Source organism: Dolichospermum circinale AWQC310F, from assembly GCF_000426925.1.
In the GTDB taxonomy this organism is placed as follows: domain Bacteria; phylum Cyanobacteriota; class Cyanobacteriia; order Cyanobacteriales; family Nostocaceae; genus Dolichospermum; species Dolichospermum circinale.
In genome coordinates this window covers 62705-110541 of record NZ_KE384668.1, presented here as the reverse complement: position 1 = coordinate 110541, position 47837 = coordinate 62705, and the positions used below count along the sequence as shown (strand labels likewise).

Sequence of the window (47837 nt, the reverse complement as noted above, 5' to 3'; positions counted from 1 at the left end):
AAACAATCTTTCACTTGTTGAATAATCGCAGGAACATATTCCACAGGAATAGTATTAGTTTTCCGAGAACGATAGGAATTAATTAAACGACGTGCAGCATGAACTAAAAAACTACCAGAACCTCCTGCGGGGTCTAATAATTTTTGATCACGAATATCAGGATTATCGGATTTATACCCAATAGCATCTAAAATATATTCTACAACTTCTTTAGGTGTAAAATATCTACCTTGTTCATGTTTTCCTTCTTCTACATATCTACCATAAACCATCCCAATAATATCGCTATCAATTTATTGTAAATTAAAGCGATTAAGAATATGTAAAACCTTAATTAAAGTATTAGAATTAATGCGATACCAATTAAATAAATCCGCACTATTGAAGAAATGAGCATAGATATTTTGAGCAGAACGATAGGACATTTCTAAAAGATAATCCATAGACATTCCTTGCGCTAGATCTAAATATCTTGGTTCGACTTCTTCCTTCCAATATTTAAACCCTGCATTGGAAAATTTACGATTAATTAATTTTTTATCCTCACAAATTCTTACCATTAAAAGACGAATGACATAAACATAAGCAGTTTGTCTAGCAAATTCAGTTTTTAATTTATCTTCATTTGCACCTTGTAAAATGGTTTTACTAACTAAATTACGCCAAGATATAAAATATTGATGGGTTTTAATTGCCGTATCATAAGTTAAATTTTGCTTTGCTTGCCAGTCTTTCCAATCAAATACAATTCTTTCATATTCTCGTAATAATTCAATTAATTTTGGATCAAGTTTAGTAATTTTCTTTTCTTCTGTGACTTTAATTCCTAGTTCTTGTTTTTTGGTTTCTGAAATCGTAGGAATTAAATCTAATTGTACTCCTTTTATACCTTCTATATTTTTAGGAGAATTTTGATTTTTCTGTGCTATTTTTTTAGCTTGAGCATTGATTAATTTATTTAAAAATATTTGTTCTAATTCTTGAATTGAACCTTGAGATTTATCGGCAAATTCAAGCAATTTTTCTACAATTTCGGAAAATTCCTCAACTTCTAATACTCCATAAGCACGTAAATAATTTAAAATCTGATTTCTCAGACGATCTAAAATTTTAGTTGCTGTCTCTTGATAATTTTGTTCAGTTGCATGAATATTAGGTAAATATTTATTTTGACAATATTGATCATATTCTTCTAGTAATAATTGTAATTGATATAAAACATCTTCTTCTAACAGGAGAATTGCGGCTTTAATATCTAAAATTAGTAATTCATCAAAATTAGGAGTATTAACCTGAGATTTGGCATTATTTAACCATTCATTCTCTGGTTTACCAATATCTTGAATTAAACTTTCAATATTTTCAAAATTGAGTTTATTAAATCGTCTATATAAAGTTTTTAAATCTTGAATTTGGGCATTATTTAAGCCAGAAATACCACCATGATCATGATAAGTTTGGACAATTTGCTCAAGATCCAAATGTAAAACCGGACTGGGAGAATTAGGCTCAGAAATATCCCAACCTAATAATAATTTACCATTACAAAGTAATCCTAAATCATAACCGCGACTGGGTGCATAACTTATTAATTGTTGTAAAGGTTCAGATTTTTGAATATTATAGGCAGTATGTTTATCTTCTACTAAAAAACAGCGAATATTACCACTTGCTAATTTAATTTGAAAATCTGGACGACTACTATCTTTAGCATTACCTGTCCTATTTTTCACCATATCTCCTAACTCAAAACCTAAAGCCTCCAGCAATGGCGAAACTATTTTAGTATCAACAATATCATCCTCATCATTAGTTTGTGGTTCAGCAATATATTCTAAATAAGTTTTGCCTTCATAGAAGTTCTGATTATTGAAAATATTGAAAAATTCGCTTTGAAATTGATCTAATGTAGACACATCTAATTTCCCTTTTGATTTATTTTTAGCTAAAATAACTGATCACATAGCAATTCTAAATAATAAATATATATATTACACTATCTGCTGTATGTGCAAAAATTTCCTTTTCTTCTGCCTCTGCGACCTCCGCGCCTCTGCGTGAGCTATCATAAAAAGGTTTTCAAAAGCAAATCTAAATAAATCGGTTTTAGAGGATGTTTTTCAAGATTAGCCATAAAAGGCCATTTTCTTTTAAAACATCCTTTAACAAAAATCAGTTATCCGAGTATCAGCAGTTATGTATCTGTTGAAGCTGAATGCTGCTTATTGCCAGGGTGAGGGGATAGGTGTAGTAGAAATCACCTTTTCTGCCATTAACCTGACGGCGCTTCTGCCACAATTTGGACATTCTACCTCTAAATACTGCGAAGATGATACGTCTACCTCAGATAATATCCCTTGTTTGCAGTGCCAACACTCACAAATCACTCTGCAAACTGGTTGGTTACAGTCAAGAATCTTAACGTGCTGAAAATTTTGAGATTCGCTGTCTGGTTTCCTGGGTTTAGGGAATTTTTTGATTTCTTGAACTTCCATCATCTTACCATCTAACTGCAAGTATGTTTAGAGCTTTTGGAGCTTACTTAATCCTTTCCTATCTTACAACCATGCACCAATGATCTGGTCATTGGTGATTGGTCATTTTTGCCTATTTACCAACTAATGCAGGTTCTCTCACGGATTGCTGCAACAGTTGGGTATATAGTTTATCTAGCTGACTAGCTACACCATGCCAGCTAAATTTATCAATAACACGCTTTTTAGCTGCTTTTCCTAATTCTTGCTGCCATTGAGGATGACTGAGAATTTGATCAATAGCGTGATTAAAAGCAGGGACATTTTGCGGTGGTACTAATAAACCAGTTTCTTCATTAACTACGGTAAATTGCAGTCCACCGACATCACTAGCGACTACAGGTGTACCACAGGCCATGGCCTCAATAGCTACCAGTCCAAAAGGTTCGTAGTGACTAGGAACTACACAAACATCCGCAGCGGCGTAATAAGCTGGTAATATCTCTCGGCTCAAACAGCCTGGCAGGGACGTACATTCGTCCATGCCCAACTCGTTAACAATTCCTGCTATGCGATCGCGTTCCTTAGCATCAGTATTACCTGGTGTACAACCACCACCAATAATCAATTGCAATTGTTTCGACTCATAGAACTTAGATTCCCCTACTGCCCGCACTAAGGTTTCTATGCCTTTCCGGGGGTCAAATCTACCTACATATAAAACCACTTTAGCTTCTGGATCAATTTCTAATCTGGTTCTTGCTGCTTCTCTTGTCACTGAACCAAACTGTTGAATATCTGTACCACAGGGAATAATATCAATTTCCCCTTTTTGGGAAACAAGCGATCGCATATGTTCCTGTTCTTGGGGACTAGTGGCAACAATTCTTTCTACTGTTTCTAATATTTCTTTTTCCACTAATAAACGTTGACTTGCTACCAGCGGAATATTTTCTATGGTCTTGTATTTGATCACTCCTAAGGAATGGTAGGTATGAACCTGTTTAATTCCCAGTCTTTTTTTCAATTCCATTCCTACCCAACCAGATAACCAATAGTTGCTATGAACCAAATCATAATTAATCCCGGCTTCTTTCTGGAATTTTATTAACTGATCTACAAATTCTGGTAAATACTGAAAACCATGATCTCTTGACACAAATTCTACAGGACCTGCTGTTAAGCGAATAGTCCGACAATTAGAACTATGTTCTACTATCGTTTCTTGATCAGCACTGACTCTCCTGCTAAACATATCCACTTGCCATCCTAGCAGTGCCAGGGCTTCACCCACTTGACGGACATAAACATTTTGTCCTCCTGCTTCTTCTCTACCTATTTCAATTGCTGGATCACCGTGAACTGAAATTAAGGCAATGTGTTTTTTTGTGGTAGCTTTCATAGATTTGTGATTTTCCTAATTTTAACAAGATATAAGTGTGTTTTCAACTTGTGCTTATTAAACTGAAATCTGTGTTTTCTTGGCTAACTTTGAATAATTAATATTTATTCTATCTTGATTATTGCCAAAATATTGGTTAACCTCTCCCGCATTCTATATTTATATTTAATACCTTCTATAGATAGAAATATCTATCTTTTTAGATGCAAAAGTAAATGTGATCTATCATGATATACTAGTTAGTCCATGATAAAACCTATCTCAAGTCGCAACGCCACATCCTCTTAGATATTTCTAGTTCATGATTTGCACCTTTCAAGTAATTACAATAATTTCCATCAAACCAAATACAACAAAGTTAAATCCCTGAAAACATCACTTCAATTGTCATCATGTTCAAAAAGCACTAATTTAATTTGGACAAGTGTGTTCACTTATACTATTATTATATTTCCATAAGTTTTGTTACGTTAGCTACAGTTTTCGCAAAAAATTCCAAATTTTGTGTAATTATGCTCTCAAGCCTGAAAAAACCCAAAAACTAAGCAGTGCAAATAACCATGTCTGGCTACCTACACTGCTTATTAAGGGAATTTGGTCTTTACCCGGAGACAAAATAAATTTCTACACGCTCAACTAGTCAGACTAATCACAGCACTTTATGTATAATAACTAAATTTGTATGTATATAAATGCGTTTATTAAAAATTTACCGGGCAAGATGCCCGCACTACAATATTTTCATCAATATCTGTACCTCATAAGATCGGAAACTGCTATATATTGTAGAGGCAATTCATGAATTATGGCTACGTTAATATAACCATAACTTCCTTTTCAGACTAGCTTTCCAGGAAGTCGGTATGCTAAACAGCTTTAAGAATAATTCTTAAAGCGTATTGATTAAACAAACAATCTAGTTGGTAGTTTGTGCAGCCAACATTTCCTTGAGCTTTTCTAACTCCGCCGCCCAACGGGGATCTGGACGAATTGCTTCAGTTTCAACATTTGCAGCAGTCTCACGCGCACTGCTGCTGCCACCACCACCGCCGCGTCGAGATTTCTTGCTTTTCTCCCGACGGCCGGCTTCTTTATTGCTGCTAGGAACGGGGGCGCTAGTACCTTGAAGAACTGGTTTGGGGGTTTGTGGTTGTTCTTCACCACCTTCTTCACCTTTAGTTCTTGGTAAAGCCTTTTCTAACTTGATGGGTGTGTCTTTAAACAATTGACCATTATATTTTTCAATAATTTGATCTGCTTGTTCGTCATTATTCACTGTCAAAAAACCGAAGCCACGACATTTGCCTGTTTTCCGGTCTTTAATTAGTTTAGTGGTGACACCATCTCCTTCTTCTGCAAAAACAGCTTGCAACTCTTGACGATCTATTTCTTCTTTGGGCAGATTTCCTATATATAGGCGAATTGACATGGACTATACCTCCAGATTGGGAATAAACAGATAAACAGAGCAAGACAAAAAAAACAATCAATTGGCTTTGGCTTTTGAATAGATACTATGGACTAAAACCACCACAAACCAATTTTTTCAATCCCAACTATCAACTTATAGAATACAGTTTTTTATTGGGATCAAGCTTATTTGGCACGAAAGCACAACTGCACTCGTGGGTTAATATCACCTTAATTTTTGGAATTGTAAATTTAATAGCCAATTATCCACCACAGTAAATTCATTCTTCTTAATTCTTGCCCGCAGAATAAAATACCATTAGTTAACATTATCATGGTATTTCCTATGTAGCTAGTTCCGCAGAAACTTTTCCGCCAACAGCTAAAAGCCAATATTATGATCTCATCGTAGCATGAAACACATTTTAATGGAAGAGGCAAGGAGGAAAAATTTTTACTAAAAATAACGGACAACGGACTAATGACCCATCAGGACAAGATAAGCACCCCAGCCTTGAGCTAAAATAGCAATGGCCAGCATCCAAATAGAATGAGGGCTATTGATTTTTTTACCATCTTGAGTTTCTAGGCTTTGGATATCTATCCAGGGAGTCGCCTTGCGTCGTAACCAACCTCTAACAACAATCTGTTGACCAATTAGGTCTTGAGGGTGGAATGACTTTCCTAGCCCAGGAATATGATGTAATTTCATTAAACCTTGGCTAGATTGAAGAATTAGGTCTGGTGCTAGATAATTACCAATTCCAGGACGACCTAATAGTTTACCAGTAAAACGGACTCTAATGCTATCAACTGGTAAAATTGACGGATCTGTAAGTAGGCTGATGAGGTTTTCGTTTTTGTGGACATTAACATCTGTAATCTTGGGAAATAGAGCATTTATCTGTATCAGTGTGCCAATGCTAAAGCCAATTAACACAAAACCCAGAACAAAATACCAGTCGTCATAGATCCACTTCAAGTTTAACAACTGCATAGCATAAGCTGTTTGCCAAAGTAACCAAGTTAGACCAGCCAATATAACACCCAGCAAAATTCCCAACCAAGGGGCAATTTGTAATAAAAAAGATTGTGGACGTATTATAATCGGCTGCTGTGGGTTTATTTGGTATAATTCTGTGTTCAAATGCCAATAGCGAGCTATTTGACAAAGACGTTCAATGCGATCGCCCATTAATGGATGACTACTATTAATTGTCAACCATTGGCGATGGGGATGAAAGTTTTCCCACTGGAAAAATGATTCAAAGGGTAGATGACCAGCTATACTACCTAAGACTATGCTATGTTGATATGCAACGGGAGCAAGAAGATTCAGGCTTTCTAATTGCCAACTGGTATGTTCTTTGAGGTTGATATCATGAGCCACACCAATGGAAATTTTCAGTAAAGCCCGAATGAGTCCATTGGGATTACCAGTAATTTCCGCAGCTTGGCGATCGCTATGATAAAGCCTTAATCGAGAATTTAGCAAGGCTGTACCAGTTAGAAGAAACCAAATTCCGTAAGTAATAGCCGCTAAAACTGTGGCTGGCCAACGCCAAATTTTACTTTGCCAAATTTTACTGTGATGTTGATTTGCCGAAAGTGATATTTGCTGATATAATCCATAAAATGGTATGGTAACTAACAGAATTAGGGACATTACCACAAAATCCCAACGCCCAATTTGCCCTAAAGTTAAAGCATAGATGGCTGCTATTTCATCATTAGCCAATTGTTCCAATAAACCTTGACTAACAGTTATTCTCGCTGTACGGGGTAGATTACCATAACTAATGATTATGGGGGCGGAAATTGGTAAGATTCTCAGTTGGGGACAAGGCCAGCGTCGCTGTTGACAAGTACGTTGTAATACCCTGAGTGTCTCCCGACTGTAGGAATTTAATTTTTCTTTGGATAACTCTTTCTGAGCCAAAAATTTTCCTAGTAACCAGTCGAGTAACCAAGGGGATAATACCATTAAGATGAGGAATAATCCCAGAATCAAGAAACTAGAATCATGATATAAAACCTGGGGAGGCTGTAAGTATGGCAATTTATATAGAATTTGGGCAATTAAACCCCATACTAGTTTAAACATTTCTTTGCACATCCAAAATAGTGCTATAAATGTCAAACAAGCAATTAATCGTGAGTAAATGACATTAGGCTTAGGTAGAGGTTGCCATACTTTAGCTCGTCTAGCCTGCCGCCAATAAATGCTAACTGGTTTGATATTATTGTGATGATCATCAGTACCAACATAACCATTTTGTGGCTCTTGTCGGGAAGCATTTAAACCAGAAATATTTCCAGTATGGGTTTCGGGAGGTTTTTGTTTCCGGTTTTTGCTCTTATACAAGTTTTCAAGAGCGCGTGTAGCCCACTCTTGCACCTGGGGGTGGTTACTGGAAATCAAATTTTGGCACAGAGCGATCGCTTTAGAGACCTCACCTGTGCGAGCATAGGACATAACTAACCCAACTTGTGCCTGTAAATAAATCTTGTCTTGTTTTTGAACTTTGGCCAGTGGTTCAAGATTAGCTATTGCTGTGTGGTAATTCCCCTGCTTAAGGGCAGCTAAACCAGCCTGTAAACATGATTCAGCGTGAGAAGGCATAGAAAATTTGGTACTCCAATCTGTTTTAGGTGACAAAAGCACGCTTATTGAGATACCCTGGTAATTAAAAATGCAAAATTTTGAAGATGGTAATGGGTAATTGGTAATGGGTAATTGGTAATTGGTAATTGGTAATTGGTAATTGGTAATTGGTAATGGGTAATTGGTAATTGGTAATTGGTAAAACGAAAAGTAAAGTTGCCCAAAACCTGTTCCCTGTTCCCTGTAACCTGTTCCCTGTTCCCTGTTCCCTGTAACCTGTTCCCTGTTCCCTGTTCCCTGTAACCTGTAACCTGTAACCTGTAACCTGTAACCTGTAACCTGTTCCCTGTTCCCTGTTCCCTGTTCCCTGTAACCTGTAACCTGTAACCTGTTCCCTGTAACCTGTTCCCTGTAACCTGTTCCCTGTTCCCTTGTTATAACGACAATTTTTAACACCAACCTACTTATCTAGGTTTCAATTGTTTGTTGATGAGAAAAAACAGGAGCAATAGCAGTTAATTTCAACTCTGGATGATCACCCTCTAACTGTTGACAATTCCACTCGTTGCGGAATAATAATACTGGTCTATCCATACTATCTTTAACAGTGGTAGTATTGAACAAACGTCCCACCTGCTTTAAAGCTTCCCAACCACCTTCAACCCAACGCGCAACACTGTAGGGTAATAAATCCAAAATAGTTTCTACACCATACTCATTTTGTAAGCGGAACTGTACCACTTCAAATTGCAACTGACCAACAGCCGCTAAAATCGGTTCACGCTTGGCTTCATCAATTGAATACATAATTTGTACAGCACCTTCTTCTCGCAATTCGGAAACACCTTTTTGAAACTGCTTAAATTTAGAAGGGTTGGGGTTTCTCAATGTAGCAAACAATTCCGGCGAGAAATAAGGTATTCCCTCATATTCTAGCTTTTGACCTGTGTAAATTGTATCACCAATCGCAAAAACACCTGGATTGTTTAAACCAATTACATCCCCTGGATAAGCAACATCAATAGATTCCCTTTCTTGAGCAAACAATTTTTGGGGACGGGATAAACGGACAGCTTTACCAGTTCGGGCATGATTTACTGTCATATCTTTTTCAAACTTACCTGTACAGACCCGGACAAAAGCCACTCTATCTCGGTGTTTCGGGTCCATGTTGGCTTGCAGTTTGAAAATAAACCCTGTAAATTCTGGATAAGTAGGAGGAATATCCCCGACGCTGCTGCTGTGTGTTCCTGGTTTGAGAGCAAAGTTAAGAAAATTCTTCAGAAATAATTCTACCCCAAAATTGGTCATAGCACTACCAAAAAACACGGGGGTCATTTTGCCAGCGTGTACCAAGTCTAAATCTAGTTCTGGACAAACTCCTTCTAAGAGTTCTAATTCATCTTTAAGTTGGTGGTAAAGTTCTTTTTCTAATAATGCCTCAATTTTACTATCGCCTATATCTATGATAGTTTGCTTTGCTTCCCGACTACCGTGAGCGCTACGTTCAAATAAATGAATTTGCTGTTGTTGACGGTCAAAAACTCCTTTAAAGCGATCGCCCATACCAATAGGCCAATTCACTGCATAGGTCTGTAATCCCAATTCCTTCTCAATCTCATCTAGTAATTCTATCGGTTCTCTGCCCGGACGATCAAGTTTATTCACAAAGGTAAAAATTGGGATTCCCCGCAGTTTACACACTTCAAACAGTTTCCGCGTTTGTGGTTCTAAACCCTTTGCCGCATCTATCAGCATGACTGCATTATCAGCAGCTGCTAAAGTTCGATAAGTATCTTCACTGAAATCTTGGTGACCAGGAGTATCAAGTAAATTAATTTGACAATTAGAATAGGCAAATTGTAATACCGTTGAAGTTACGGAAATACCCCGTTGTTGTTCCATTGCCATCCAGTCAGAAGTCACTTTCCGCTGGTCTCTTCGCGCTTTTACCGCCCCCGCTTCATGAATCGCACCTCCGTATAATAATAGTTTTTCAGTTAAAGTAGTTTTACCAGCATCAGGGTGAGAAATAATCGCAAAGTTGCGACGTTGTTCCACCGCTTGACCTAGTTCTGCTTGTAGTTCAATGGACATATATGTAATTTCTTTCTAACTTCACTAAATTTAGTCTTTTTCAGGACTAGGGATCAAAATTGTCAATAGTTGGGTTGACACACTTATCCAGGACTGAAGGAGGTAAGCTGTTGAGCATTTAAATTGTATAACCTAAAATCAGTCTAACTCTTGTGGGGTGGACATCCTTGTGCATCCTAATGTATAAATTAGGTGCATTTTAGCTGACTTGACAAATACCGGACTTTTCTCTATTATATATTTATAGTGGGAATATGTCCGCCCATATATATTAAACATTTACTAAACATCTATTAAACATATCCATAAGTATATCTAAGTAATTTGCGTTTTGATCACGATAGGTCAGAGAAATTAACCACGAAGGAACGAAGGTCACGAATAAAGAGAGGAAGTGAAGAAAAAATGATTTTTAGTTATCAGTTTTCTCTTTTGGTGTTGAGAATTTTTTTATACTATGTTTTATACTATTTGTGCTCTTATTCCCTGGTGCAATCTTCGGCAAAATACTGACCTCACAGGTGCGATAATGTCAAATGGGTAAATCAGAAACACTTTTCATTAAAGAGCCAAAAGAGATAGATATTATGACTCGTGAAGTAATTCGTACTGATAAAGCACCTGCACCTGTTGGACCATATAATCAAGCAATTCTCGCTTCTGGACAAATGTTGTTTGTGGCTGGACAAATTGCTATAGATCCTCGTTTAGGTGATGTTGTTTATACGGAAGATGTAGTTAAGCAAACGGAACAGGTAATGAGCAATATTGAGGCTATTTTGACACAAGCAGGAGCTACATTTGCAGATGTGGTCAAAACCGGTGTATTTTTAGCTGATATGAATGATTTTGCTGCTGTAAATGCGGTTTATGCAAAATATTTTTCTGAGGATACAGCCCCAGCGCGTGCCTGTGTAGAAGTGTCGCGTTTACCTAAAAATGTGCTGGTAGAAATTGATTGTATTGCAGTAATTGGTGGTTAATTATATGGTGGGTATTACCCACCCTACTTTTAATTTTCTGGTTCGATACCTAATGCTTTTAATTGGGCTGCTAGTTTGTCCGCACGTTGTTTTTCTTGTTCCGCACGTTGTTTTTCTTGTTCAATTTCTTGTTGTTTTTGTGCTACTAATTCTGAACTCCACAACAATAAATTTCCCTGTTCGTCCCACAACCTTAACCATTTAGCAGTTAAGTTTTCTCTTGTACCTTCCCATATACCAAGATAAAGATTCATTTCTTCTATCCAGTAACGTTGGTTTTCATGAGGATTCTGCAAAGTGTACAAACCTGTATTAGAGTTTAACTTATAAAACTCTAAACTACCGCTATCTGGTTCAAAAATAGCATAATTTGGGACTTTTAAGATTTTTTCATAAAAAAACCATTTTCCAGGTGGATAGGTTGGTTTACTGGAATATTCTGTTCCGTCTGTATCAGAAATAAATTCCATAACAATAACCGGAATATCTCCCTGTAGTTGGGGTGTATAACTACGAAAGACTTCTTTTTTAGTTACCCGAATTTCCGGTATATAAGCCCAATCAGGGGCTTTAATGACAATTTTGCCATTTACGGTGGCACAGATGGCGTAGTTAGTCGGTGTGAGACAATTAGGGGGAAGTTTACCGGCTAGTTGGAGGCTTTCTGTCAGGGCTGTGGCTTGGGTTGGTTGGTAGATATTGTCCACTGGATCATCTGGGAGAATATAATCATCGGGTAGTTTTTCCCAAGTGATTTGGTAGGCTTGGGTAGCAATGATCATGATGGGGTTTTCCTGTATTCAGGTTGTAAATTCTAGTTTAACCAATTTTAGAAATCCCGTCTACACAGACAAAACCCACCTTACAGTTATAGGACTTACGCAAGTGTCACACCAAAAGGCGTTGCTGATTTGAGGTATGAAAATGATTTTTGATGATTTCAAAACCCTTGTAGAGACGTTCCATGGAACGTCTCTACACCTAAATTCACAGGGTGTACTTCACGCTGAACTTGCTGTATCTGACGCACCTTACCAATGTGCCAGTTGCATAAATCCTGAATTAATTTCTTAATGATAAACTCTCAAGTATTCTTTAAATATGGGGAATATAGTAAATAATTTTTCATCATTTTCTAACTTGGTTAATAAAAATCTTCTTGTTAATGATTGTAACCCGTTTATTATATCTATTGATGACAATGATAAGCACTTTTTGATCTCGTCTCTAGATATGGGTTGATGATTTTGACTGATTTTTAATAATATCTCTTTTTCAATATCAGATAATCTCAACCATATTGAATCAAACTCGGTTTTAAAGTCCGCTGTTAAAATTAAAATATTTTCTTTGAGAAATTCTGATACTTCACCCTGAAATACATCTTTAATCAGGATACTAATATACTGTAAATATTTAGGATAACTTTCATATAGTTTAATCAATTCTAACCAATTTTCCTGATTTTTTAAGCCTGTATTTTGTAAAATATCTACATGATTTAACCCTGATAATTCTAGGGAGTGAATTGGGTAAATTTCCTGGTCTAAGGATATCATTTCTTGACATTTTTCCTGACTAATGAGAATTAAACAGCTTTGATGTTCAATTTCTGTGATCATTTGCAAAAAGATTTGATAGTCTTGATATTCAGGTTTATATTTTCCAGCAAATTGACGATTCATAAAAATATTTTCTAAATCATCTAAAATAATTAAACATTTCTGATTTATAAATATATCAAATAACTGTTTTAATTTATCATCTATAGGTTGTTTAGCTTGCTGTTGACAAACATTTAATAAATCATCAATGAGTAAATTTAGGGATTTAGGAAATTTTAAAGTTCTCCAAATAATGACCGCAAATTTATCTAAGTTTAAATCAACAAATCTTTTGACAAGGCTAGTTTTACCAATTCCAGGTAATCCTAATATGGAGATTAAATGAGTGTTTAGATTGACGATAAACTTAAATATCAATTCTAATTCTTTTTCTCGTCCATAAAAACGAGTAATTTTAGGAGATACGGTTAAATCATGGTAATAAGATTTAGATTGTTTTGTATTATGATCTTCTGGATAATGATTTGATTTTTGAAGATGAGAATAACAATTAATATTATTATTTCCAAAGCTAACAATTTTAGAGTTTATAACTCTTTCTATAGTCCAACAAAAATTAGATTTATTAACCTCTTGACCTAAACCGTCCGATAACATTTTAAATAACTTCCTACTTTCGTCACCAATATAACCCTCATCATAATCATAAATACTGGCAATTTGTCTATAGGTTTTACCATTAAATAGTTCCTCAATAATCTTTTTTTGTAAATCATCTAAATGTTTATCAGTCTGTGTAAATACTAGGTGATCAACAAATTGTAAAATTTCTGTAACATTCATAAAACCGAGCTTAGGTAATATTTTTAGCCATTATAACTCAATTTGTTGGCAATTTATCAGGTATTTTCAGGTATTTTTTTAATATTCTGTAACAAAACATCAGGTAATATCAAGCATTTTCTGACATGACAAAAAAGTCATTTAGTATAAAACTGATTAATCAGGGGTAATTGAAGCAAAAATAATTGTGTAAAAACAATGGTTAACCAACTTTATTATGGGGACAATTTAGAAGTTTTAAGACGTTACATAAAAGATGAGTCTGTGGACTTATGTTATATTGATCCTCCCTTTAATTCTAAACGGAATTACAATCAAATTTATAATAATATCGGTGCAGAAGATAAAGCACAAGCGCAAGCATTTATTGACACTTGGGAATGGGATGATCACGCTATTCATGGAATAAATGAAATCCTCATTAATTATCATGGTTTATTTACTCAACAATGTATTGCTTTAATTACAGGTTTGAGTAATGTTTTAGGAAAAGGAAGTTTACTGGCTTATTTGGTGAGTATGACTTTAAGGATAACAGAAATTCATCGCGTTTTGAAACCTACGGGGAGTTTTTATTTACATTGTGATCCCACTGCGAGTCATTATTTAAAGTTGATTTTAGATGGTGTCTTTTGTTCTCAGAGAGGAGAGTTTCAGAATGAAATTATTTGGAGTTATAACACCGGAGGAAAAGGAAAATCAAGATTTTTAAGAAAACATGATGTTATTTTATGGTATTCTAAAACCAAAAATTATTTGTTTAATAGAAATGAAATTTCAATACCAAGAAAAATAGGCACAGCACATTTAAAATATGGTGTAGATGAAGATGGTAGAGAATATTATGAAGATTTTTCACCTCGAAAAAGTGGAAAACAATATCGTTGGTATTTAGATGAAGGATTAACACCTATGGATGTATGGATAGATATACAAGCAATTAATCCGTCAGCAACAGAACGTTTAGGATACCCAACACAAAAACCAGAAGCATTATTAGAAAGAATAATTAAAGCCAGTTCTAACGAAAATGATATAGTATTAGATGCCTATTGTGGATGTGGTACAACCGTCGCAGTGTGCCAAAAATTAGATAGACAATGGATAGGAATTGATATTACCTATCAAAGCATTAGCTTAATCTTAAAAAGATTAGAAGATAGTTTTCCAGGAGTTTTAAAAACCATTAAACTTCATGGTATTCCTAAAGATATAGAAAGTGCAAGAGCATTAGCAAATAAAACAGATGATCGCACTCGTAAAGAATTTGAAAAATGGGCAATTTTAACTTATACTAATAATAAAGCAGTCATTAACGCTAAAAAAGGTGCAGATAAAGGTATAGATGGAATTGTTTATTTTCAAGGTGATAAAAATGACCCAGAAAAGATAATTTTTCAAGTTAAATCTGGTAAAGTTAAATCGGGAGATATCCGAGATTTACTAGGAACAATGACCCTAGAAACTGCTAGTCTAGCCATATTTATCACCCTAGAAGAACCTACTAAAGATATGCTAAAAACCGCAAAATCTGCTGGTTTTTATCAGAGTAAATACATGAGTCATACTTGCGACAAAATCCAAATCGTCACCATTAAAGAGATAATTGAAGATCAACAAAGATTAAATATTCGTTTAAGTTATGAAGTTCTCAAAAGTGCGGAAAAACAAAAAGAAGTAAGAGTGAATCAAATAGAGTTAGATTTTTAATAAATTTTGTTTAATAAACTTTAAGTAGGTTGGGTTGAGGTAACGAAACCCAACATTTATGATTTTTATCTTGCGTTTATGATCAAAATTGTTCCATAAAAGATTTAAAAACCCCCTCCAGGAATGGAAAGGGGTTAATTGTTACTACTGAAAACTCAATTCCAGCAATGCTTAATAAGCGTTTTGTAACTCGTAAAAATCAGGTGAGATGTAATCTTTCCGCAAAGGCCAACCTACCCAATCTTCTGGCATCAAAATCCGCTTTAAGTTAGGATGACCTTCATAGAAGATACCATACATATCATAGCTTTCCCGTTCTTGCCAGTCCGCTGTTTTCCAAATCCAGTAAACTGAAGGTACAACGGGATTTTCCCTCGGTAAAAATACTTTTACCCTGATTTCTTCAGGACGGTCAGCATTATCGCTAACTTTGAGTAAATGATAAACACTTACTAAGTCTTCTCCCGCTCCCAAGTCAATACCCCCCTGAAACTGGAGATAATTAAACCCATAAGCATACAAAGCTGTAGAAATGGGTAGTAGAAAACTTGCAGGGACTTTAATGATCTCTACTCCGTTAGCATCAAGTTCTAAAAACTCATGGAAAAAGCCATTTTCCGTCAACCATTGGGAAATTTTACCGGCTTTGACTAGAGACGCTTCTGCTGCGGGAACTGGTTTAGATTCTTCAGCCACGCGCTTGTTCCTCCTTCTGGGTCTTTGCTGTCAACAAAGCTGGGGGTACAGCCATACCAATTGCTTCTGTCAATTCTTTGGGAGGATTGAAACGGGTTTCTGACTGCATATACTTACCAGTTAAGATTTCGGGAACTGGCTTCAGATTATGAGTTGTACTGTAGTAACGGTGAACTTGCTTGATGTTATCCCGTTCTTGCATAGAATCGTTAGCGATTTTTTTCCGCAGTTTAATAATTGCGTCAATAATCGCTTCAGGACGAGGCGGACAACCAGGTAAATATACATCTACGGGAATTAGCTTATCCACTCCACGTACTGCTGTGGGTGAGTCAACGCTAAACATCCCTCCAGTAATTGTACAAGCACCCATGGCAATTACATACTTAGGTTCGGGCATTTGTTCATAAAGACGCACTAATTGGGGTGCCATCTTCATGGTAATTGTTCCCGCAGTGATGAGTAAATCGGCTTGGCGGGGGCTGCAACGAGGAATTAACCCAAAACGGTCAAAGTCAAAACGAGAGCCGATTAAAGCCGCAAATTCGATGAAGCAGCAAGCTGTACCGAATAGTAAAGGCCACAAACTAGAAAGCCGCGCCCAGTTGTAAAGGTCATCAACGGTAGTTAAAATGACGTTTTCTGACAGTTCATGGGTGACTGTAGGGCGTTGAATGGGGTTGATGATTTGCTCTTTGTCTGGGGTGGTAATATTAGAATTTACGACCATTCTAAAGCTCCTTTACGCCATGCGTAAACTAAGGCGATGATGAGTATCGAAATAAAGATTAGGGCTTCGATAAATGCCAATAAACCCAGGCGGTTAAAAGCAACGGCCCAAGGATACAAAAATACTGTTTCTACGTCAAAAACAACGAAGACCAGGGCGAACATATAGTAGCGAATGTTGAACTGAATCCAAGCTCCGCCAATGGGTTCTAGTCCGCATTCGTAAGTAGTCCGTTTTTCTAGACTTGTACTAACGGGTCTCAGGATTTTTGAGGCTGACAGTGCTAGAACTGGAACTAGGCTACACAAGATGAAAAAGCCTAGAAGATACTCGTAACCGCTAAGAACAAACACAATGGGTTTCTACCGCTAATGGTGTAAGGGGATAAGCTATCAGTTATCAGATTTATAGTTTGATAGGTGTTTCCTGATAACTGTTGACTGCAATATATGGATAATGTTCTTTTACATTATATCTTTTAGGGCTTTCCCGAATTTGTATTTACATCCCCTGATTCTATTGAAATCCTTTTAATGAGTGATAGAAAACTCCGGCAATTATGTCATAATTTGTAACGTATATTTAATAATTCCCCTGAAGCGAGACTATAAGCCATGAGTGAACAAGCTGAACAAGCTGTGGAAACTCCAGTATTAGACCGCTACGAGTGTCGTTCTTGCGGTTACGTTTATGAACCTGAGAAGGGAGACGACAAAAGCAATATTCCCCCCGGAACAGTTTTTGCAGAACTACCCGCAAATTGGCGCTGTCCAGTTTGTATAGCTAAGAAAACTGCTTTTGCGAATATTGGACCAGTAGGTACGGCCTCTGGTTTTAAGGAAAACTTAGGTTACGGTTTAGGTGTTAATACTCTCACACCAACTCAAAAGAACATTTTGATTTTTGGGGCTTTAGCCCTTGGCTTCTTGTTTTTTATTAGTCTCTACGGACTACAGTAAAAACCGCTATCTTGATTTACCGCAGCGCAAATCTCATTTAACCTGAACTGGAAAACCTCAGTAATACTGATGCAATCAATTGTGAAAAAGTGGCAAGGATTTTTTGCCGCGTTAATAGTAGTTATGGCCTGTATCGGGTGTAGTAGTGTTCCTTCTATTAGCTACAATCCCTGGCAGGTGATTAATGTACCAACAAAGTCGAAATTGCTCGATATTGGTTTTGTTGATAATTCTCAACATGGTTATTTAGTGGGTGGTAATGCCACTCTTTTGGAAACTAATGATGGTGGTGAGACTTGGCAACCGCTAAAATTAGAATTGGATGATCCTAGATACCGTTTTAACTCTGTCAGTTTTGCCGGTCAAGAGGGCTGGATTGCTGGAGAACCTTCTCTCCTACTCCATACTACTGATGAGGGTAAGTCTTGGTCACGAATCGCTTTAAGCGAAAAGTTACCCGGTAGCCCCATTGCTATTACAGCCATAGGTGCAAATACGGCGGAAATGGCCACCGATTTGGGGGCAATTTACCAAACTACAGATGGTGGTCAAAATTGGAAAGCTAATCTGGAAGCAGCATTTGGTGTAGTACGTAACATCGAGCGATCCCCTGATGGTAAGTATATCGCTGTTTCTGCTAAGGGTAGTTTTTACTCGACTTGGGAGCCTGGTCAAAATGCTTGGCAACCCCATAACCGCAATAGTTCCCGTCGTTTGGAAAATATGGGTTTTACTCAGGATGGACAATTGTGGTTATTAGCACGAGGTGGACAGGTTCAATTCAGTGATCCTACTAAAACAGAAGAGTGGCTAGAGCCGACATATCCAGAGTTGTCCACAAGTTGGGGTTTACTGGATTTGGCTTATCGCACACCTGATGAAATTTGGGTTGGCGGTGGTAGTGGTAATTTACTCAGCAGTGCTGATGGTGGGAAAACCTGGACAAAAGACCGTGATGTAGAAAAAGTAGCCGCTAATTTTTACAAAATTGTGTTCTTTAAGCCCGATCAAGGTTTTATAATTGGCGATCGCGGCGTTTTACTCAAATATAACCCCAAAGCAGAGCCAACAGCAGCCCCAGCAGCTTAATTACACCCAACTCAACTGTGGTATGTAACTCAAGTCTCAACTTTGTAGGATAATAAACTTAATCATCGTTTTTGAGAAGGGAGTGAAATAAATGGCAGGTACCACTGGAGAACGTCCGTTTTCTGACATTGTTACCAGTATTCGTTACTGGGTAATTCACAGCATCACCATCCCCGCACTATTTGTCGCCGGTTGGTTATTTGTCAGCACTGGTCTGGCTTATGATGTTTTTGGTACACCACGTCCTAATGAGTATTTTACTCAGGTTCGTCAAGAAGTACCAATTGTGAAAAACCGTTTTGAAGCAAAACAACAAGTAGAAACCTTTATTGGAAAGTAATTTGACATCATGGCTAGCGGTAATAACATCAATCAACCAGTTACCTATCCCATTTTTACAGTCAGATGGCTTGCGGTTCATACCCTAGCTGTCCCTACTGTATTCTTTTTGGGCGCGATCGCTTCAATGCAATTTATTCAACGCTAGGAGTTAATCATGGAAAGAACGCCTAATCCTAATCAACAACCAGTTGAATTAAACCGTACCTCTCTCTATCTAGGACTACTCTTGGTCTTCGTACTGGGAATTTTATTTTCCAGTTACTTCTTTAACTAACTGGGCTTTTTAACGTCAGTTGCTAGTTAGGTAACAGGTGGGAGAAAATTCTCAACTGACAACTGACGAATGACAACTGACGAATGACAACTGACAATTTTTGTAAGTGAGGAAAAAACTGTGTCTGGAAGTGGAAGAATTCCCCTGTGGGTCGTCGCTACGATCGCAGGTTTAGGTGTCATCACTGTTGTAGGTATCTTCTTTTATGGATCTTACGCAGGAATTGGTTCTTCAATGTAATGCTACCGGAAAAAAGGCAGCAATTAAAAATACAAAAGACTAAATTTTTGCTTGATCATCATTTTTGAAATCCTGCTTCAGAAATTATCATAAAAACCGCCTACCTCATAGAGATAGGCGGTTTTGTTAGTTTCTAAATAGGTAATTAGCGTAAAAACTAAGTAACCAATTACCCATAGCCTAATTAAGCAATATCTTCACTTTCAATGTATGAAAACAAAAATGCGAAAATTACTGCTGGTAAAACTAAGCCGGTGAGAGGAACGAAAATAGAAGGCAAAAAGGAGGAATAAGCCAACACAGTGGGCAAAAATGAACTTGACATGATGATAAAGTCCTGTAAAGTCTGACTACAATTCAAATTGAGCTTACTGCAAAATCTTCCCCAATTTGCTAAATCATCAAGATTTTTAACAGAAGTTACTAAAAAATGCGATTTAGCGGTTTTGATAGTAACCTACTATTTGCTTAAATCTTTTTTTATCTTCCTCATGAGCGTTTGGTAGCCACGAAATCCATAAACCAGCAATTTGACTTTCGTTATAATCAAACTCTAAAGATGTTTGAGAAATTAATCCCACTTCTACCCCTGCTAACTGATTTAGATGGGCTGCTATTTCTCGATATACCGCCAAAGGTAAACCAGGAAATTCTATTTTCTCTTGTATTTCCATATCTATAAATCTCTGTGCGGCTTTTGCACCACAATATAATTACTAACAGATGCTTTAGTTAAAGGTTTAGATTCTTCCACAGGTTTTTCTCCCACCTGTTTGACAACTTCAATCCCATACTCTTCTAAAATTACGGTGGGATTACTCCCTTGACGCATTTCAATACGTTTCACTAATACGCCATTCATCAGTCTTTGTCCCGGTTGTACATATCTACTGGTTGGCTCATTCGGTGCTTTAATAATTGCTTGGGGTACTTCACCAATCAAAACTATACCAGTCACAACAACTGCTCTAGCTATTTTCGGCTGTGGCGCTAGTGGTAGAATGGTTTTTTTTGTCGGTTTTTGCTTCATTGGCCTTGGTTGTGCCGACTTGGATATTAACGCGACTACTTTAGTTACTGGTTTAGCAACCGATTTACTAGCCAGTACGGTCTTTGGTGTCGGTTTTTGCCTCATTGGACTTAGTTTTGCCGACTTGGCCGTTATATTCATTGGTTGTTGTTTGATTATAGTAGGTAAGGGCAATAATGTAGGAACTGGGATTTTTGTCCTTGATTCCACAATTTGCCCAAAGGGGTCTGTTCGTCCTTTTTGTATGACCAGCAATCGTTCTGCACCTTTAGTCGGTGGAATCAAAGTGCCAACAGATTCACGATTCGTGACCGGTCTAGCAGACACCATGGGATTATTCAAAGCCAACTCTAAAGATTGTGGTTGTGTTATCTGCTGGGTAGTTGGTTGAGGACTAGCAGTATTAGTGCTAGTGGGCGTTTCACCTATCGTACATCCAGTCAGCGATAAGGTTGTTAAAATAGTTGCGGCTGCAATAGCTGTGGCTGTAATATCTGAATTTGTAATCATTAACTTCTCTTAAAAACTATAGGAAGGTTCGTTTATGGCGTGAATGGCTTGAACTTAGTTCTTCAAGATACTCAGACATAAAGCACTGAATGTAGCTAAACAATATAAAAACTTCACCAGATTGATTAAGTGCGTGGTCTCAACTAACATTTGTTATGTTACCAGCATCAACTAAAATTAACAATTAACTTTACCCGTCATCCATGATATTTTTCAACAATTCTAACCCCTTCTTAACCCGCCTGGAAACTGTTACAACACTAATATTTAGAAGCTGTGCTACCTCTTTTTGGGTGAACTCATGAAAAAAAACATACTCAACAACTTCACGAGTCAGTTTTTCTAACTTAACCAGGGCTTGTTGTAAAAGAATTTGATCTTCTTGGGCTAATTGGAAACTGCGATACTTGGGGTCTGGAACTAATTCACCCAAACAACTAGAATCTTCTTCTCCATCTTTTATAGGTACATCTAGACTCAAGGGTGTGCGGTTAATCAATGCTAATTTAATTTCTTGCCATTCACTTAGAGAAATTTTCAATGCAGCCGCTAATTCCTGATCCGTCGGTTGACGATGATATTCCTCGCTCACAGACCGACAAACCGCGACAGCTTTTTGTTGGATTTCTAGCCAGTGCCTGGGTATTTTTAGGGTGACACTTTTATCTCGTAAATAGTGTTGAATTTCACCACGAATGTAGGGCATGGCATAGGAACTAAAAGCATTTCCCAAAGAAAGTTCAAATTTCTCAATTGCCTTAATTAAGCCTATAGAACCTACCTGTAGCAGATCCTCATAGCTTTCATGGCACTGATTAACCCAATAATAAGCTTCTTTTCTCACTAGTCCAAAATTAAGTTCCACCAATTGATTACGAACTTTTTCCGAGCGGGACTGCTGGTACTCTCGTAACAACTGTGAAATTTGATGTTTTAGTTCGTCGGTGGCTATATTAGACATAAAATTTGAGTTTTTAAGTGAATTTGGAATCTGTTGATTAACCCTTTCCTTGTTCTAGACATCAGAACTATATTCAAATAGCCGTTTAGATAGGTTATATGAACCTCTATGAAAGGAAATATTGGCTGTGTAAAATTGTCTTCAATGGTTTATTTCGCACAATTAATATTAGTAAAAGTGCTTTAGTGTTTTTTACTCAATTAAGTTGAGTGTGTTCGGTAGTTGGTTAAACAACTGTTAGGGAACGAAAATATACAATTAACAGTTAAATAATAAACCGGAATTGTACTCAATTAAATTAATTAACGATGAGATTTACTTATATTTCTGGAGAATTTGAGAAGATTTAATAATTATTAGCCTGAAACTGTGATTACTTTTGTTTATATTGTATGACAAAGCTCTATCCCCTAGTTTCCAAAAAAAACCAAGCAGCACGTTGTTAGTAATGTGCTTCTTGGTCAAGGGAATTCCACAAATAAATTCCTCGGTAGGCTAGGCAAGATGCCTATTCTCCAAAATTTATTTTGTATACATCATGGATGTATATTAGGGTACTAATTTACCAAAATCTGGATATATTTTTACACTTCCATGATGTTGTATAAATATTTAATCAGTAATTTAGGCACGAGGCTCAATCCGACCGTAGAACAAACCACGAATCTTCACTTCTTTAGGTTCACCCGCGCCCAAATCTGTATCAGAAGGTTGTTCACTTTCAAAAGTCCCAGCGATTTCACCGGAAGTGTTATCAACTTTGGCTACCTGCAAAGAAATTTTGCCCTTGAGAACTTCTGCCCGCTTGACGTTAGTACGGGTTAATTCTTCATCATCAGCTTGGGCTGGTAAAGCCACGGCATTATCATAGCCACTAACAACACCACGACCTTTAGGATCTAAGAAAGCAGCACCACGATAGGAAGGGACCTTAAAAGTTCCTTCAAAGTCAGTGGATGTATTGATGCTACTTAAATTAGGTTGTGTTTGTGCGACTAAATTTTTGATGGTAAATAAGAAAGGCACTAATTCACCACCGGGAAGCTTAACGGTGATAGCTTGGAAGTCAAGACCATCTTCTTCTGTAAAAGTCAAGCTATTATCTGAGTTGACGGTTAGCTTACCTTGTACTTGGTCAATGCTAGAAGTATATCTGGTCATAACTTTACCAGGGACAAATTCTGCTTCTTGACGTTTGTTAGCAGGTTCTTCTTTAACAAAGAAATTAGTTGGTTCTAAACAAAGTTCTTTGATAGAATATGTTACGTTAGGATCAACTGCAATAGAACCACGGCTAGTTTCTGCTAGTTGGGGGCATTTGTTCGCCAACCCAGTGCCGCGAATTTGTTCATAGGTAAGTACATCACTCACGCTGGTAGAGGGTGCATCACTACAAGCAGTGATTAGTCCCAAGCATAGAGCGAAGAAAGCAACAATTAAAGCGCGATACCTCATGGTCAACCTCAATCTCAAAAATTAATATCTAAGTTGTCAAACTGCTTTACTAAACGTACTTAAACGCATTGCGTTTCTGAGTCTAGAATTCAAACCATAGACTAAGCAGTGAACCGCATCCATTTGCGATTATGTATGTGTTGCCAGTACATACAATAAAGGTATTTGGATAAGGAAATTAGCCAGATCATACGACTTTTTTTAACTCAAAATCAAAGCACTCTAGTGATTAAATCCTGCCGTAATACAGCACAGATTATGGAAAAGCTTTCTCTACCTTACCACCAAGGATTCTTGTTACCTGAGAATAGCCAGAAAGATATACGCCTATTTTAGGTTTATGAGGATATTGTGCCAGTTGCATAACTTTTCCAGTATCCTATTAGTTTTATGGAGTAGAACCTTTTATGGAGCATGATCAAAATTTAGCCTGTGAGGATTTATCCTGGCAACTACAGGCGATTTCTAACGCGGTAAAAAATGTAGCTGAAACCTGCGAGGGGGATGTAATTGCTATATTGGCTGTGTTACGTCATTTAGAACAATTGCACAGAGAAATTCGGGATGGAGTGTTTCAGGAAAATTTGCCCGATAATCGCCAAAGACTGTACTCATTGCTCAGAAATATCGAGTCAGAGGGAGGTTGGCCTTATATCGCCCGAATGCGAATACAAGCTTTGTTAGTGAATTTGTCGCAGTCAGCTAGTGATGAAGATACTTCTCCCAACCACAGTCATGATGTTTTTCAATCCTCAGAATAGATTAGCGTTAAAATTTGTTGTTGTGAAGAGGGAAAGGGGAAGAGGCAAGAGGGAAATGTTACTTTTCTTTAGAAACTGTGGTTTTCTGCCCCTCTCTACTGAGAGTAAAATTATCATGTAATTTAATGTAAATTAATGTAGCTTTATGAAACCAAAGGCTGTAAAGAATTGTCTGCCGGCTGATACTGTTGGCAAAAGCTAATTTTCTGGAAAATGCCCACTATATGGCATAGATGTGATTGCTGGTATAAGTGAACTCAATATACAAAATAAATTCGATTGTAATTGACAAGGAGTGCAAATGGCTGGAATATTATCGGTTTCTCGGACAAATTTAGCTCAACGTCGGCAGAAATTACGCCGTCAGCGACAAATCAAAGTTATTCAGACTATTTGGCGAACAGTTGCCGTAACTGGAATGGCCTCGGCCTTGTTATGGGTGGCAATTCAACCAATGTGGGTATTAAAGGATTCCCAGCAAATAGTTATAAAATCTGGTGCCAAAATCGAGCCGGCTCAAAAGGATATTTATTCACTGTTAGGATTATCCTCCCCTCAGTCTTTATGGCGAATTGAACCTTCCCTAATTGCCGACTCTTTAAAAAAACAACCAAATATTGCCCAAGCCACCGTTAGTCGTCGTTTGTTTCCACCTGGTTTAATTATTGAAATCCAGGAACGAGTTCCTGTGGCCATAGCCCAAATACGTAAAAAGCAACCCGCCACTAGTTGCACAGCTGCGCCTTCTGCTCCGGGCAAGTCTGCTGATGTTAAGCCTTGTGTACAAAACAACAGTACGGCTCATAAGCAAAGTGAACTGGGTTTACTAGATGCTAGTGGGATCTGGATGCCCATGGCTAAGTATATGTCAATGAATCCTCAAAGGGAATTACCCCAGATGATGGTGATTGGTTCTCCCGCACAATATAGGCCATTCTGGACTCAACTTTATGAAGCTATTCGTCAAAGTTCTCTCAAGGTGACGGAAATTGATTTTCAAGATCCCACAAATTTAATTTTGACGACTGAATTAGGAATTGTGCATTTGGGTAGCCCTAGCAACAAATTACCTGAACAAATTCGGGTACTTGAGCAAATGCGCCATTTAAAGACTCAATTTAATCCTAGTAATATGGATTATATCGATCTAAAAAATCCTGCCATGCCATTAGTACAGGTGAATCAAAAAAAATCAGACTTAGATATCAAAAAATCGGCACAACTGAATACAAAACCAATCCTAAATCTCTGAATACTGACATTTTCTCGAATTAAACTGACGTGACTAATTTTATATTTTGGCAAATTGGCAAATTCGTATGTATTATACATATAGATGTACGATTTTGCAGCCATTAGTTAAAAAATCATGGTCAGGGTTGTCAAATCAATATCTGAAAAATATTCTGAAAAGACATGAGGAGGTGATTAAAAATTATTGGTAGGACTAAAGTCTATCGCAAAGCTCAGTAACCAGTCAAATATTCTATGTGAAGTAGTGCCAGTAGATTTATGCCTAGAGATAGGCATGAGATAAATAAACATCTATGGTTTTTTGGAACTATACTTTTGAGGAATAGGGGAGAGTTAGCCACATTAGCGTTTAGTATTATATACTGTACAGCTAATTATTTTATTTCACAAATCCACCAATACAAGAGCCAGTAAAACCAAAAGAATTTATACAGCAGTAATCAAAACTACTAGCCGCTCTAAAAATACCATGACCATTTTACAGCAAGTATTTCACTTTAGACAGTGGCTTTTGTTGTTTCTGTCAAAGTTAAATTTTATGCCTGAATCAGCGAAAAATTACTAGATATAGCCTACAACATCATGGTAGGCTGGTAAATAGTAAAAACAATAAAATATGATGCCAATAAATTCTGGCAACGTCAAAATATAGTTGACTGTTAAGTAAATCACACCGATAAAAGTCGTTTATCTATCCTTCGCAAATCCAATGACACTTGATAATAACCAAGGGCTAATCTATAACTCTCAAGCCGGAAACCAGCCAGGATTCTCTCTAGCAGTTAACGCCACGAATCCTTTTAATAATTCTTCTTTAAACTTCACCCAAGGTCAAGATCATAAGAGAATTTCTACTGAAAGTAGGAGTATTGGTGAAATTGTTCCGGGTCGTGTTGCTAACATCAAGGTGATTGGTGTCGGTGGTGGTGGTGGTAATGCTGTCAACCGCATGATTGAGTCTGATGTGTCTGGAGTAGAGTTTTGGTCAATCAATACTGATGCTCAAGCTTTAACTTTAGCCGGCGCTCCTAGTCGTTTACAAATTGGGCAAAAGCTAACTAGAGGTTTGGGTGCAGGAGGAAATCCCGCTATTGGTCAAAAGGCAGCGGAGGAATCTCGTGATGAAATTGCTACTGCTTTAGATGGTGCAGACTTGGTATTTATTACTGCTGGTATGGGTGGGGGAACTGGTACAGGCGCTGCCCCAATTGTGGCGGAAGTAGCTAAGGAAATGGGCGCTCTGACTGTTGGTGTGGTGACTCGGCCGTTTATCTTTGAAGGACGCAGACGCACCAGCCAAGCGGAACAGGGAATTGAAGGCTTGAAAAGTCGAGTTGATACTTTAATTATTATTCCTAATAATAAGCTCTTGGAGGTGATTCCTGAACAAACTCCTGTCCAAGAAGCTTTCCGCTATGCCGATGATGTGTTACGTCAAGGTGTGCAGGGTATTTCTGATATTATTACTATTCCTGGTTTAGTAAATGTTGACTTTGCTGATGTGCGGGCTGTTATGGCTGATGCAGGATCGGCTTTGATGGGTATTGGTGTAAGTTCAGGTAAATCTAGAGCTAGAGAGGCAGCGATCGCTGCAATTTCTTCACCTTTGCTAGAATGTTCTATTGAAGGTGCTAGAGGAGTTGTGTTTAATATTACTGGTGGTAGTGATTTAACTCTTCATGAAGTGAATGCTGCTGCGGAAACAATCTATGAAGTGGTTGATCCTAATGCCAATATTATTTTTGGAGCGGTAATTGATGACAGACTCCAGGGAGAAGTGAGAATTACTGTGATTGCTACTGGCTTTACTGGGGAAATTCAAACCCCTTCAGCGCAAACTATCGTTACTCCCAGAGTGGTTACACCTACTCCCACTCCTACTACTACCAGAAGACCTGCACCACTACAACCACCTGTTAATAATCCCCCCCCAGTTGCAGAACCACCAAAGGAAAAACCCTCTTTGGATATTCCTGACTTTCTACAAAGACGACGGACACCACCCAGAAACTAGTTCAAGTTGTCAGGATTGGTAACACACCAAAATCTCAATAAACCTTTATTAAGAAAGGTTTACATTGCTATAGACAATTTTTTGTTCTCAATAAGAATTGTGTAATGTCTATATTTTCGTTCTTTATTGCGACTAAAGATATGTTAATAAACCAAATTTTCATTTCAAATTATTCTTGGAATTTCTCTCTAAACTTGTGGTTTTATAATCTTTAACCCTGAATAGGAAAACCAGATCCCCGAATTTTACAGCACTTACTGGTGTTATGAGGTACATATCTAGCGGGCAAGATGCCCGCACCACAAAAGTTTCATGATTCAACTTTGTACCTCATCAGAGCGGAAAAGGCTGTAGTATTGATTCAGCATTCATTGATTTCATTAAAGAAAAAACGGGGATCTTGCACCTATTGTAGCTTGATTAAACCTCCTAAATTCTGACAATTTCATAAACATTATGTCCGACTTTAATAACAACATCAATAACTACATCCAAGATCTACAAGAAAATAGCCAACGCGGTGGAGAACGTAGTCACTATTCCAGTTTACAAAGTTTAATAGAAAGTTTAGAAATCGGTATTAACACCATAGTTAAAGAAAAAGGTAATCAAGCAGGAATACCCGATTTAACTATCAGAAAAAATGATCGGATTTTAGGATATATAGAAGCTAAAGATATTAATATTGATTTAACTAAAATCGAAAAAACACCACAACTCAAACGTTATTTAGAATCAAATATTGGTGACAATTTGATTTTAACTAATTATCTAGAATTTCATTGGTATGTAAACGGAGAATGTGAAAAAACTGCTAAACTAGCTGATTTAAAATCAGGTAAAATTATTGTAATTAATGATTTACAACCAATTAGAGAATTATTACAATCATTTCTGAATCAAAAAGCCAAAGATATTAATAATTATTACGATTTGGCTAAAGAAATGGCAGCTTATACTAAAACCATTAGAAACGCAATTCAATCATCTTTAGAAATAGAAACAACCACAGAAGAATTAAATCGTCTAAAAGAGACATTTAAAAAACTACTACTTTTAGATATAGATAATGATAAATTTGCAGATATGTACGCTCAAACTATCGCTTATGGGTTATTTACTGCAAAAATTGGTCATGTACAAAATCCTGGACAATTTGCATTTAATCGGACAACAGCCGGTATTTACATTACTGATAAAATCCCTTTTTTAAAAGGTTTTTTCGACATAGTTATTAATAGCGATAATGTGAGTAATATTCATCAATCAATTGAAAATTTGGTAGAATTATTAAATACAGTTGATATGACGAATATTTTAGAAAACTTTGGGAGAGAAACCCGCACAGAAGACCCGGTTTTGCACTTTTATGAAACATTTTTAGCTGCTTATGAATCTTCATTAAGAAAAAGTCGTGGTGTTTATTATACTCCTGAACCTGTAGTTAATTTTATTGTCCGTTCTGTGGATGATCTTTTAGATAAAGTTTTTGATTTAGAATATGGTTTAGGAAATCGCAAAGTCAAAATTCTTGACCCCGCAACGGGAACAGGAACTTTTTTATATGCAGTTATTAAACAAATTCGTGATAATGTTGCTAAATATGGTGTTGATAAATGGAATAGTTTTTTAAGAGACGCAAAACTTTTAAAGCGTTTATTTGGGTTTGAATTATTGATGACTCCCTATACCATAGCGCATTTAAAATTAGGTTTATTATTAGGAGATTTGGGTTATAAATTTGCACCAGAAGAAAGATTAAAAGTTTATTTAACTAATGCTTTGGAAGCAGGAATAAAGGAAGATGATTTAATTCCTGGTATTACTCAAATAATTGCGGAAGAATCAAGTCAAGCAGCAAAGGTAAAAACGGAAATTTCTGTAACTGTGGTATTAGGAAATCCTCCTTATTCTGTGAGTTCGCAAAATGCGAGTAAACGCAAAAGGGTCTTAAATCAAGATGAAAGATATTTAGCAGATATTGAATATACTGGTTCAGTTTGGAATCGGATTTATAAAACCGGAAAAGCGGGTACAACTATCACCGAATTAACCCACATTGGGGAACTTTTAGAACTATATAAAGGTAGAGTGAGACTGGAAGGAGAAAAGAATATCCAACCTTTGGATGATGATTATATTAAATTTATTCGTTTTGCTCAATATCAACTGCAAAAAACACCAAAAGGCTATGGTATCATTGGTTTTATTACTAACCATTCCTATCTCAATGGTTTAATTCATCGAGGTATGAGGGAAGAATTGTTAAGGTATTTTGATAGATTATATATCATGGATTTACATGGTAATTCTTTATTAAAGGAAACCACTCCAGAGGGAAATGTTGATCAAAATGTTTTTGATATTCAACAGGGTGTAGCGATTTTAATTGCTGTGCGCGAAAAAGATAAACCTGATTATTTTTCTACTGCTTATAAATCCAGAGATGGTGTTAAGGAAATGGCTAAGGTGTTATATTATGATCTGTGGGGAAGACGTGAGGATAAGTATAAGTTTTTAGAATCTGCAAGTTTAGATAATATTGATTGGATAGAAGTAAAACCTACTGAACCTAATTACTTTTTAGCACCTAAAAATCTTGATTATGAAGACGAATATCAAAGAGATTTGAGTATGACTGATATCTTTCCTATTTATGCTGCGGGAGTAAAAACTAGAAGAGATAATATATGTGTTGACTACGATAGAGAAACTCTAATAAATCGTTTTGATGATATTTCTATAAATACTAATTTAGAAGAACTAAAACAAAAATACAATATCAAAGATACAGAATATTGGACTTTAGAAAAAGCTAAGTTAGATATTAAACAAGATGAAATTGAATCAAAATTACTACTATATGCTTATAGACCATTTGATAATCGTTGGGTTTATTATAATCATAAGATTATTGAAAGAGGAGATAGTCGTAAAGAATTAATGGGACATTTGTTGAAAAGTAATAATATTGCTTTACTTTCCTGTCGTCAACAAGTTGAATCTGGATTTCATCATATATTTTGTTCAGAAATTCTCACAGAACATTGTTCTGTATCATTAAAAAGTAGAGAAGCAACTTATGTTTTTCCTCTTTATATCTACCCAAATACAGAAAATAAACAAACAAATCTTTTTCTAGAAAAAACTCCTAACCTATCCCCAAAATTCCTAGAAGCTATCAAAGATAAACTTGGTACAATACCCACACCAGAACAAATCTTTTACTATGCTTATGCTATATTTCACAGTCCTATATACCGCACTAGATACGCTGAGTTTTTAAAAATAGATTTTCCTCGTCTTCCTTTAACCAGTAACGAAAACCTATTTAATTCATTAGCTATCAAAGGAGAAGAATTAGTTAACTTACATTTAATGAAATCTCATACACTCAATAATTTCATGACAACTTATCAACAAATAGGAGATAATCAAATTACTGAAGTTACTTATCATTCAGAATTACAAAGAGTATATGTTAATAAACAGAATTACTTTACCAATATTCCTCAACATATCTGGGAATTTAAAATCGGAGGATATCAAGTATTAGATAAATGGTTAAAAGACAGAAAAAACGCTAAACGAGAATTATCTACCCAAGAAGTTAACCATTATCAAAAAATTGTGATCTCCTTAACAGAAACTTTCCGAATTATGCAAGAAATTGATCAAATTATTCCTCATTTTCCCCTCAAATGAATATTCGCTTCTACCCATTGAATTACTTGATAACCAAGATTAGTACCATTAAGTCGATCAATTTCCCGAACTCCGGTAGGACTTGTCACATTAACTTCCGTAAGGTAGCCACCAATGACATCAATACCAACGAAAATTAACCCATCTTGACGGAGTTTTGCGGCTAAATGAGTGCAAATTTCCTCTTCTCTTGGGGTGATATTAGTTTTTGCGACAGTACCACCTGTTGCCATATTATTGCGAAAATCACTACCACTAGCAATACGATTAAGCGCACCTATAGCTAGACCATTGAGTAAGATAATCCGTTTATCTCCCTCCTTCGCTTGAGGTAAATAATTTTGTACCATGACGGGAATTTGACCATGAACTGTGCTAAGTTCAACAATAGAATTAAAATTGCGATCGCTTGCTTGTAAAAATAAAATTCCTTCTCCAGCTTTATTTCCCAGTGGTTTGAGAATTGTCGCTGCTTTGGCTACCACAAACTCGCGGATCACCTGTTTATCAGCACTAACAATGGTTTCGGGAACACATTCCCGAAACTGAAGTGCGTACATTTTTTCATTCGCACTACGAATACCAGCGGGGTTATTAATGACTAGAGTTTTATTTTGGTCAATATAATCCAAAATATAGGTAGCATGAAGATAAGCGTCATTTATTGGTGGATCTGTACGCATAAATACGCCATCCATTTCTTCTAAAGGAATAAAAACACTAGGGCTTAATTTAAACCAATTATCAACCGCTAACCAACGTCCCTCCACTAAATTTACAGGAACAAGCTCTACTTGTTGCGATACAGCCCAAGCTTGACCATCAATGACACTCAGTAAATTTGCTTGAGTTATCCATATTTCATGTCCCAAAATTTGCCCAGCTTCCATCAGTGCCACACTGGTATCATGACATGGATCAAGTTTATGTATAGGATCAATAATAAAAGCCAGTTTCACCCTTTATACCTCTGTTATCCATGAATTTTAACATCAAAGAATATTCAAGATCCCCGACTTCTCAAATTCATTTATGTATCTCAGAGCAAGAAAAATGAGAGTAGGAAGTTGGGGATATGATACATAATCTTTTAATCTTAATTAAGATGCTAACATCTCATCTAATTTACCTTGACGTTCTAAAGCGTGTATATCGTCACAACCACCTATGTGATTATCATTAATAAAAATTTGGGGTAGAGAACGTCTACCATTGGCTCGCTGTGCCATTTTTGCTCTTGCTTCCTCATCTCCGTCAATACTATATTCAGTAAAATTAACACCTTTTTTGTTCAGTAGACTTTTAGCACGGAGACAAAAGGGGCAGGTTGACCAAGTATAAATTTCTACTATTGCAGTCATAATATTCTCAACAAAACGTCATAATTCTTAATTTTAGCGATAATGATAGGTAAAAGGCAACTAATAGCTATTAATTACCAATTACCTATCACCTATTACCAATTACCTATTCCCACTCAATAGTTCCTGGTGGTTTAGAAGTAATATCATAAACCACACGATTAACCCCTTTCACTTCATTGACAATGCGGTTAGAAATTGCTTCTAGCACGTCATAAGGAATCCGCGCCCAGTCTGCGGTCATCCCATCCTCGCTGGTAACAATCCGTAAGACAATAGGATGGGCATAGGTACGTTTATCACCCATAACTCCAACGCTGCGAATGGGTAAAAGGACTGCAAAAGCTTGCCAAACCTGATTATACAAGCCGCGTTGATTAATTTCTTGACGGACAATTAAATCAGCATCTCGCAAAATATTTAAGCGTTCAGCAGTGACCTCCCCTAAAATGCGAATTGCTAAACCCGGTCCTGGAAAAGGTTGACGTTGGACAATTTCTTCTGGTAAACCAATAGAACGACCAACCTTACGAACTTCGTCTTTAAACAGTTTCCGCAGCGGTTCTACCAGTTTAAATCTCAAGTCCTTTGGTAAACCACCCACATTGTGATGACTTTTAATTTTCACTGCTACCCGTTCCCCAGTTTTGGGGTCAACATTGGTATCAGCAGATTCAATCACGTCTGGATAGAGTGTTCCTTGAGCCAAGTAGTCGAAGTGTCCAAGATTCTTGGATGTTTCCTCAAAAACACTGATAAATTCATGTCCAATACGCCGACGTTTCTCCTCTGGATCTGTGACTCCAGCGATAGCTGAGATAAATCGCTCACGGGCATTGACATATTCTACAGGAATATGGAATTGTTCTTTAAATAACTTTACTAACCTTTCTGGCTCTAATTTCCGCATAAAACCCTGGTCAATAAATACACAGGTTAACTGTTCACCAATGGCTTTATACAGAAGAAAGGCCAAAGTAGAAGAATCTACCCCACCAGACAATGCTAATAATACCCGTTTATCCCCTACCTTGGCGCGAATTTCCTGAATAGCTTCCTCAACAAAAGCCGCTGTTGTCCAAGTAGGTTCACATTCACAGATATGATAAACAAAATTACGAATTAAAGCTAAACCACCCTGAGAATGGACGACTTCGGGGTGAAACTGTACGCCATAAAGTTTTTTGTCGTGATGAGCGATCGCTGCACAAGGTGTATTGTGGGTATGGGCAAGCATTTCAAAGCCTGGAGGTACGGTTGTAACTGAATCTCCATGACTCATCCACATAGTTGTACCCTCTTCGACATTAGTTAATAAGTCTGTAGGATCATCTATATATAGAGATGCTTTACCATATTCACCTCGTTCGGCTTTGGTAACTTCCCCACCCAATTGATTAACCATCAATTGCATACCATAGCACACTCCCAGAACTGGTATTCCCAACTTCCAAATTTCTGAGTCACAATGGGGAGCAAAGTCACTATATACAGAACTAGGTCCACCAGAAAGAATAATACCTTTGGGGTTAATTTGACGTAACTGTTCCGCTGTGGTGCGGTAGGAAAGAACTTCGGAATATACTTGAGTTTCGCGGATACGACGCGCAATTAACTCAGAATATTGAGAACCAAAGTCTAAAATTACAATTATTTGCTGTTTCAGGTCCCCAAAATTTTCCTGTGTTTGAGGTACTTCAAGTGTTGGTAGAGTCACCGCTGTATTCATGGTAGCCAAGGTGTGTCGTGAAGGATAAAAAGTCACAGTCTGTGATTTTGATGATTTTTGTGATTAATAGTCATAAGTAGGTGAACGGAAAAAAACCGACATAAGTAACGAAAAGTAAAGTTACCCAAAACCTCTTCCCTGTTCCCTGCTCCCTGTTCCCTTGTCATAACGACAATTTTTCACGCTAACCTACTTAACTGTTAAATTAATCATCGAAATCAAATTCAAATTTCAAATTTAGTATTAAAAAAAATATTTATTTGAGTTATTTACACCAATTTAAGACCAAGCAGCCAGATTAGAGTAGTCAATTGCAATTATCATTAACCGCAAAGACGGATAAGTTAATTGATGAGTTTAATGATTCTGGAGTGACTATTTGCCTACTTAAAATTGGTAAGATGATAATTCTTGCTAGTTTAGCACAATTTTTCCAGTAAGATACAACCAGTTTTACTTTTTACAAAAATTTGGCGATCGCGGTCAAACAAGACGCAACCACAAGCTATACTAGTTTTACCTTGTTCATTGTGGCTGTTGATATATTCCTGGCTACGGTTGTCAATCATTTCAGCAATTGCACTATAGACTAGATTTACCCAATTACTACCAGTATTAATATCAAGGTTTTTCAGGTGTTTTAGTGCTGCTTCGGCTGTAGGACTGTGAAAAATGGTTTGAATATCAGTCGCATTTAAACCGAGCATAGCACAATGACTGGTTAAAATTTCCCGACGACCATCAGCCAAATGATGATGGGTATGAAAAATTCCCCCCGCTAGTTTCATCAATTTACCATGATAACCAAATAATAAAATTTCTTTGACACCCAAGACATCAGCAGCCACTAACATTGGTCCCAACCAATTGGCGGTTTTTACCAACTGTGCAGGATTTATACCGATTCTCTGGGCTAAATCTAGTCCATTTTCCCCAATACAAAATACCAAAGTTGTAAATTTACTAGCCTTTTCCTCCAGATTAGCCAGAAAAGCCGCTAATTGATCTGGTGTGCTTAAAGGTTGAGAAATACCCGTTGTTCCCAGTAAAGACAATCCCTCTACTACACCAAAAGCTGAGTTAGAAGTACGGATGGCCAGCGATCGCCCTTCTGGTAAAATAATTGTAACTTTGATTTTTTCCGTCTCTGTTAATAATTTCCGTAAATTTTCCTGAAATAACCGTTGAGCATAAGTATAAATTGCGGCTTTACCATCATCATTGAGTTTTTTCCCAATACCTTCTCCACCCTGAATAATTACTGATTCTCCATCTCCTTCGTACCATTCTACCACAGCCCAAATTGGTGTATTTTTAGTTAAATCCAGATTATCACCCGGATCACTGCGAGTCATAGCCAAAGCTTGATTTTCTGATATTCCTGCTACTTGCTCAATGGGTATTTCTCCCATTTGGGCAGGTTCAAGCAAATCTATAGAGACAGAATTTATATGTTGACGATAACGTAGCCAATGTAAAGCCGCAACAGCAGCAGCACAAGCAAAAACCGGTAAAGTGTATCCAGAACGGGACATAGTGACAATTGAAAATTGAGAAAACCCTGAATCATCTAAACACCAACTTCCGACAATAAAACCTGCATATTTTCCCAAGAAATATCCTTTTCCAGATAACGGGGTGACTCAGGATGATAGGGACTTGCTATTCTATCAATAGTGATAATTTTAGCAGCTTCAGATAACACCGGCACATCAGGATCAAAAGCAGTTGCACGCATTAAAGAACTAGAAAAGCCTTTAAAAACAGCAATTGTATCAGTTTCACCGTCAATTTCTACAGTGACAATAAGCACCTCCTTTGGTCTTTTAACTGTGTATTTTTCCAGTCTTTTACTAATAGGACTATTCATAATCTTCAAATGAGCGACTTTCCCTGAGACACAATTAATGTGTAGTCGAACGTCCATACTTACTGAGTTTGAACGCGACAAAATAACTTAAATAAACTATGTAAAATCCTAAAGTAACTATACCCAGAAAACCGAGAAAAGCAGGTGTACTCTTATGGTGGAAATAGTCCTTAAAGACTAATGGTGCTTCCAACCAAACACTACAGTAAGGAGTTTTCAGCGTATTAGCCGAAAAAGCACAACGTAAAAAAGGTAAAAGTGCTAACGCTCCTAAACTACAATAAACCGTTGTTGCCCAACGCCAAGAAGTAAAAACCAGTTTTAATGGACCTTGGGGATGATACTCAATTTCATCATTGATATCCAGCCAAAACCATAGCGCAATAGGGATGAAAATCCGTGCCATTAAAGCAGATATAAAACCGACCCCAAAGCCACCAATCATTAAATAAATGCTAATAGCCAATAGACTAGCTACACGCCAGTAAATCGTTAATAAGCGTTGCATGGCCTCAGATTTTTGCACAAATACCCAAATTAGGAGAATTATGGGAATAATCAGCACAAATAATAATTCTAGCCAATAGTCCATCCAAACATAGGGGCGAAACCATACTTCTGTCATAAAGTCAATAGAAAACTAGAAAAATTTGTAACTAAATATTTGATAGCATAGCTCATCCTGAGCATGGCAGAAAAAGTTATAGCACAAGGCAAGAGGGACTTATGCACTCATGCAACGTTGAAATTCTTGTTATTTCTAAGTTTCCATGATTGATTATGTTCTAATTCCCCTGGCTACAGCTATAGTTTTAGTATCCTGTTTCCAAGTGAAAAACGGGGGGTTTATTCCCCGTCTTCAACACTCCGGTAAATTATTACCTCATAAAAACGTACAAATACTGGTTTTAGTCTTCATAAAGACGACACTCATCTGCGTCTGGATTAGCATCGCAATACTTTTCTAAAGAGTTTTTAGGCTTCTCCTGGCTTTGGTGAGATGCTGCGGCTTGAAGCTCTTCCACTGCGTCCCAAGCAGCAGCACACTCAGCGGAATTACTACCTGAAATGTCGCATACAGCGCGAGCTTCTGCAACTTCTTGTTCGATTTTTTCTTGGATATCGCTAGTAGTTTGGGTATTAGTCATGATTTTTTCCCGTTATGTTTTGTTTATACCAATATAGAACAATTTTGAAAATGGCAAGTTTTCTTGCTGTGAATAACCATTCTTACACTTTTAGTGATAATTCGGTTGGGTAATATCATCTAAACTGACAATTCCTGACCATTGCACCTTTTTTTGCTGTTCTCGACGATAGGAGAAGAAATATTCTGGAGTTTGGAAAGTACAATAAGGTGCGATCGCAATTTGTTCTAAACTAACTCCCAAGTGTTCCAACTGTAAAGCATTTACCCGACGCACATCCAAACGCACTTTTCCTGGTTCTGTATCACTGAGTAAAGGAGAATTTGGTAAATCATGTAAAGCAGCAATAATTTTTTCTGGTTCGTTATCTGGTATAATGCTACTGCCGATTTTCGCGGCCACTTCCACCGCAACTTGATAAACTTCACCCGCAATAGCCGGACCCATAGCCACACGCAAATCTGCTAAATTACTGCCATGGGCTTGCATTCTATTAATAGCCGCTGGGACAATTTTCGCCGCAGTACCGCGCCAACCAGCGTGTAAAGCCGCTACTTGTCCAGTTTTGACATCTCCAATCAAAACAGGTGTACAGTCAGCAGAAGCCACCCAGACAGCTTGTAAAGGTTGATGACTAATTAAACCATCTGCTAAAGCCAAATCATCATCACTGATGTTAACATGATGATCAACTTCCTGGGGAGTCAAAACAGTATTACCATGTACCTGTTTTAAGCGATAAACTAAAGCTTCTGGTTGTAGCGCCTGAGTTAGCTCATGAGGTAGACGTGGCCAAAACCGCTGGGTAAAGAAACCATGAGGCCAGGGTTTTAGAAGATTACAAGTTAGGTAGGGTAGACCTTGCCAATTGTGCCAATGCCAAGTGTGCATCTTTAACCAAACCTCAACAGAAAATTAATAACTTTCAATCAATTCCATGTTAACTTGAACAACGAGAAAAACAGATTTGCCCAAAAGCCAAAAAATCTTCAAATCAATTATGGGGGAATGTAGTGGAATTTAATCGCCAACTTCTGGTAGATAGATTAAAAGCAGAATATAAGCATCAAGACTTACCATTCTCCCTACATATTTTTAACACATTATCCTCCACAAATCAAACCCTATGGCAACTCATTCACCAGGGGGAGAAACCCTGCTGTGTAGTTATTGCTACTCAACAAACCGCAGGGAGAGGCCAATGGGGTCGTCAATGGCAGTCTCCTGCTGGTGGTCTCTATCTTTCGATGGCAATAGATCCTAAACTAGAAGCTACCAGCAGTTATCAACTGACCTTGGCCAGTGCTTGGGGAATTACAGCACAATTAAGAAAATGCGGTCTACCGGTTGGCATAAAATGGCCGAATGATTTAGTATTAAATGGTCGGAAATTAGGCGGTATTTTGACGGAAACCAAAGTTAATCAAGGACAAATCACTCAAGCCGTTATTGGTGTTGGTATTAACTGGGAAAATCAAGTTCCGTCCACGGGAATTAATCTGAAATTATGGCAAAATTCCCAGAATTATCAGATAATAGATCACCTAGAAATGCTAACTTCAAAGGTTTTACTAGGAATTAATTCTGGTATAGAGTGTTTACAAGCAGAAGGAATAAGTATACTCTTATCTCACTATCTTGATGTCCTCACAAATATGGGTGATCAGGTTGATGTCAATAATCTTTTAGGTACAGTAGTTGGTGTAACTCAAGAGGGTAATCTCCGATTAAAAATGACAAATGATGATCCAAAAGCACCAATAACACCCGAAATTTGCTGCCAACCAGGTACAATCAGTTTAGGTTATCCTCTAGCTTAGGTTTCATCTGGTAGGATAGTACACATCCAACATTTAATGACATCATTTTCTTAGGTTTATTACACACAAAAAAAGAGAACAAATGACGCAGCATCATAAATCTGCCCATAAAAATTTTTACTATTGTGGGATGAGTAAAGGTTTTGCTTATAAACTACCGGGACGAAGCCTTTGTCTACTAACTAGCTTTAGTCTTATCGGTAGCGGTTTTGTGGCTGCAAGTGAAAGTTCAATATACAACATTGCCCCAACTATTGAGAATTCCCAGCCAAAAGCAGCAGCCCAACCAGCCCAGCCAGAAACTATTGTGTCACCAACAGCACAACCAAAAACAGATTTTTCTGAACGTCAAGCTAGGCTGAAAAAAAGGCTAACTAGTAAAAGTGGATATAGAGCTATACAAGCTATTAGAGATGCAAAATCCAGAGGTGAAAATACTCAACAGTCGGAAGCTGACTCCCTAGCCAAAAAACTCCCAGAAGTCCGCCAAACAGACAAAATCTCTGAGGATACTATCATGGTTACAGAGAGTGACGTCAAAGATGACAATAACAATAATTATATTGATCCGACTGAGTACAAAAATCCCGACACAGGTAACTATCAATCCCCAAGTTCTGTAGTAGTGACAGAACGTTCTAGAGGTTGTCGAACAATTTTAGCTGCGGGTGCTTGTGGTAAAACTATCCAAAATCACCCTGTGGCTAAGTTTCAAAGATCATCACCAACTTGGCTGAAAAAAAGTGCAACTGCTAAATTACCAACCGTTTTCTCTGTCAAAAAATCACCCTGGTCACCCATAACGGTAAATAACAATCAGCAAAAGAATATTGCCGAAAATCTTCCTAATAGTCACAGTCAAATTAGTTGGACTCGAAATAATTGGCACTCAAGGGCAATTAAAAACAGAACTTATACCGCCAATTATACAGGTAATACAAAGGCAGCCTATCATGGTCGTCCCTTTCTCCCTAGTCCTGGGGAATTTAGCACTACAATTGTCAGCGCTAATCCTATCGCTCCCCCGGTGGGTAGTTTACCAGCACCAGTGATGGAGGGCAATGTTGCTCCTCGTGCCAGTATGGTGTCTTATAACTTCTCCCTGGCATCAGTCCTACCAGAAGTTCCTTATACTAATACCATTGCCTATCGTGGTGGTAGTGGTTCGGGAATGATCTTCCCCCTAGCTATCGCTGCCCCCATTACTTCTTTGTTTGGCTGGCGGGTTCATCCTATCACAGGTGATAGTCGCTTTCACACTGGCACCGATTTGGGTGCGCCCACAGGAACACCAATTTTAGCAGCAGCTAAAGGTCAAGTCGAGACTGCTAACTGGGTTAGTGGTTACGGTTTAACTGTGATCATTAATCATGCTTCGGCTCAACAAACTCTCTACGGTCACATGTCAGAAATCTTGGTTCAACCCGGTCAATGGGTAGAACCGGGAACTGTCCTTGGCCTAGTTGGTAACACTGGTAATTCTACTGGTCCTCACTTGCACTTTGAAGTCCGTCACCTCACCCAAAATGGATGGGTTGCTGTTGACCCAGGTGTACAGTTAGCAGGTGGAATCAGTCAATTGATACAATCTCAGCGCATAGCCCAAGCTCGTTAATTAGGGTAGGGGGAATTGCCAATTCCCTCTACAAATACCCATTTTCTGCTAAAAATGCAGTTGTAATCTCCCCTTGTTGATGGTGATTATTGCCAGGAGTGAGAAATTTTTCTACGTATTTACCCAAGATGTCTGCTTCTAAATTTACCCAACTCCCCGGTAATAAATGACTCAGATTGGTTTCGCTGTATGTCAGGGGTATAACTGCAACTGTAAATTGAGATAATTCTGATTTATATTCAGCCACCGTTAGACTGATACCATTAACAGCAATACTCCCTTTAGGAACAATATAGCGAGCGATCGCATCCGGAGCAACAAAGGTCATTTCCCAGGAACTAGCAGTTTGTTTAGATGTTATTAACTGACCAATTCCATCTACATGACCCATGACAAAATGACCACCGACTTTACCACCTACTCGCAGAGACGTTTCTAAATTAACATATCTTTGCTGAGTTTCTTCCTTACCTAATGTTGTGCGGCCGAGGGTTTCTGGTGAAGCGGTGGCAATAAATCCATCTTTTAATATTTCTTCAACTGTCAGACAGACTCCATCCACAGCTATACTATCACCATAAGCCAAGTCCTGAACGATTGTCTGTGGCTGACTAAGATAACTAATTTGCCACAAATCTCCCCCACGGGGTTTTATCGTTCCTAAACCTTGAATTAATCCTGTAAACACAGCTTTTGCGAAAATAATTTTATTTATTGCCTGATTTTGGCGGAAATCAACTCATAATTATCGGAAAAAATTTACAGCCCGTAGGTTTAATTTATTTCCCGATTTTGCTAAATGAATATTAACATATTCACATCACTCCCAGGGCTTACTTGAATTTAAAGGTTAAAGAAGGATAAAATATGAAGGACAAATAAATTAGTTGTTAATATGGTAGGAAATAGGTTTATTTATACCTCATTGCTAGGATACCACAACAACAGTCAACAAACCATTAAAAATTCATAAAAAGCAGATTAAACCAGCTTTTTATGAATGATTAATTTTTAATTTTTAATTTTCAGAAGAGTGTATTGTCTGCTACATATTTCCAAGCGATTAAAGAATTTTAGAGGCTGAACCAATGATAGAAATGAAAGTCGCTGGTATAGCATTAGATGCCATCACCCGCAGCCCGATTGTACTCCTGAAAGATGGTTCAGATCGTCGCGCTTTGCCCATTTACATCGGTCAAGAACAAGCCAGAGCAATTATGGGGGCTATGGAAAATCAAAAGCCTCCTAGACCTTTAACCCATGACCTGATGGTGAATATGCTGGAAGCGTGGAATATGACCTTAGATCGGGTGATTATTCATACCCTGCAAAAGGATACCTTTTATGCAGCGTTAATTCTTCAACAAGGGGATGTCAAAAAAGAAATTGATGCTCGTCCCAGTGATGCGATCGCTATTGCTCTACGTACAAATACTCCGATTTGGGTGATGGAAGAAGTAGTCGCTGATGCTTCTATCCCCGTAGATCGTGATGCTGATGAAGCTGAACAAGAGGCCTTCCGCGAATTTATTTCTAATCTCCGTCCCGAGGACTTGATTAAGCGGTTTGGTAATGGAGAAAGCTAATATCAAGTTCTCGAACTAGAAAATTAACAATTGAAAATTAAAAAAGCAGATAAAAAAAGCTTTTTAAAAGTTTTTAATAGTTATTTATTTTTACCGCAGGGGATTAACAAACTATTGAGTAATAATTTCTGAGTTGTCAAAGCTGAGAATTGAGAAAACACAAGAAAATTATTATTTCTCTTCTCCATTCTTTCCTCAACTCAGCCATCATTTACTTAACTGGATAAACTAGAGTCATGCAATATCGTCGTTTTGGTAAAACTAACTTACATCTTTCTGTTTTTTCGTTGGGAACAATGCGCTATTTAACTGACAGCGAAAATGTCCAGCAAACCATTGAAAAAGCTTTATCTTTAGGAATTAATCATCTAGAAACAGCTAGAGGTTATGGTGATAGCGAAGCATATTTGGCTAAAGCTATTAAGGCTGGTTTATCAATACCTCGTCATCAACTTTATATTACTACCAAAATTCCGCCTACAGCAGATGCTGATACCATGCGTCAGTATATTGATGAATCTTTAAAACGGTTAAATTTAGATTATTTAGATTGTCTGGGAATTCATGGATTAAATACGTGGGAACATTTAGAATGGGTACAATCAAAAAACGGCTGTATGCTGGCTGTACAAGAAGCTGTAAATGATGGCAGAGTCAGACATATTGGTTTTTCTACCCATGGTGCATTAGATCTAATTTTAGCCGCTATAAATACAGATTTTTTTGAATTTGTCAATCTCCATTATTACTATTTTTTTCAACGTAATACCGCCGCAATTGAATTAGCAATAGAGAAAGATATGGGGGTTTTTATTATTTCTCCCGCTGATAAAGGGGGAAAATTATATAGTCCTCCCCCAACATTAAAAGAACTGTGTCATCCATTCACACCCTTAGATTTTAATTATCGTTTTCTACTCAATGACAAACGCATTACTACCTTGAGTATAGGACCTGCAAAACCAGAAGAATTAGTAATATCTCCAGAAATTTTTGCTGATAAAAATGAATTAACCAAAGCGGAAATTGCTATTTTAGAAAGATTAGAAACTCAGCAAAATAATGTTTTATTAACTGATAAATGCAGTCAATGTTATGCTTGTTTACCTTGTCCAGAAAATATTCATATTCCCGAAGTTTTAAGATTAAGAAATTTAGCCGTAGCCTACAAAATGACAGATTATGGACAATATCGTTATGGAATGTTTGAAAAAGCCGGCCATTGGTTTCCAGGAATGAAAGCCAACCGTTGTACAGAATGTGGTGATTGTTTACCCAAATGTCCAGAAAATTTAGATATTCCTGCTTTATTAAAAGATACCCATGAAAGATTACAAGGGAAAGCAGGAAGAAGATTATGGGAGTAAAAAAATCAAATGTAGAGATGTTACCAGCAACATCTCTACAAATATTAAAGATAATGGATATTTAAATTACAGAAATCTTTAAACATTAGTATTTTTGCTCCTGATTTCTTCGACTTCTGCTAATGTTTCCACCGTTAAAGGTGTAGATTGACTCGCACCAGAGAGCAGTTTTAAAAGATTAGGACGGGAATCATATAATAGATAGATAATGCGATCGCCAATTTCCCATTCTTGAGTGGCTGACATTACCTGTAAACGTTGTTCTCGTTCTAGCAAAAGAGGTATTAAAATCCCATCCTGAATTTTTTCTTGTATATGTTCCTGTTGAGATGCAAATTCTGCTACATTTAATGTAGTTGCACCTAACTTAACTTGTCCATTACTTAAATATTCATTCCAAGTTTTTATTGGTAAATCAGGAACAAAAGCCTGATCAACTTTACTATTAACCACAGGAGAACCTTGAGGGTGACGGGGAAAAGCAGCTAAAACACAGGGGGGATTAAATTCCTCAGCAGCCCGTTGCGCTAAAACAAAATTTACCTCACCATTACTTGTAATTGCCAAAAAAGTACCCATTGAACCAATTCCGGCCTCTTCGAGTATTTCCCCGTCCAAAGCACTACTAGCAATTACCCGCAGATTTTGGGCTTCAGCTTGGGCTAAACGTTCTGGGTCAGTATCAATCATCACCACACTTTCTCCCCGTTCTTGAAAAAAGCGAGCAATTAATAAACCCAAAGGATTACAGCCCACAATTACCGCCCCAGTTGCGTCTTGAGAACTAATTCTTAACAATTTAACCAACCAGCCAGCGGTTAAACCTTGACAAAAAACTGTCATAATAATTGTTAAAAACACTAAAGCCTTAATTGAGTCACCACCATTAATACCGCGTTGGGTGAGTAAAATGGCAAATAAAGAAGCCACAGAAGCGGAAACTATGCCTCTAGGTGCAACCCAACTTAAAAATAGTTTTTGTCGCCAATTTAAGTCACTGTTCCAAGTACAAAAAATGATATTAATGGGACGCACGACAAACATTAACACCAAAACAGTCAATAAACTCCCCCAACCCAAAGCCAAGACACTGGCAATAGATAAATCAGCCGCTAGGAGGATGAATAAAACAGAAACACTGAGAATGGTAAGTTGATTTTTAAAACTTCGCAATAAACGTTCTTCGGGAACTGAAGAGTTAGCAAATACCGCACCAGCCACCACTGTAGTCATAATTCCCGACTCGCTGCGGATGATTTGCGCTAGGGTGAACAATACCCATAACATTGCCAGTACAACCAGATTTTTCAGTTCAAAGGAGATGAAATTGGCACGTTTGAAGATCCAACTCATTAAGTAGCCACCAATACCACCTATACCCGCACCTACACCGAAACGTAAGAGGAGACCAATAATGGCATTAATCGGGTCCGTGTCACCGTTTAAAATTGTATCTAGGACTACATAAGCCAGAATAGCACCCACGGGATCAATGATAATCCCTTCTCCTTCTAATAGCGTTGCTACTTGTCTATCTACATTAATTTGTTGAATTAATGGACCAATTACAGTTGGACCTGTAACAACAACAATAGACGCATAGAGAAAAGCTATATTCCAAGGAAATTCACCCAACCAGTGAGCGGCCAGACTACCTCCCAACAGAGTGATCATTGTTCCCAGTGTCACAAGTAACTGTAAACTAACGGAAACCTTGCCCAACTCTTGCCGATCTAATTTCAGTCCACCCTCAAACAAAATGATTGCTGTTGCTAGGGAAACAATCACTTCTAATCCTGCCCCTAGTAAGTGCGGTTGCAATAGTCCCAAACCGTCTTTACCCAAAAGAATGCCTAATAGCAGTAGTAAGACAATGCTGGGTAGCTTGAAATATGCAGCCATTACTTGGGCGCTAATGCCCGCAAAAACAGTGATCACCATCTGGATGGTGATTTCAAAAGGTGCTTCCATGTTGTAGATTTTGAGCCATAGATTTCAAATCAAAATCCTGTGTACAGAATCATATAGCAAGGAAACTGGTAAACAAGAGTATCTGGAGACCTTCATAGGACGCGTTGCCCAAACCAAGTATGAATTTAGGTGTAGATATGAGAACCCCTACCCAGGTCACGTCTCTACAAGGATTTGGATATCAACAAATATCATTGTCACACATCAAATCAGCAACGCCCATAGGAAAACAGCACCCACAAAGTTATCTCACTAAGATTTTAGTAGATTTTGTCCAAACGTCAGCAGTTTATTTCCCCTGTTGGTGCCTCTAACCCTTTCCCAGACTGCTAAAAAAAATTTTTTCCCAACCTATTGACATCCTCAAAAAAATCCGCTATATTATTTAAAGTGATGAAAAACAAGCCCCCATCGTCTAGAGGCCTAGGACACCTCCCTTTCACGGAGGTAACAGGGATTCGAATTCCCTTGGGGGTACTAAAGAAAGGATAGAGCTTCTTCTATCCGTTTATTATTTCCAGATTTTCATTTTTTGTAGTTCCTGTAACAAAATAATTTGTTAGAGGGTGGTTTCTAGAGAACGTTGACGAATTGCTAAGAGGTTGGCTTGCAGGTCTTGACTGAGACGGCGTTCAATAATTGAGATTGGCATAGTCAGTTTAGGCCAAACTTGGATGGTGTAGCAAAGAGTAGTACCTTGTTGTTCACTCAAGAAACAAGGCTCTAAGCACCAAAAACCCGAAAAACCCTTAAAATCTCCTTCTACCATATTGAATTGGATTAATTTAGGAAATGATTCCTCTAAATCCAAAACCACACGGGCACAGAATTTAAAATTAAGTAAACTCGCTCTACCAATTTGTTCCAGTCGAATGCCTCCATTGGGATGTTCAAGAAGAGTGCTTTTGGCGAGATTGGGAATAAAATCAGGTAATGATTCATAGTCCGTGAGAATTTGCCAAACTTTTTCTACTGGTTGGGGAATTTGGATTGTAGCGCTAATTTGGCGCTGTCTGTCTGATAATTTATCAACCTGAATAGCTACTTCATTGGTATCTAAGTTTTCTTCAGGAGAAATATTGTTGCTGAGTGTAGAAGAATCAGTTACCATTGTTTTTTATTCTATTTCCCTATAAATAACCCATAAAGCTGATATTTTGCATCCGAGTTAATAGCTGACCTGGTGTAGCCATAGTCAAATGTTTAAAATTAATTTTTAAGCTTTATTTTACCCAATTACAAGGGTATAAATGGGTAAAATTAACTAAAGTTTCCAACTAGCCAGATAAACTTTCCAGACTTAGAGGAAGCATATCACCATTTCTGGTCAATCCTAACAGCATTGACTGTTGTGGTTCAATTAATTTACCCGTGAGGACACAACGTTGTTGTTGTTCAGCTATGGCAGAAATACTGGCGCGAATATCAGATTTAGAAAAACGCGGTTGCCACTCACCAGATTTTTGTTGGATATAATTCCACAGGATATCTCGAATTAGAGACTGATATCCTTGATTACCAGCCATATCTTTAAGTTTATCCTTTAGTACCCGTTCTAGACGAATACTAGTAACTTCCATATCAGTTGTTGAAATGCGTGTAATGGTTTGCATGATTTTTTCTCCTTACAGATATATACAGAGTAGTAATACAAGTGTAGTATCTTTAAAAAAATGTTCAATATAGCAAAATAAATCCCGTTCAGAGTTCCCCGCTCTCAAAGGTAACTTTTATGACTACGCCATTTAGACTATCAGCATTTAAAAAATTAATCGACAATAAAACAAGAAAGCGGAATGTGGGTTATAAAACGTCTCCACATCATCTTCGTCGTTAAGTCCTGACCAGAAATAGCATTTTTTATAGGACTTACGCAAGTGTCACACCAAAAATCTGTTGTAGCCTGCTTTGCTACTGCATAAATCCTGCAAATAAACAGATTGTTGATATCTGACGCACCCTACCAATGTGCCAGTTGCGTAAGTCCTGTTTTAAACTAAATATTGTTGTGTCCTTTGATTATAATTACGAAAAGCTCCTTACATACCATAAGTTACTCTATTTGTCAATAGTATATTTGTCCTATCAATCAAAGTACATTATTTGCTGAATAATTTTTCGCCAATTTACTCTTTAAAACCACTGCTAATTTGTAAAGTTTTGTATTTTTTTGAAAATTGATCTCTGAAACGACTGTAAATAAAGAGTTTTAAAGATCATCTTTTTAGCAGCGTACAAAATTGACAATAGTAACCCAATTG

At 37.4% G+C, this 47837-nt stretch carries 47 protein-coding genes and 1 tRNA gene; 17 read left to right on the top strand and 31 right to left on the bottom strand.

Annotated features, from left to right (window positions below):
• The 7 genes from ACIR310F_RS21590 to ACIR310F_RS0104985 form a co-directional block, all read right to left on the bottom strand.
• On the bottom strand, nucleotides 1–272 hold a 272-nt coding region (locus ACIR310F_RS21590; RefSeq protein WP_196803164.1), incomplete at its 3' end, for an N-6 DNA methylase.
• A 21-nt stretch (nucleotides 273–293) separates the two neighbouring features.
• Nucleotides 294–1916, bottom strand: coding sequence for a hypothetical protein (locus ACIR310F_RS0105005; RefSeq protein WP_028082874.1), 1623 nt, complete (start codon nucleotides 1914–1916; stop codon nucleotides 294–296).
• 306 nt (nucleotides 1917–2222) lie between these two features.
• The gene (locus tag ACIR310F_RS24080) at nucleotides 2223–2495 is read right to left on the bottom strand and encodes a hypothetical protein (protein WP_071604789.1); all 273 of its coding nucleotides are present in this window, start codon (nucleotides 2493–2495) and stop codon (nucleotides 2223–2225) included.
• Between the two features lie 112 nt (nucleotides 2496–2607).
• Nucleotides 2608–3876: a glycosyltransferase family 4 protein gene (locus tag ACIR310F_RS0105000; protein ID WP_028082873.1), complete on the bottom strand. Its 1269-nt coding sequence runs from the start codon at nucleotides 3874–3876 to the stop codon at nucleotides 2608–2610.
• 916 nt (nucleotides 3877–4792) lie between these two features.
• Nucleotides 4793–5305: an RNA recognition motif domain-containing protein gene (locus tag ACIR310F_RS0104995; RefSeq protein ID WP_028082872.1), complete on the bottom strand. Its 513-nt coding sequence runs from the start codon at nucleotides 5303–5305 to the stop codon at nucleotides 4793–4795.
• A 459-nt stretch (nucleotides 5306–5764) separates the two neighbouring features.
• A complete protein-coding gene (locus ACIR310F_RS0104990) occupies nucleotides 5765–7909 on the bottom strand; it encodes a M48 family metalloprotease (RefSeq protein WP_028082871.1) in 2145 nt (714 codons plus the stop codon).
• A gap of 450 nt (nucleotides 7910–8359) precedes the next feature.
• On the bottom strand, nucleotides 8360–9988 hold the full coding sequence (locus ACIR310F_RS0104985; protein ID WP_028082870.1) for a peptide chain release factor 3: 1629 nt from the start codon (nucleotides 9986–9988) through the stop codon (nucleotides 8360–8362).
• Between the two features lie 587 nt (nucleotides 9989–10575).
• Between ACIR310F_RS0104985 and ACIR310F_RS0104980 the strand changes: the two genes are divergently transcribed.
• The gene (locus ACIR310F_RS0104980) at nucleotides 10576–10971 is read left to right on the top strand and encodes a Rid family detoxifying hydrolase (RefSeq protein ID WP_028082869.1); all 396 of its coding nucleotides are present in this window, start codon (nucleotides 10576–10578) and stop codon (nucleotides 10969–10971) included.
• 29 nt (nucleotides 10972–11000) lie between these two features.
• Here the strand turns inward: ACIR310F_RS0104980 and ACIR310F_RS0104975 are convergent, their stop codons facing one another.
• Nucleotides 11001–11753 carry a Uma2 family endonuclease gene (locus ACIR310F_RS0104975; protein ID WP_028082868.1) on the bottom strand — a complete coding sequence of 251 codons (753 nt, stop codon included), beginning with the start codon at nucleotides 11751–11753 and terminating at the stop codon, nucleotides 11001–11003.
• A gap of 288 nt (nucleotides 11754–12041) precedes the next feature.
• Entirely contained in the window at nucleotides 12042–13379 is a 1338-nt protein-coding gene (locus ACIR310F_RS0104965; RefSeq protein ID WP_028082867.1) for an ATP-binding protein, read from the bottom strand.
• A 198-nt stretch (nucleotides 13380–13577) separates the two neighbouring features.
• Between ACIR310F_RS0104965 and ACIR310F_RS0104960 the strand changes: the two genes are divergently transcribed.
• A complete protein-coding gene (locus ACIR310F_RS0104960) occupies nucleotides 13578–15089 on the top strand; it encodes a DNA methyltransferase (RefSeq protein WP_028082866.1) in 1512 nt (503 codons plus the stop codon).
• A 171-nt stretch (nucleotides 15090–15260) separates the two neighbouring features.
• Here the strand turns inward: ACIR310F_RS0104960 and ACIR310F_RS0104955 are convergent, their stop codons facing one another.
• From ACIR310F_RS0104955 to ndhC, 3 genes are read right to left on the bottom strand one after another with little or no spacing between them, the layout of a single operon-like run.
• Nucleotides 15261–15785: an NAD(P)H-quinone oxidoreductase subunit J gene (locus ACIR310F_RS0104955; protein WP_028082865.1), complete on the bottom strand. Its 525-nt coding sequence runs from the start codon at nucleotides 15783–15785 to the stop codon at nucleotides 15261–15263.
• Entirely contained in the window at nucleotides 15778–16515 is a 738-nt protein-coding gene (locus ACIR310F_RS0104950; RefSeq protein ID WP_028082864.1) for an NADH dehydrogenase subunit K, read from the bottom strand. The genes ACIR310F_RS0104955 and ACIR310F_RS0104950 overlap by 8 nt, the downstream gene beginning before the upstream one ends.
• The gene (gene ndhC, locus ACIR310F_RS0104945; RefSeq protein ID WP_028082863.1) at nucleotides 16506–16868 is read right to left on the bottom strand and encodes a photosynthetic/respiratory NAD(P)H-quinone oxidoreductase subunit C; all 363 of its coding nucleotides are present in this window, start codon (nucleotides 16866–16868) and stop codon (nucleotides 16506–16508) included. Before ndhC ends, ACIR310F_RS0104950 begins: the two co-directional genes overlap by 10 nt.
• 261 nt (nucleotides 16869–17129) lie before the next feature.
• Between ndhC and ACIR310F_RS0104940 the strand changes: the two genes are divergently transcribed.
• The 5 genes from ACIR310F_RS0104940 (at nucleotide 17130) to ACIR310F_RS24070 (ending at nucleotide 19179) form a co-directional block, all read left to right on the top strand.
• Entirely contained in the window at nucleotides 17130–17474 is a 345-nt protein-coding gene (locus tag ACIR310F_RS0104940; RefSeq protein ID WP_028082862.1) for a rubredoxin, read from the top strand.
• A gap of 69 nt (nucleotides 17475–17543) precedes the next feature.
• Nucleotides 17544–18563 (top strand): photosynthesis system II assembly factor Ycf48, encoded by a 1020-nt coding sequence (locus tag ACIR310F_RS0104935; protein WP_028082861.1) that lies wholly within the window; start codon nucleotides 17544–17546, stop codon nucleotides 18561–18563.
• Between the two features lie 91 nt (nucleotides 18564–18654).
• The gene (psbE, locus tag ACIR310F_RS0104930; RefSeq protein WP_028082860.1) at nucleotides 18655–18903 is read left to right on the top strand and encodes a cytochrome b559 subunit alpha; all 249 of its coding nucleotides are present in this window, start codon (nucleotides 18655–18657) and stop codon (nucleotides 18901–18903) included.
• Between the two features lie 9 nt (nucleotides 18904–18912).
• Complete coding sequence (gene psbF / locus ACIR310F_RS0104925; RefSeq protein WP_028082859.1) at nucleotides 18913–19050, top strand: cytochrome b559 subunit beta; 138 nt, start codon at nucleotides 18913–18915, stop codon at nucleotides 19048–19050.
• Between the two features lie 9 nt (nucleotides 19051–19059).
• Nucleotides 19060–19179: a photosystem II reaction center protein L gene (locus ACIR310F_RS24070; RefSeq protein WP_015081482.1), complete on the top strand. Its 120-nt coding sequence runs from the start codon at nucleotides 19060–19062 to the stop codon at nucleotides 19177–19179.
• A 26-nt stretch (nucleotides 19180–19205) separates the two neighbouring features.
• On the opposite strand, the gene ACIR310F_RS26650 is transcribed toward ACIR310F_RS24070, so the two are convergent.
• Nucleotides 19206–19361, bottom strand: coding sequence for a hypothetical protein (locus ACIR310F_RS26650; RefSeq protein ID WP_231387392.1), 156 nt, complete (start codon nucleotides 19359–19361; stop codon nucleotides 19206–19208).
• Between ACIR310F_RS26650 and ACIR310F_RS24065 the strand changes: the two genes are divergently transcribed.
• Entirely contained in the window at nucleotides 19318–19419 is a 102-nt protein-coding gene (locus ACIR310F_RS24065; RefSeq protein WP_231387390.1) for a photosystem II reaction center protein J, read from the top strand. The two genes, ACIR310F_RS26650 and ACIR310F_RS24065, sit on opposite strands and share 44 nt — an antisense overlap.
• A gap of 184 nt (nucleotides 19420–19603) precedes the next feature.
• Here the strand turns inward: ACIR310F_RS24065 and ACIR310F_RS24060 are convergent, their stop codons facing one another.
• The 5 genes from ACIR310F_RS24060 to psbO form a co-directional block, all read right to left on the bottom strand.
• On the bottom strand, nucleotides 19604–19744 hold the full coding sequence (locus tag ACIR310F_RS24060) for a photosystem I reaction center subunit VIII (RefSeq protein ID WP_071604786.1): 141 nt from the start codon (nucleotides 19742–19744) through the stop codon (nucleotides 19604–19606).
• 112 nt (nucleotides 19745–19856) lie between these two features.
• A complete protein-coding gene (locus tag ACIR310F_RS0104915; protein WP_028082858.1) occupies nucleotides 19857–20093 on the bottom strand; it encodes a hypothetical protein in 237 nt (78 codons plus the stop codon).
• A gap of 2 nt (nucleotides 20094–20095) precedes the next feature.
• Nucleotides 20096–20959, bottom strand: a complete 864-nt coding sequence (locus ACIR310F_RS0104910) for a hypothetical protein (protein WP_028082857.1) — start codon at nucleotides 20957–20959, stop codon at nucleotides 20096–20098.
• 190 nt (nucleotides 20960–21149) lie between these two features.
• The gene (locus tag ACIR310F_RS0104905; RefSeq protein WP_028082856.1) at nucleotides 21150–21920 is read right to left on the bottom strand and encodes an RNA polymerase sigma factor SigF; all 771 of its coding nucleotides are present in this window, start codon (nucleotides 21918–21920) and stop codon (nucleotides 21150–21152) included.
• 624 nt (nucleotides 21921–22544) lie between these two features.
• A complete protein-coding gene (gene psbO / locus ACIR310F_RS0104900) occupies nucleotides 22545–23375 on the bottom strand; it encodes a photosystem II manganese-stabilizing polypeptide (RefSeq protein ID WP_028082855.1) in 831 nt (276 codons plus the stop codon).
• A 407-nt stretch (nucleotides 23376–23782) separates the two neighbouring features.
• Here psbO and ACIR310F_RS0104890 point away from each other — a divergent pair, with 407 nt between their 5' ends.
• From ACIR310F_RS0104890 to ACIR310F_RS0104875, 4 genes are all read left to right on the top strand, one after another.
• The gene (locus ACIR310F_RS0104890) at nucleotides 23783–24136 is read left to right on the top strand and encodes a hypothetical protein (protein ID WP_028082854.1); all 354 of its coding nucleotides are present in this window, start codon (nucleotides 23783–23785) and stop codon (nucleotides 24134–24136) included.
• Between the two features lie 301 nt (nucleotides 24137–24437).
• On the top strand, nucleotides 24438–25388 hold the full coding sequence (locus ACIR310F_RS0104885) for a cell division protein FtsQ/DivIB (RefSeq protein WP_028082853.1): 951 nt from the start codon (nucleotides 24438–24440) through the stop codon (nucleotides 25386–25388).
• 711 nt (nucleotides 25389–26099) lie between these two features.
• The gene (gene ftsZ, locus ACIR310F_RS0104880) at nucleotides 26100–27404 is read left to right on the top strand and encodes a cell division protein FtsZ (protein ID WP_028082852.1); all 1305 of its coding nucleotides are present in this window, start codon (nucleotides 26100–26102) and stop codon (nucleotides 27402–27404) included.
• A gap of 456 nt (nucleotides 27405–27860) precedes the next feature.
• Complete coding sequence (locus ACIR310F_RS0104875; RefSeq protein WP_028082851.1) at nucleotides 27861–31109, top strand: type ISP restriction/modification enzyme; 3249 nt, start codon at nucleotides 27861–27863, stop codon at nucleotides 31107–31109.
• Here ACIR310F_RS0104875 and gshB read toward each other — a convergent pair.
• The 9 genes from gshB to pgeF all read right to left on the bottom strand — a co-directional run bounded on the left by gshB (nucleotide 31091) and on the right by pgeF (nucleotide 38108).
• Entirely contained in the window at nucleotides 31091–32068 is a 978-nt protein-coding gene (gshB, locus tag ACIR310F_RS0104870) for a glutathione synthase (protein ID WP_028082850.1), read from the bottom strand. The two genes, ACIR310F_RS0104875 and gshB, sit on opposite strands and share 19 nt — an antisense overlap.
• 141 nt (nucleotides 32069–32209) lie before the next feature.
• A complete protein-coding gene (grxC, locus tag ACIR310F_RS0104865; protein WP_028082849.1) occupies nucleotides 32210–32470 on the bottom strand; it encodes a glutaredoxin 3 in 261 nt (86 codons plus the stop codon).
• A gap of 106 nt (nucleotides 32471–32576) precedes the next feature.
• The gene (gene guaA / locus ACIR310F_RS0104860; RefSeq protein ID WP_028082848.1) at nucleotides 32577–34199 is read right to left on the bottom strand and encodes a glutamine-hydrolyzing GMP synthase; all 1623 of its coding nucleotides are present in this window, start codon (nucleotides 34197–34199) and stop codon (nucleotides 32577–32579) included.
• A 32-nt stretch (nucleotides 34200–34231) separates the two neighbouring features.
• The gene (locus tag ACIR310F_RS27260) at nucleotides 34232–34366 is read right to left on the bottom strand and encodes a hypothetical protein (RefSeq protein ID WP_269208334.1); all 135 of its coding nucleotides are present in this window, start codon (nucleotides 34364–34366) and stop codon (nucleotides 34232–34234) included.
• Nucleotides 34367–34618: 252 nt separating this feature from the next.
• Nucleotides 34619–35734 carry a cobalt-precorrin-5B (C(1))-methyltransferase CbiD gene (gene cbiD, locus ACIR310F_RS0104855; protein WP_028082847.1) on the bottom strand — a complete coding sequence of 372 codons (1116 nt, stop codon included), beginning with the start codon at nucleotides 35732–35734 and terminating at the stop codon, nucleotides 34619–34621.
• Between the two features lie 35 nt (nucleotides 35735–35769).
• On the bottom strand, nucleotides 35770–36069 hold the full coding sequence (locus ACIR310F_RS0104850; protein WP_028082846.1) for a DUF7734 family protein: 300 nt from the start codon (nucleotides 36067–36069) through the stop codon (nucleotides 35770–35772).
• Nucleotides 36070–36103: 34 nt separating this feature from the next.
• Nucleotides 36104–36694: a DUF3177 family protein gene (locus tag ACIR310F_RS0104845; protein ID WP_028082845.1), complete on the bottom strand. Its 591-nt coding sequence runs from the start codon at nucleotides 36692–36694 to the stop codon at nucleotides 36104–36106.
• A gap of 283 nt (nucleotides 36695–36977) precedes the next feature.
• Nucleotides 36978–37217, bottom strand: a complete 240-nt coding sequence (locus ACIR310F_RS0104840; protein ID WP_028082844.1) for a Calvin cycle protein CP12 — start codon at nucleotides 37215–37217, stop codon at nucleotides 36978–36980.
• 90 nt (nucleotides 37218–37307) lie between these two features.
• Nucleotides 37308–38108 carry a peptidoglycan editing factor PgeF gene (pgeF, locus tag ACIR310F_RS0104835; RefSeq protein WP_028082843.1) on the bottom strand — a complete coding sequence of 267 codons (801 nt, stop codon included), beginning with the start codon at nucleotides 38106–38108 and terminating at the stop codon, nucleotides 37308–37310.
• A 122-nt stretch (nucleotides 38109–38230) separates the two neighbouring features.
• Between pgeF and ACIR310F_RS0104830 the strand changes: the two genes are divergently transcribed.
• Complete coding sequence (locus tag ACIR310F_RS0104830) at nucleotides 38231–39037, top strand: biotin--[acetyl-CoA-carboxylase] ligase (RefSeq protein ID WP_028082842.1); 807 nt, start codon at nucleotides 38231–38233, stop codon at nucleotides 39035–39037.
• 82 nt (nucleotides 39038–39119) lie between these two features.
• Nucleotides 39120–40652 carry a M23 family metallopeptidase gene (locus ACIR310F_RS0104825; RefSeq protein WP_028082841.1) on the top strand — a complete coding sequence of 511 codons (1533 nt, stop codon included), beginning with the start codon at nucleotides 39120–39122 and terminating at the stop codon, nucleotides 40650–40652.
• A 28-nt stretch (nucleotides 40653–40680) separates the two neighbouring features.
• Here the strand turns inward: ACIR310F_RS0104825 and ACIR310F_RS0104820 are convergent, their stop codons facing one another.
• Nucleotides 40681–41340: a riboflavin synthase gene (locus tag ACIR310F_RS0104820; RefSeq protein WP_028082840.1), complete on the bottom strand. Its 660-nt coding sequence runs from the start codon at nucleotides 41338–41340 to the stop codon at nucleotides 40681–40683.
• Between the two features lie 400 nt (nucleotides 41341–41740).
• On the opposite strand from ACIR310F_RS0104820, the gene ACIR310F_RS0104815 reads away from it, so the two are divergent.
• Together ACIR310F_RS0104815 and ACIR310F_RS0104810 are read left to right on the top strand one after the other, a co-directional pair.
• A complete protein-coding gene (locus tag ACIR310F_RS0104815) occupies nucleotides 41741–42238 on the top strand; it encodes a bifunctional nuclease family protein (RefSeq protein WP_028082839.1) in 498 nt (165 codons plus the stop codon).
• 236 nt (nucleotides 42239–42474) lie between these two features.
• Entirely contained in the window at nucleotides 42475–43605 is a 1131-nt protein-coding gene (locus ACIR310F_RS0104810; RefSeq protein ID WP_028082838.1) for an aldo/keto reductase, read from the top strand.
• Between the two features lie 78 nt (nucleotides 43606–43683).
• Here ACIR310F_RS0104810 and ACIR310F_RS0104805 read toward each other — a convergent pair whose 3' ends face one another.
• Nucleotides 43684–45576 (bottom strand): cation:proton antiporter, encoded by a 1893-nt coding sequence (locus ACIR310F_RS0104805; protein ID WP_028082837.1) that lies wholly within the window; start codon nucleotides 45574–45576, stop codon nucleotides 43684–43686.
• Between the two features lie 404 nt (nucleotides 45577–45980).
• Here ACIR310F_RS0104805 and ACIR310F_RS0104800 point away from each other — a divergent pair.
• Nucleotides 45981–46053 (top strand) — tRNA-Glu (locus tag ACIR310F_RS0104800).
• 82 nt (nucleotides 46054–46135) lie between these two features.
• On the opposite strand, the gene ACIR310F_RS0104795 is transcribed toward ACIR310F_RS0104800, so the two are convergent.
• Together ACIR310F_RS0104795 and ACIR310F_RS0104790 are read right to left on the bottom strand one after the other, a co-directional pair.
• Nucleotides 46136–46687: an SRPBCC family protein gene (locus tag ACIR310F_RS0104795; protein WP_028082836.1), complete on the bottom strand. Its 552-nt coding sequence runs from the start codon at nucleotides 46685–46687 to the stop codon at nucleotides 46136–46138.
• A gap of 166 nt (nucleotides 46688–46853) precedes the next feature.
• Nucleotides 46854–47189, bottom strand: coding sequence for a hypothetical protein (locus ACIR310F_RS0104790; protein WP_028082835.1), 336 nt, complete (start codon nucleotides 47187–47189; stop codon nucleotides 46854–46856).
• Between the last annotated feature and the right edge of the window lie 648 nt (nucleotides 47190–47837).

Excerpts from the sequence above, each read along its gene's own strand:
- ACIR310F_RS0104910 (WP_028082857.1), bottom strand. The coding sequence starts at position 20,959 with ATGATTACAAATTCAGATATTACAGCCACAGCTATTGCAGCCGCAACT.
- ACIR310F_RS0104890 (WP_028082854.1), top strand. The coding sequence starts at position 23,783 with ATGGAGCATGATCAAAATTTAGCCTGTGAGGATTTATCCTGGCAACTA.
- ACIR310F_RS0104840 (WP_028082844.1), bottom strand. The coding sequence starts at position 37,217 with ATGACTAATACCCAAACTACTAGCGATATCCAAGAAAAAATCGAACAA.
- ACIR310F_RS0104980 (WP_028082869.1), top strand. The coding sequence starts at position 10,576 with ATGACTCGTGAAGTAATTCGTACTGATAAAGCACCTGCACCTGTTGGA.
- grxC (WP_028082849.1), bottom strand. The coding sequence starts at position 32,470 with ATGACTGCAATAGTAGAAATTTATACTTGGTCAACCTGCCCCTTTTGT.
- pgeF (WP_028082843.1), bottom strand. The coding sequence starts at position 38,108 with ATGCACACTTGGCATTGGCACAATTGGCAAGGTCTACCCTACCTAACT.
- ACIR310F_RS0104810 (WP_028082838.1), top strand. The coding sequence starts at position 42,475 with ATGCAATATCGTCGTTTTGGTAAAACTAACTTACATCTTTCTGTTTTT.
- ACIR310F_RS0104975 (WP_028082868.1), bottom strand. The coding sequence starts at position 11,753 with ATGATCATTGCTACCCAAGCCTACCAAATCACTTGGGAAAAACTACCC.
- ACIR310F_RS0104940 (WP_028082862.1), top strand. The coding sequence starts at position 17,130 with ATGAGTGAACAAGCTGAACAAGCTGTGGAAACTCCAGTATTAGACCGC.
- ACIR310F_RS0104935 (WP_028082861.1), top strand. The coding sequence starts at position 17,544 with ATGCAATCAATTGTGAAAAAGTGGCAAGGATTTTTTGCCGCGTTAATA.
- cbiD (WP_028082847.1), bottom strand. The coding sequence starts at position 35,734 with ATGTCCCGTTCTGGATACACTTTACCGGTTTTTGCTTGTGCTGCTGCT.
- ACIR310F_RS24080 (WP_071604789.1), bottom strand. The coding sequence starts at position 2,495 with ATGGAAGTTCAAGAAATCAAAAAATTCCCTAAACCCAGGAAACCAGAC.
- ACIR310F_RS0104965 (WP_028082867.1), bottom strand. The coding sequence starts at position 13,379 with ATGAATGTTACAGAAATTTTACAATTTGTTGATCACCTAGTATTTACA.
- ACIR310F_RS27260 (WP_269208334.1), bottom strand. The coding sequence starts at position 34,366 with ATGACAAGGGAACAGGGAGCAGGGAACAGGGAAGAGGTTTTGGGTAAC.
- ACIR310F_RS0104995 (WP_028082872.1), bottom strand. The coding sequence starts at position 5,305 with ATGTCAATTCGCCTATATATAGGAAATCTGCCCAAAGAAGAAATAGAT.
- ACIR310F_RS0104875 (WP_028082851.1), top strand. The coding sequence starts at position 27,861 with ATGTCCGACTTTAATAACAACATCAATAACTACATCCAAGATCTACAA.
- ACIR310F_RS0104825 (WP_028082841.1), top strand. The coding sequence starts at position 39,120 with ATGACGCAGCATCATAAATCTGCCCATAAAAATTTTTACTATTGTGGG.
- ACIR310F_RS0104950 (WP_028082864.1), bottom strand. The coding sequence starts at position 16,515 with ATGGTCGTAAATTCTAATATTACCACCCCAGACAAAGAGCAAATCATC.
- ACIR310F_RS0104845 (WP_028082845.1), bottom strand. The coding sequence starts at position 36,694 with ATGACAGAAGTATGGTTTCGCCCCTATGTTTGGATGGACTATTGGCTA.
- ACIR310F_RS0104990 (WP_028082871.1), bottom strand. The coding sequence starts at position 7,909 with ATGCCTTCTCACGCTGAATCATGTTTACAGGCTGGTTTAGCTGCCCTT.
- ACIR310F_RS0104850 (WP_028082846.1), bottom strand. The coding sequence starts at position 36,069 with ATGAATAGTCCTATTAGTAAAAGACTGGAAAAATACACAGTTAAAAGA.
- ACIR310F_RS0104790 (WP_028082835.1), bottom strand. The coding sequence starts at position 47,189 with ATGCAAACCATTACACGCATTTCAACAACTGATATGGAAGTTACTAGT.
- guaA (WP_028082848.1), bottom strand. The coding sequence starts at position 34,199 with ATGAATACAGCGGTGACTCTACCAACACTTGAAGTACCTCAAACACAG.
- ACIR310F_RS0104885 (WP_028082853.1), top strand. The coding sequence starts at position 24,438 with ATGGCTGGAATATTATCGGTTTCTCGGACAAATTTAGCTCAACGTCGG.
- ACIR310F_RS0104985 (WP_028082870.1), bottom strand. The coding sequence starts at position 9,988 with ATGTCCATTGAACTACAAGCAGAACTAGGTCAAGCGGTGGAACAACGT.
- ACIR310F_RS0104915 (WP_028082858.1), bottom strand. The coding sequence starts at position 20,093 with ATGGAAATACAAGAGAAAATAGAATTTCCTGGTTTACCTTTGGCGGTA.
- psbF (WP_028082859.1), top strand. The coding sequence starts at position 18,913 with ATGGCTAGCGGTAATAACATCAATCAACCAGTTACCTATCCCATTTTT.
- ACIR310F_RS0104905 (WP_028082856.1), bottom strand. The coding sequence starts at position 21,920 with ATGTCTAATATAGCCACCGACGAACTAAAACATCAAATTTCACAGTTG.
- ftsZ (WP_028082852.1), top strand. The coding sequence starts at position 26,100 with ATGACACTTGATAATAACCAAGGGCTAATCTATAACTCTCAAGCCGGA.
- ACIR310F_RS24060 (WP_071604786.1), bottom strand. The coding sequence starts at position 19,744 with ATGTCAAGTTCATTTTTGCCCACTGTGTTGGCTTATTCCTCCTTTTTG.
- ACIR310F_RS0104815 (WP_028082839.1), top strand. The coding sequence starts at position 41,741 with ATGATAGAAATGAAAGTCGCTGGTATAGCATTAGATGCCATCACCCGC.
- ACIR310F_RS0104960 (WP_028082866.1), top strand. The coding sequence starts at position 13,578 with ATGGTTAACCAACTTTATTATGGGGACAATTTAGAAGTTTTAAGACGT.
- psbE (WP_028082860.1), top strand. The coding sequence starts at position 18,655 with ATGGCAGGTACCACTGGAGAACGTCCGTTTTCTGACATTGTTACCAGT.
- psbO (WP_028082855.1), bottom strand. The coding sequence starts at position 23,375 with ATGAGGTATCGCGCTTTAATTGTTGCTTTCTTCGCTCTATGCTTGGGA.
- ACIR310F_RS24070 (WP_015081482.1), top strand. The coding sequence starts at position 19,060 with ATGGAAAGAACGCCTAATCCTAATCAACAACCAGTTGAATTAAACCGT.
- ACIR310F_RS0104795 (WP_028082836.1), bottom strand. The coding sequence starts at position 46,687 with ATGGTAACTGATTCTTCTACACTCAGCAACAATATTTCTCCTGAAGAA.
- ACIR310F_RS0105000 (WP_028082873.1), bottom strand. The coding sequence starts at position 3,876 with ATGAAAGCTACCACAAAAAAACACATTGCCTTAATTTCAGTTCACGGT.
- ACIR310F_RS0104805 (WP_028082837.1), bottom strand. The coding sequence starts at position 45,576 with ATGGAAGCACCTTTTGAAATCACCATCCAGATGGTGATCACTGTTTTT.
- ACIR310F_RS26650 (WP_231387392.1), bottom strand. The coding sequence starts at position 19,361 with ATGACACCTAAACCTGCGATCGTAGCGACGACCCACAGGGGAATTCTT.